General features: G+C 36.8%; 48 protein-coding genes, 4 tRNA genes and 3 pseudogenes. 16 read left to right on the top strand and 39 right to left on the bottom strand.

The window, feature by feature from the left end; all coding sequences use genetic code 11:
• The 3 genes from OFN91_RS07605 to OFN91_RS07615 all read right to left on the bottom strand — a co-directional run.
• Positions 1–483: lysophospholipid acyltransferase family protein (locus tag OFN91_RS07605; protein WP_270873820.1), on the bottom strand; the 483-nt coding region annotated here is incomplete at its 3' end.
• On the bottom strand, positions 464–1,759 hold the full coding sequence (gene miaB / locus OFN91_RS07610) for a tRNA (N6-isopentenyl adenosine(37)-C2)-methylthiotransferase MiaB (protein ID WP_270873821.1): 1,296 nt from the start codon (positions 1,757–1,759) through the stop codon (positions 464–466). The genes OFN91_RS07605 and miaB, both read right to left, overlap by 20 nt.
• Positions 1,756–1,998: an HP0268 family nuclease gene (locus OFN91_RS07615; RefSeq protein WP_270858271.1), complete on the bottom strand. Its 243-nt coding sequence runs from the start codon at positions 1,996–1,998 to the stop codon at positions 1,756–1,758. Before OFN91_RS07615 ends, miaB begins: the two co-directional genes overlap by 4 nt.
• 156 nt (positions 1,999–2,154) lie before the next feature.
• Here OFN91_RS07615 and nusA point away from each other — a divergent pair, with 156 nt between their 5' ends.
• Complete coding sequence (gene nusA, locus OFN91_RS07620) at positions 2,155–3,285, top strand: transcription termination factor NusA (RefSeq protein ID WP_270862047.1); 1,131 nt, start codon at positions 2,155–2,157, stop codon at positions 3,283–3,285.
• 63 nt (positions 3,286–3,348) lie between these two features.
• On the opposite strand, the gene OFN91_RS07625 is transcribed toward nusA, so the two are convergent.
• The 8 genes from OFN91_RS07625 to OFN91_RS07660 all read right to left on the bottom strand — a co-directional run bounded on the left by OFN91_RS07625 (position 3,349) and on the right by OFN91_RS07660 (position 12,028).
• Complete coding sequence (locus tag OFN91_RS07625; protein WP_270873822.1) at positions 3,349–4,803, bottom strand: Mur ligase family protein; 1,455 nt, start codon at positions 4,801–4,803, stop codon at positions 3,349–3,351.
• Between the two features lie 522 nt (positions 4,804–5,325).
• On the bottom strand, positions 5,326–6,978 hold the full coding sequence (locus OFN91_RS07630; RefSeq protein ID WP_270873823.1) for a WG repeat-containing protein: 1,653 nt from the start codon (positions 6,976–6,978) through the stop codon (positions 5,326–5,328).
• Between the two features lies 1 nt (position 6,979).
• Positions 6,980–7,840: a DUF2971 domain-containing protein gene (locus OFN91_RS07635; RefSeq protein ID WP_270873824.1), complete on the bottom strand. Its 861-nt coding sequence runs from the start codon at positions 7,838–7,840 to the stop codon at positions 6,980–6,982.
• A gap of 106 nt (positions 7,841–7,946) precedes the next feature.
• Entirely contained in the window at positions 7,947–8,543 is a 597-nt protein-coding gene (locus tag OFN91_RS07640; protein ID WP_270873825.1) for a thiamine phosphate synthase, read from the bottom strand.
• 24 nt (positions 8,544–8,567) lie between these two features.
• Entirely contained in the window at positions 8,568–9,713 is a 1,146-nt protein-coding gene (gene thiH / locus OFN91_RS07645; protein WP_270873826.1) for a 2-iminoacetate synthase ThiH, read from the bottom strand.
• A 1-nt stretch (position 9,714) separates the two neighbouring features.
• Complete coding sequence (locus OFN91_RS07650) at positions 9,715–10,476, bottom strand: thiazole synthase (RefSeq protein WP_270873827.1); 762 nt, start codon at positions 10,474–10,476, stop codon at positions 9,715–9,717.
• Positions 10,477–10,720: 244 nt separating this feature from the next.
• On the bottom strand, positions 10,721–10,867 hold the full coding sequence (locus tag OFN91_RS07655) for a hypothetical protein (protein ID WP_270873828.1): 147 nt from the start codon (positions 10,865–10,867) through the stop codon (positions 10,721–10,723).
• A 1,084-nt stretch (positions 10,868–11,951) separates the two neighbouring features.
• Positions 11,952–12,028, bottom strand: a tRNA-Arg gene (locus tag OFN91_RS07660).
• A 162-nt stretch (positions 12,029–12,190) separates the two neighbouring features.
• Here OFN91_RS07660 and OFN91_RS07665 point away from each other — a divergent pair.
• Positions 12,191–12,265, top strand: a tRNA-Gln gene (locus OFN91_RS07665).
• Positions 12,266–12,289: 24 nt separating this feature from the next.
• Positions 12,290–12,364, top strand: a tRNA-Met gene (locus tag OFN91_RS07670).
• 287 nt (positions 12,365–12,651) lie between these two features.
• On the opposite strand, the gene OFN91_RS07675 is transcribed toward OFN91_RS07670, so the two are convergent.
• The 8 genes from OFN91_RS07675 to OFN91_RS07710 all read right to left on the bottom strand — a co-directional run bounded on the left by OFN91_RS07675 (position 12,652) and on the right by OFN91_RS07710 (position 21,925).
• Entirely contained in the window at positions 12,652–13,080 is a 429-nt protein-coding gene (locus OFN91_RS07675; RefSeq protein WP_270873829.1) for a type II secretion system protein, read from the bottom strand.
• Between the two features lie 122 nt (positions 13,081–13,202).
• Entirely contained in the window at positions 13,203–13,358 is a 156-nt protein-coding gene (locus OFN91_RS07680; RefSeq protein WP_270873830.1) for a hypothetical protein, read from the bottom strand.
• A gap of 844 nt (positions 13,359–14,202) precedes the next feature.
• Positions 14,203–14,646: a ComEA family DNA-binding protein gene (locus OFN91_RS08310; RefSeq protein WP_442868054.1), complete on the bottom strand. Its 444-nt coding sequence runs from the start codon at positions 14,644–14,646 to the stop codon at positions 14,203–14,205.
• Between the two features lie 263 nt (positions 14,647–14,909).
• Positions 14,910–14,986: transfer RNA gene (locus OFN91_RS07690), tRNA-Arg, on the bottom strand.
• A gap of 13 nt (positions 14,987–14,999) precedes the next feature.
• Positions 15,000–15,380, bottom strand: a complete 381-nt coding sequence (locus OFN91_RS07695; protein WP_270859672.1) for a response regulator — start codon at positions 15,378–15,380, stop codon at positions 15,000–15,002.
• Positions 15,381–15,390: 10 nt separating this feature from the next.
• Positions 15,391–19,518: an ATP-binding protein gene (locus tag OFN91_RS07700; RefSeq protein ID WP_270873831.1), complete on the bottom strand. Its 4,128-nt coding sequence runs from the start codon at positions 19,516–19,518 to the stop codon at positions 15,391–15,393.
• Positions 19,519–19,665: 147 nt separating this feature from the next.
• On the bottom strand, positions 19,666–21,471 hold the full coding sequence (gene uvrC / locus OFN91_RS07705) for an excinuclease ABC subunit UvrC (RefSeq protein WP_270873832.1): 1,806 nt from the start codon (positions 21,469–21,471) through the stop codon (positions 19,666–19,668).
• Entirely contained in the window at positions 21,437–21,925 is a 489-nt protein-coding gene (locus OFN91_RS07710) for a hypothetical protein (RefSeq protein ID WP_270873833.1), read from the bottom strand. The genes uvrC and OFN91_RS07710 overlap by 35 nt, the downstream gene beginning before the upstream one ends.
• A 151-nt stretch (positions 21,926–22,076) precedes the next feature.
• On the opposite strand from OFN91_RS07710, the gene guaA reads away from it, so the two are divergent.
• From guaA to OFN91_RS07725, 3 genes and pseudogenes are all read left to right on the top strand, one after another.
• On the top strand, positions 22,077–23,612 hold the full coding sequence (gene guaA, locus OFN91_RS07715; protein WP_270873834.1) for a glutamine-hydrolyzing GMP synthase: 1,536 nt from the start codon (positions 22,077–22,079) through the stop codon (positions 23,610–23,612).
• A gap of 302 nt (positions 23,613–23,914) precedes the next feature.
• Positions 23,915–24,022, top strand: a pseudogene (locus tag OFN91_RS07720) (IS1/IS1595 family N-terminal zinc-binding domain-containing protein); the annotation flags it as partial.
• A 190-nt stretch (positions 24,023–24,212) separates the two neighbouring features.
• Positions 24,213–24,488 (top strand): hypothetical protein, encoded by a 276-nt coding sequence (locus tag OFN91_RS07725; RefSeq protein WP_270873835.1) that lies wholly within the window; start codon positions 24,213–24,215, stop codon positions 24,486–24,488.
• A 157-nt stretch (positions 24,489–24,645) separates the two neighbouring features.
• Here OFN91_RS07725 and OFN91_RS07730 read toward each other — a convergent pair whose 3' ends face one another.
• The 12 genes and pseudogenes from OFN91_RS07730 to OFN91_RS07785 all read right to left on the bottom strand — a co-directional run bounded on the left by OFN91_RS07730 (position 24,646) and on the right by OFN91_RS07785 (position 38,703).
• A complete protein-coding gene (locus tag OFN91_RS07730) occupies positions 24,646–25,722 on the bottom strand; it encodes a hypothetical protein (RefSeq protein ID WP_270873836.1) in 1,077 nt (358 codons plus the stop codon).
• 98 nt (positions 25,723–25,820) lie between these two features.
• Positions 25,821–26,642 (bottom strand): glycosyltransferase, encoded by an 822-nt coding sequence (locus OFN91_RS07735; RefSeq protein WP_270873837.1) that lies wholly within the window; start codon positions 26,640–26,642, stop codon positions 25,821–25,823.
• Between the two features lie 2 nt (positions 26,643–26,644).
• On the bottom strand, positions 26,645–27,616 hold the full coding sequence (locus tag OFN91_RS07740) for a glycosyltransferase family 2 protein (RefSeq protein WP_270873838.1): 972 nt from the start codon (positions 27,614–27,616) through the stop codon (positions 26,645–26,647).
• Entirely contained in the window at positions 27,597–28,739 is a 1,143-nt protein-coding gene (locus OFN91_RS07745) for a hypothetical protein (protein ID WP_270873839.1), read from the bottom strand. Before OFN91_RS07745 ends, OFN91_RS07740 begins: the two co-directional genes overlap by 20 nt.
• A gap of 80 nt (positions 28,740–28,819) precedes the next feature.
• Entirely contained in the window at positions 28,820–29,863 is a 1,044-nt protein-coding gene (locus tag OFN91_RS07750) for an N-acetylneuraminate synthase family protein (RefSeq protein ID WP_270873840.1), read from the bottom strand.
• Between the two features lie 9 nt (positions 29,864–29,872).
• The gene (locus OFN91_RS07755; RefSeq protein ID WP_270873841.1) at positions 29,873–31,477 is read right to left on the bottom strand and encodes a cytidylyltransferase domain-containing protein; all 1,605 of its coding nucleotides are present in this window, start codon (positions 31,475–31,477) and stop codon (positions 29,873–29,875) included.
• Entirely contained in the window at positions 31,474–32,586 is a 1,113-nt protein-coding gene (locus OFN91_RS07760; RefSeq protein WP_270873842.1) for a polysaccharide pyruvyl transferase family protein, read from the bottom strand. The genes OFN91_RS07755 and OFN91_RS07760 overlap by 4 nt, the downstream gene beginning before the upstream one ends.
• Before the next feature lie 130 nt (positions 32,587–32,716).
• Positions 32,717–32,888 (bottom strand): annotated as a pseudogene (locus OFN91_RS08315) (DapH/DapD/GlmU-related protein); the annotation flags it as partial.
• Positions 32,889–33,270: 382 nt separating this feature from the next.
• Positions 33,271–34,704: a lipopolysaccharide biosynthesis protein gene (locus OFN91_RS07770; RefSeq protein WP_270873844.1), complete on the bottom strand. Its 1,434-nt coding sequence runs from the start codon at positions 34,702–34,704 to the stop codon at positions 33,271–33,273.
• Entirely contained in the window at positions 34,694–35,698 is a 1,005-nt protein-coding gene (locus OFN91_RS07775; protein ID WP_270873845.1) for a glycosyltransferase family 52, read from the bottom strand. The genes OFN91_RS07770 and OFN91_RS07775 overlap by 11 nt, the downstream gene beginning before the upstream one ends.
• Entirely contained in the window at positions 35,695–37,095 is a 1,401-nt protein-coding gene (locus tag OFN91_RS07780; RefSeq protein ID WP_270873846.1) for a Wzz/FepE/Etk N-terminal domain-containing protein, read from the bottom strand. Before OFN91_RS07780 ends, OFN91_RS07775 begins: the two co-directional genes overlap by 4 nt.
• Positions 37,096–37,248: 153 nt before the next feature.
• Positions 37,249–38,703, bottom strand: coding sequence for a sulfatase-like hydrolase/transferase (locus tag OFN91_RS07785; protein WP_270873847.1), 1,455 nt, complete (start codon positions 38,701–38,703; stop codon positions 37,249–37,251).
• Positions 38,704–38,836: 133 nt separating this feature from the next.
• On the opposite strand from OFN91_RS07785, the gene galU reads away from it, so the two are divergent.
• The 4 genes from galU (at position 38,837) to OFN91_RS07805 (ending at position 42,712) form a co-directional block, all read left to right on the top strand.
• Positions 38,837–39,682: a UTP--glucose-1-phosphate uridylyltransferase GalU gene (galU, locus tag OFN91_RS07790; protein WP_270873848.1), complete on the top strand. Its 846-nt coding sequence runs from the start codon at positions 38,837–38,839 to the stop codon at positions 39,680–39,682.
• The gene (locus tag OFN91_RS07795) at positions 39,669–40,916 is read left to right on the top strand and encodes a glucose-6-phosphate isomerase (RefSeq protein ID WP_270873849.1); all 1,248 of its coding nucleotides are present in this window, start codon (positions 39,669–39,671) and stop codon (positions 40,914–40,916) included. Before galU ends, OFN91_RS07795 begins: the two co-directional genes overlap by 14 nt.
• 52 nt (positions 40,917–40,968) lie before the next feature.
• A complete protein-coding gene (locus OFN91_RS07800) occupies positions 40,969–41,280 on the top strand; it encodes a hypothetical protein (RefSeq protein ID WP_270873850.1) in 312 nt (103 codons plus the stop codon).
• Between the two features lie 220 nt (positions 41,281–41,500).
• On the top strand, positions 41,501–42,712 hold the full coding sequence (locus tag OFN91_RS07805; protein ID WP_270873851.1) for an MFS transporter: 1,212 nt from the start codon (positions 41,501–41,503) through the stop codon (positions 42,710–42,712).
• Here the strand turns inward: OFN91_RS07805 and OFN91_RS07810 are convergent.
• A complete protein-coding gene (locus tag OFN91_RS07810; protein WP_270868965.1) occupies positions 42,705–43,076 on the bottom strand; it encodes an HIT family protein in 372 nt (123 codons plus the stop codon). The two genes, OFN91_RS07805 and OFN91_RS07810, sit on opposite strands and share 8 nt — an antisense overlap.
• Positions 43,077–43,149: 73 nt before the next feature.
• On the opposite strand from OFN91_RS07810, the gene OFN91_RS07815 reads away from it, so the two are divergent.
• Positions 43,150–43,530 carry a hypothetical protein gene (locus tag OFN91_RS07815; protein ID WP_270862985.1) on the top strand — a complete coding sequence of 127 codons (381 nt, stop codon included), beginning with the start codon at positions 43,150–43,152 and terminating at the stop codon, positions 43,528–43,530.
• On the opposite strand, the gene OFN91_RS07820 is transcribed toward OFN91_RS07815, so the two are convergent.
• Genes OFN91_RS07820 through OFN91_RS07830 form a run of 3 tightly spaced genes read right to left on the bottom strand, consistent with a single transcriptional unit; the run spans position 43,527 to position 46,080 of the window.
• A complete protein-coding gene (locus OFN91_RS07820; protein ID WP_270873852.1) occupies positions 43,527–44,159 on the bottom strand; it encodes an SDR family NAD(P)-dependent oxidoreductase in 633 nt (210 codons plus the stop codon). The two genes, OFN91_RS07815 and OFN91_RS07820, sit on opposite strands and share 4 nt — an antisense overlap.
• A complete protein-coding gene (locus OFN91_RS07825) occupies positions 44,156–45,514 on the bottom strand; it encodes an SPL family radical SAM protein (RefSeq protein ID WP_270873853.1) in 1,359 nt (452 codons plus the stop codon). Before OFN91_RS07825 ends, OFN91_RS07820 begins: the two co-directional genes overlap by 4 nt.
• Positions 45,511–46,080, bottom strand: a complete 570-nt coding sequence (locus OFN91_RS07830) for a hypothetical protein (protein ID WP_270873854.1) — start codon at positions 46,078–46,080, stop codon at positions 45,511–45,513. The genes OFN91_RS07825 and OFN91_RS07830 overlap by 4 nt, the downstream gene beginning before the upstream one ends.
• Positions 46,081–46,221: 141 nt before the next feature.
• Here OFN91_RS07830 and OFN91_RS07835 point away from each other — a divergent pair, with 141 nt between their 5' ends.
• From OFN91_RS07835 to OFN91_RS07845, 3 genes are all read left to right on the top strand, one after another.
• Positions 46,222–47,508, top strand: a complete 1,287-nt coding sequence (locus tag OFN91_RS07835) for a citrate synthase (protein WP_270873855.1) — start codon at positions 46,222–46,224, stop codon at positions 47,506–47,508.
• A 124-nt stretch (positions 47,509–47,632) separates the two neighbouring features.
• The gene (locus OFN91_RS07840) at positions 47,633–48,184 is read left to right on the top strand and encodes a c-type cytochrome (protein WP_270873856.1); all 552 of its coding nucleotides are present in this window, start codon (positions 47,633–47,635) and stop codon (positions 48,182–48,184) included.
• An 85-nt stretch (positions 48,185–48,269) separates the two neighbouring features.
• Complete coding sequence (locus OFN91_RS07845; RefSeq protein WP_270873857.1) at positions 48,270–48,752, top strand: GNAT family N-acetyltransferase; 483 nt, start codon at positions 48,270–48,272, stop codon at positions 48,750–48,752.
• Positions 48,753–48,821: 69 nt separating this feature from the next.
• Here the strand turns inward: OFN91_RS07845 and OFN91_RS07850 are convergent, their stop codons facing one another.
• Together OFN91_RS07850 and OFN91_RS07855 are read right to left on the bottom strand one after the other, a co-directional pair.
• Complete coding sequence (locus OFN91_RS07850; RefSeq protein ID WP_270873858.1) at positions 48,822–49,253, bottom strand: hypothetical protein; 432 nt, start codon at positions 49,251–49,253, stop codon at positions 48,822–48,824.
• Entirely contained in the window at positions 49,250–49,957 is a 708-nt protein-coding gene (locus OFN91_RS07855; RefSeq protein WP_270873859.1) for a DUF4198 domain-containing protein, read from the bottom strand. The genes OFN91_RS07850 and OFN91_RS07855 overlap by 4 nt, the downstream gene beginning before the upstream one ends.
• Before the next feature lie 171 nt (positions 49,958–50,128).
• Here OFN91_RS07855 and OFN91_RS07860 point away from each other — a divergent pair, with 171 nt between their 5' ends.
• Complete coding sequence (locus OFN91_RS07860) at positions 50,129–50,359, top strand: YdcH family protein (protein WP_270870925.1); 231 nt, start codon at positions 50,129–50,131, stop codon at positions 50,357–50,359.
• A gap of 52 nt (positions 50,360–50,411) precedes the next feature.
• On the opposite strand, the gene OFN91_RS07865 is transcribed toward OFN91_RS07860, so the two are convergent.
• Positions 50,412–50,852, bottom strand: coding sequence for a hypothetical protein (locus tag OFN91_RS07865; protein ID WP_270858311.1), 441 nt, complete (start codon positions 50,850–50,852; stop codon positions 50,412–50,414).
• Positions 50,853–50,966: 114 nt separating this feature from the next.
• On the opposite strand from OFN91_RS07865, the gene OFN91_RS07870 reads away from it, so the two are divergent.
• Positions 50,967–51,551 carry a PAS domain-containing protein gene (locus tag OFN91_RS07870; protein WP_270873860.1) on the top strand — a complete coding sequence of 195 codons (585 nt, stop codon included), beginning with the start codon at positions 50,967–50,969 and terminating at the stop codon, positions 51,549–51,551.
• A gap of 200 nt (positions 51,552–51,751) precedes the next feature.
• Here OFN91_RS07870 and OFN91_RS07875 read toward each other — a convergent pair.
• Positions 51,752–52,082, bottom strand: a pseudogene (locus OFN91_RS07875) (hypothetical protein); the annotation flags it as partial.

Raw genomic sequence — 52,082 nt, forward strand, 5'->3', positions numbered from 1 at the left:
GCTCGCTTCGTAGTTTAGCGCGTAAATTTTGAGATTTTTTTTCTGCGCGATCGTGACAGCTCCGTCTGCGACGCTGTGTCTTGGACCTCTGGGACCATCTGGGGTGATGATGACATCTACGCCGTTTTTGATTTCGCTAAATGCGTTCATCAGCGCCCTAACTGCGCCTTTGGAGCTTGACCCTCTAATCGCGCCGATACCAAAATGCGAAATCACTCTCGTGATAATCTCGCCGTCTTTGTGGTCCGAGATGATGACCTTCACCTTTCTTTTTTCGCCATAATACCGTTTCCAGTAGCGAAGATAAGCAAAAGGCATCATTGCAAGTCTGCCGTGCCAAAACACCACCACACAAGTTTCATCTGATAATTTTGTATCGCTAAATTTAACCCTACAAGTAAGATAAATCAAGCGTATCAAAAAAGTCCCAATATATTCTACACAAAAAAAGAAAATGCGTTTTTTAAAGGGTAACTTTTCCATAAAGTGCCATTCTAGCGGCTTTTTCGATTTTTACATTTAGCGTGCGCCCAAGCAATTCCTCGCTACCATTTACGCAAACCAAAAAATTCGAAAAACTTCTGCCAGCTACTTGATTGTTTTCGCGCAGTTCCTCGAAATACACCTCGTGCCATCTACCTACCTGCGCGCTCATAATCTCATCTAAAATTTCATTATGCAGACCCTGCAAATAGCTAAGGCGCGCACTTGCGACTTTATCGTCGATTAGCGCTAAATTCTGCGCTGGCGTGTGCGGACGCGGGCTAAATTTAAAGCTAAAAACCTGCTCAAATTTCACCTGTTTTAGCACATCAATCGTATCGGCGAAATCCGCCTCGCTCTCCGTCGGGTAAGCCACGATGATATCGGTGCTAATGCTCACATCTGGGCATAAATCTCGCAGTTTTAGCGCGCGGTCTAAAAACCACTCCTTGCTATATCCACGCCTCATATCGCGCAAAACCTTAGTCGAACCACTTTGTAGTGGCATGTGCATGGATTTGCAAATTTTAGAATTTGAGCTAAAAACTTCTAAAAATTTATCGTCCATGTGAAGCGGGTGCGGGCTCGTAAAGCGAATCCTCTCAATCCCCTCAATCTCGCTTAGCCTTACTAAAAGGTCGCTAAAATCGATTTTTTCGTGCGCATTGGAAAATCTTTTGCCATAGTTATTGACATTTTGACCAAGCAAAAATATCTCTTTTGCCCCGCGCTGGGCACTTCTGCGCGCCTCATCAAGTATGATTTTTGCTGGGATTGAGAGCTCGTCGCCTCTGGTTTGTGGCACGATACAATACGAACATTTTTTGTCGCAACCAATCATAATATTTATGTATGATTTGTAAGGACTGCCCCGAAATTCGCCAAAGGCAAACTCGCTCTCATCGTAGTTTATATCGGTGCTAATAAATTTTGGCGTTTGCACAGCTTGTGAGATTTTCGATACATTTCGTGCGCCTAGGACGAAATCCACGAACGGAGCGCGCCTGAAAATTTCAGCGCCCAAGTGGCTAGCAGTGCAGCCGCAAACTCCGATTTTTGAGCCAGCCTTGCGGACTTTGTCAAATGCGCCAATCTCGCTAAAAAGCTTATGCACGGGCTTTTCACGCACAGAGCAGGTGTTTATAAGGATTAAATCAGCAATGTTAATATCGTTTGTGAGTTCGTAATTTTGGTTTTTTAGTTCGGCGATGATGTGCTCGCTATCACGCACATTCATCGCACAACCGAGGGTTTGTATGTAGAGAAATTTTTTCAAACTATATGCACCTCATACATATATTCGTTTTCATTTAGGCCATAATACACGCTTCTTTGATAGACCGAAAATCCCTTTTTTTCAAAAAATTCTATCAGCGCAATGATATCTTTATGCGAATTTTCTCTATCTAAATAGAAAATTTTTTGACCACTTTTTGCGATTTGAGCTTCCAAATCTTCGACTTTTGCACTCTTTGGCTTCGCTTCTAGGCTAGTTCTAGCGAGTTTTACTTGCATTGCTTCATCCTTTCGTATTTCAAATTTTAAACTGATGAGTTTAGCAAAATTAATATAATAATTCGTTTAAATAAAAATAAAGTCTAAATTTAATATAATACCGAACTCGAAAATTTTAAAAATCCCAAAATTTAGCAGTGTAAGAAAAGGAAAATTATGGAAAAAATCACAGACATAATCGAGTCTATCGCAAACGAAAAAGGACTTGATCCCTCAGATGTGGGCGCGCGGGTCAAAACAGCCTTTATCCAAACCGCAAAAAGGCTATTTGGCGAACAGTTTATCTACGACAGCGAGGTAGATCCCGTTACAAAAAAGGTAAAACTCTACCAAAAAGTCCAGGTCGTAGCCGATAATGACGAGCGCGCAGGACAGGATAATTTCATCGCAATTAGCGAAGCCAAAAAGCACGGGGACGCTGAGATTGGCGACGAGCTAAGCTATGATATAAATATCGAAAATCTCGGCCGCACAGCTTCGCAGGTTTTGGCAAAAGAGCTAAATTACCATATCCAACGCCTACTCGAAGAGAAAATTTTCGAAAGCTATAAAAACAAAATCGGCACCCTAGCCCACGGCACCGTCACCAAAATCGACGCTAGCGAAACGACATTTGTCGAAATCGACGATATCAAAGCCTACATGCCACAAAAAAACCGCATAAAAGGCGAGAGTTTCAAAGTGGGCGATGTCGTGCAAGCCGTCATCAAAAACGCCTATATCGACAAAAATCAAGGTATCAAACTAGAACTTTCACGCACAAGCCCTAAATTTTTAGAAGCAATTTTACGCACAGAAGTCCCTGAAATAAAAGACGGAAGCGTCATAATCCAAGCATGCGCTAGGATTCCGGGCAAACGCACGAAAATAGCCCTTAGCTCAGTTTCGCCAAATATCGATCCAGTGGGCGCAACCGTGGGTAAAGGCGGCACTAGAATCGACGCTGTGAGTAAGTTTTTGAGCAAAAATTTAAGCGAAGAGGACAAAAAAGCTGGCGGAGAGAGCATAGATGCGTTTGAATACTCTGCCTCGCCTGAAATTTTAATCTCGCGTGCAATGGCGCCTGCGATTGTAAATTCGGTCAAAATCACAGATGAAAACAAAGCAATCGTCTATATCAACCCTGACCAAAAATCCAAAGCTATCGGCAAAAACGGCCTAAATATCCGCCTAGCCTCAATGCTAAGTGGCTATGAAATCGAGCTAATCGAAACAGGCGCATCAAGCGAAAAAGTATCAAACGAAGAGGGACTAAAAAATCTCGAAGCACTCTTTGGCGGTCTGTGAGAATTCTTTCAAATTTGCGAATTTTTAAAATTCGCAAATTTAAAAATAATCAAAATTTAAAATTTATATGAAATTTGGCGCGTCGTTAGAAAACAGCACCAAATCCCCTGCTTTGGTATATTTAGCCAAAATTTCAACCATTTTCGATTTATCTTTTAGCACATAAACCTTGCCAGGATTTATATTGTCTTTGAGCGTTTTTAAATTTAACTCGCCCGTTATTATCACGAGATCAAAAACCTCATCGATTTTTTTGGCTAAAATTTCATTATCTTCTTTGGTAGATTCGACGATTCCAGGGGTTACGATGACTTTATTTCCTTTGTAAGTTTTGCATAGTTCGTAGCTAGCTAACATACCGGCTAGATTGCCGTTAAATGCGTCATCAATGATGATTTTGCCGCCGTTTTCGATCTTTTGGAGGCGGTGTTCGACGCTTCGGACTTTTTCAACTGCGTTGTGGATATAGACATCATTTACGCCCAAAAACCTCGCCACCATGACGCATGCGCTGAGATTTTGCGCGTTAAACTCGCCCAGCACCGGCGCAGAGAGTCTGAAATTTTCGTCATTGATTTTAAGGCTAAATTTAATCCCGTCTAGTGTCGAGCTAATCACCTTTGTGCCGATATCATAGGTGCTAATCGTGGCGCTGTTGTGACAAAGCGTGCTAGAATGCACAAATGCGTGTTTTAGACGCGGTGAATTTAGCGCTTCAAGCTTGGTAGCGCGGATATTTTCTACGCTTTTGAAATACTCCAAATGTTGCGCGCCAATCTCACCTACAACTACGATTTGCGGGCGCAAAAACTCGGTGATTTCGGCGATATCGCCAGGCAGCCTGGCACCCGCTTCTGCGATATAGACCTGAGTGTTTTTTGGCAAATCATCATTTATGTCCTTTACAATCCCAGCTAGCGTATTTACCGAGCGCGGGGTCTTGTAGCAGACGAAGTGCGGGCTAAGGATATCATAAAGGAAGTTTTTGATACTCGTCTTGCCGTAACTTGCCGTGATTTGAACGATGATTAGGTTATTCATCGTGCCTAGCTTGGCTAGCGCGCTAGCTTTGAAGCGGTTAAAAAGCGTTTTTTCGTATCTGAAATGAAAAAACAATCCCACAAATAGCGCGATAACGGCTGGAATTTTAATATCGGTTGAAAATTTAATATCAATCAAAATTTCCGCAATCCCCACAATCACCGCAAACGAGGCTATGTATGCAAACGCCCTTTTTATGCGATCGGTAAAAACTAGCTTTTTGTCCAGCCCCCTGTGCCAAAGCGCCAAAACAGCGATATAACTAGCTGTCACCACGCCCAAGGCTGCGTAATAAAACGGGCAAAACATAGCCGCGATTTGAGCCAAAACTGGGATTATGAAAAAATACAAATGCCACATAGGCTTGGTGAAATGGTGCATTACGCGCTCCACGCGATACGAAAACCACTGCAAGCAGGTAAGCGCGTAAAATCCCAAAGCAAGGGTGAAAATAAAATTTGAAATAACTGCCGACATTTTTTCCCTCAAATTTATTTAGACTTAGATTACAAAACCTGTAATTTTATTCTAAAAAAACTTGATTGTTGCTTATTTTTGCGATAAATTTTATTATTTAGAGCTTGATTTGCGTCAATGCGAAATTTACTCTAATCTGTCATTGCGAGGAAAAGCAAAGTGTCAAGACGCTTTTTGCACAGCGTGGCAATCTACGAGTAAAAATTCCTATCGCTAAATTTGCTGTCATTGCGAGCTTTCGCAGAAAGCGAAGCAATCCAGTAAAATTTAAAGCAAAATTCTACTTAAATTTAGCATTGAACGATTTTAAATTTAGCCAAATTCCAAAATTTAATTAAATTCTATTTTTAGAATTTGCTTGTAAATTTTGGCTCACAGATTACCATAACGGGTTTGTTCTCTCGCAATAACAAATGCAACATGGTAATAAAAATAAATTTGTATTATTTTCGGTAAGCAAGGACGCCCACCATACAAAACTAAAATAAATGTCAAAATAATGGCAATACAGAGAGTATAAATTTAGCTTTGCAAATCTTCTTTGTTTATATTTACTATTATTTCTCTATTTTCTATTACTTTTAACAAATTTCCTTTTTTATCTACCAACATTTCTTGGTAACCAACCTTAATATGAAATATATTATCAGCGATGGGTCTTATAAGTTCTGGTCGTGAATAAAAAACTGCTTCTAGCATAATCTCTCCACTTGCAACATTTATAAATCCGTATTTTTCTCTGCGAGGTACTGTTATTTTTTCATATTCAAAGGTAGAGCAATAACCACCTTTTCTTCCTATAACATAGCCATCGATAAAATAAATTTTATCGTAATTATGAAACTCTTTGCCTGTTTTATCGACAAGTTCGTATTTATAGACAGATTCGTATTGATCATCTACTTTTACCAAATAAGAATTATCATCAATTTTTTTAATTTCTTCGTATTTACAAGGAATTATCTCTTTACCTATTTTATCAACAAGCCCCCATTTATAGCGAATATCATTAACATAATAAGAATTATCATCAAATTTTTTAATTTCCTTGTATTTACAAGGAATTATCTCTTTATATGTTTTATCCAAAATTCCATATTGAGTTCCATTTTTTACCAAAAAAAGATTATCATCAAATTCTTTAATTTCATTGTATTTGCAAGGCAATATCTCTTTATATGTTTTATCCAAAATTCCATATTGAGTTCCATTTTTTACCAAAAAAAGATTATCATCAAATTTTTTAATCTCTTTGTATTTACAAGGAATTATCTCTTTGCCCGTTTTATCAACAAGCCCCCATTGATAGTAAAAATTCTGAACATAATAAGAATTATCATCAAATTTTTTAATTTCATTGTATTTACGAGGCAATATCTCTTTACCTGTTTTATCAAAAAGTCCATATTGACAGAAACCTTCATCAGTTACTTTTTCTACCAAAAAAAGATTATCATCAAATTTTTTAATTTCTTTGTAAATACAAGGCAATACCTCTTTACCTGTTTTATCAAAAATTCCATATTGAGTTCCATTTTTTACCAAAAAAAGATTATCATCAATTTCTTTAATTTCATCGTATTTACACGGATTTATCTTTTTGCCTGTTTTGTCAAAAAACTCGTAATTTCTTCCACTACATACTAGAAAAAGATTATCATCAATTTCTTTAATTTCATTGTAAATACAAGGCAATACCTCTTTACCTGTTTTATCAAAAATTCCATATTGAGTTCCATTTTTTACCAAAAAAAGATTATCATCAATTTTTTTAATTTCTTTGTAAATACAAAAAAGTATCTCTTTACCTGTTTTATCAAAAAGTCCATATTCATCTACACTTCTTACTACAAAAAAATTATCATCAATTTTTTTAATTTCTCTGTAATTACAAGGAATTATCTCTTTACCTGCTTTGTCGATAAGTCCGCATATTGAAATAAAAGGTATATTATTAAAAAGTCCATCATATCCTTCTTTTGTTACAAAATAAAAATTATCATCAAATTCTTTAATTTCTTTATATTGACAAGGAATTATCTCTCTGCCTGTTTTATCAAAAATTCCATATTGAGTTCCAATTCCATTTTGACTTACTATTCCTACCAAAAAAAGATTATCGTCAATTTCTTTAATTTCTTTATATTGACAAGGCACAACAGCATCAGTTACCATACTAACCTTTCCTTTCTATCTTAAAAATTCCGATTAAAAAAGTAAAATTTACTAATAAATCTTCCGTAATCTTAGAAGTTTTTGGCGAATATTTTGTTTTGTAAGCACGAATTTCAGGCATTTTTAATGAGTATTTTTTATTGTTTTTCAAAATTTGATATATAAATTTTGCTACTTCTATGACATTTTTATCAAATTTTCTACTTTTTTCTAAATCTGGGTCATAAACCCTAGAATTTTCCGACATACAAAATTTTCTACCCAAAGTTATACTTTGAATTTGTATAGGAAAATAATGTTTGCCATTATCGCGAAGTTCGTTAAAATCATTTTCGCTAAAAATAGCTCTACGCTCTCTTTCGTATCTCCAACAGCTATTTTTTGTGCTCACTATTTCGAGCAATTTTTCTGCTTGTATATTTTCTATATCTGAAATTTCAGGAAAATTGTTGCTGTATTTTATCGGCACGACATAATTCTTTTCATCTTGATCCGAGACTTTAAAATCAATTCTTACACCAAGAGAACGATTTGCATAATGAGCCCACATAAGATAGTCTTGTGCTTTTTCGCTAAATTCTGAAAATGATGTGAAATAAAATTTTTCTTTTGCTGAATAAAGATTTTGTATTTTTTCTAACAATTTCTTTTTATTTTGCTTTGTTATATTTTTATCATAGCAAAAACTATATCTAAACTCATCAATATCGTTCATTTCGGTAAAATTTGAAGCATAAAGAGCGGAATTTTCTAAAATTTCTACAAAATAGCGATTTTTTACAACAAAATCACAAAATGTATCATCTTTCTTATAATCCAAACCCTTAAATTTTGAATACATTCCTTCTTCTGATTTTTCCATTACAATCCTAAAATTTCTAAAATAATCTCAGGATTTTACCGATATATATATGTATATATACTTAAATAAAAAATTTTTGTTTTATATGTTCGAATTAATAATGGAATTAAATTTTAAATTTTTTCACAAATTCTTTTTCGTTTTCGCATGTCATGGCAGAGCTCATTATGGCGATATTATCGGCTCCGCTTTCAATCACAAAGTGGAAATTACTAAAATTTATCCCGCCAAGGGCGTAAATTTCGCCACTCCAAAATTCACGCACATTGTGAATCAAATCTAGTCCCTTTGGCTCTAAATTTGCTTTGCAATCTGTCGGAAAAATATGGCTCAAACAAAGTGCGTTTGCGCCCAAATTTAGGGCTATTTTAGCTTCACTCGTGCTGTGAGCTGAAACCACGATTTTTTCAAATTTGGCTAAATTTCGATTAGATTTTTGCTCTAAAATTTGCAAAGGCAACCACACAAATTTATAATTTAACTCGTAAGCTAAATCCAAAAAATTATGCAAAAAAAGGCGAACGCCAAAATGGTTGCAAATTTGCAAAACTTCGCAAAAAAGCGCGCAGTATTCGCTCACGCTCAAATTTTTCTCACGCAAGATTATTTCGCTAATCCCGGCTTCGCAAAGGCGTGAAATTTTCTCTTTCAACGCTTCTTTTCCGCCACAAAGCCCTAAATTTGAAATCGCCGTGATTTTCACTTTTTCGCTCCAAATTTCGCAAATTTACAGATAAATATACTCGCTCATCAGTGGCGCTAACCCCGCACCCCTAATCGCAGCACAAACCTCAGCCACGCTTCGTCCGTCATCTATCTCAAACTGCTCGTCGCCCTTTTTTTGGCTGTGTCCGCCAATACCGACGCTAACTCCTGCTGAAATTTTATTCGTGGCGATTTTAATCGCTTCATCTCTAAAACCAGCCCTTTCGCGCGTCGAAATCGTAATATTCGCACTAGGGATTAGCAATCGATACGCCGTAATCACCTGCAAAAGCTCCTTTTCATGGACATCTCGCGGGTTGATTTTATTATTATTTATTATCGGGCGCAGTCTTGGGACTGAAAAGGCGATCTCGGCGTGCGGGTATTTTTGTTGCAACAAATACGCGTGCGCGCCCGTAGCAAAGGCGTCTTTGCGAAAATCGTCAAGCCCTAAAAGTGCCGCAAAGCCAACTCCACGCATACCGCCCATTATCGCCCTTTCTTGGGCATTGAAGCGATACGGGAAAATTCGCTTATTGCCTTCTAAATGCAGTTTTGCGTATTTTTCCGTGTTGTATGTTTCTTGAAAAACGGTTACAAAATCCACGCCTGAGTTATGCAGGGTAGCGTATTCACCCACATTTAACGGATAAATTTCCACGCCTACGACCTTGAAATATTTTTTGGCGATTTCACACGCATGAGCGATATAGCTCACATCGCTATCAACCCTACTCTCGCCTGTTAGCACCAAAAGCTCTTCAAGTCCGCTCTTTTTTATCGCTTCGTATTCGGCTATTAGCTCATCATCGCTAAGCTTGGCTCTTTTAATCTGATTTTTTTTGCTAAATCCGCAATACACGCAGTTATTATCACAATAATTTGAAATGTAAATCGGCGTAAAAAGTGAGATATTATTGCCAAATTTCGCCCTAGTTTCACTCATACTCGCCCTTGCTAACTCTTCTAAAAATTTAGCCCCGACTACGCTTAGAAGTGCGCCAAAATCGTCTAAATTTCTATTTTTTTTCTCTATCGCCCTTAAAACATCGGCTTCATTATAAGCGTTTGGGTCGTAATTTTGCCTTAAATTTAGCACTTTTTGCATTAAGCTATCATCGATTGCTTGCATGTGTGCTAGGTATTTCATGTGGTCTATTTTTTCCATTTTAGTCCCTTAAAAAGCCTGTTAGTGGCGAACTTGCCGCGGCAGTATTTCGCACGGCTCCAAATTTGGCATTATAGGCGTCTCGCCCTGCATTTATCGCATTTGCAAAGGCTTTTGCCATTTGGACTAAATCGCTAGAAGTGGCGATTGCGGTATTTACCATGACAGCCGCACAGCCCATTTCCATGGCTTCACACGCCTGAGACGGACGACCGATACCTGCATCGACTATGATCGGCAAATCCACTTCGCCGACTAAAATTTCAATCATATCTCTCATCATAAGCCCACGATTTGAGCCAATGGGCGCACCAAGCGGCATTATGGCGGCTGCTCCTGCGTTTTTTAGGCTACGAGCCACATTTAAATCAGCATGCATATACGGAAGCACGATAAATCCGTCATTTGCTAGAATTTCGGTCGCTTTAATGGTTTCGTAATTATCGGGGAATAAAAATTTGCTATCTGTGATAATCTCGATTTTAACGAAATCCCCACAGCCTAGCTCTCTTGCTAGTCTTGCGATACGCACGGCTTCATCAGCGTTTCTGGCGCCACTTGTATTGGGCAAAAGCGTAACGCTTTTTGGTATGTAATTTAAAATATTTCTATCTTTGCTCTCGCTTACTCTACGAAGTGCGAGTGTTACGATCTCGCACCCAGCATTATGGACACAGGCTTCTATCATCTCATGGTCGAATTTACCAGAACCCATTATAAAGCGAGACGAAAATTCCTTGCCACCCAAAACTAATTTATCCATTGAAATTTCCTTTAAATTTTGTGATTTGTGAGATTATACAAAGAAAATCTGAATTAATTGTAATATTTGACAAAATTTGCTGTCATTGCGAGCGTGCCTCTCTCGCAAAGCAAAATTCCCTTTGCCTTACATTTGTCATTGCGAGGAGCGTTAGCGACGAAGCAATCTACGACTTTAAAATTTACAGACGCTGAATTTGCTGTCATTGCAAGCAAGTGTAACGAGCGAAGCAATCCAGGGAAATTCATTGCACGCTACCATTGTCATTGCGCTCCGCAAGCCTTAAATACTGCGCCGATACGCTAACCATTATCATTACGCTTCGCAACCTTGGAATACTTGCCTCGATACGCTCTCCATTGTCATTGCGAGGAGCGAAGCAACGAAGCAATCCAGGGATTTCCCCTTGCCGTTAATTTGTCATTGCGAGGCGACGCAGTCGCCGTGGCAATCCACGAGCCTAAACTACCTTGCGCTCTAAACCCTGTCATTGCGAGCTTTCACAGAAAGCGAAGCAATCTACGAGTAACAATCACCAAAATGTGAATTTCGTGTCATTGCGAGCCCAGCGTTGCAATCCAGTAAAATTTAGAGCAAAATTCTATTTAAATTTTAAAATTCCGCAAAAACACTGCGCCGAAATTTTATATTCGTAGATTGCTTCGTCGCTAACGCTCCTCGCAATGACAATAGCGAACAAATTTTGTATAATCTGTCATTGCGAGCGTAGCGAAGCAATCCGGAGAAATTCCCTTGCCTTTCATTTGTCATTACGCTCCGCAAGCTCCAAATACTGCCCCGATACGCTAACCATTGTCATTGCGAGCTTTCGTAGAAAGTGAAGCAATCTACGAGCAACAATCACCAAAATGTAAATTTCGTGTCATTGCGAGCGTAGCGAAGCAATCCAGTAAAATTTAGAGCAAAATTCTATTTAAATTTTAAAATTCCGCAAAAACACTGCGCCGAAATTTTATATTCGTAGATTGCTTCGTCGCTAACGCTCCTCGCAATGACAATAGCGAACAAATTTGTCTAATCTGTCATTGCGAGCGTAGCGAAGCAATCCGGAGAAATTCCCTTGCCTTTCATTTGTCATTACGCTCCGCAAGCCCAAATACTGCCCCGATACGCTAACCATTGTCATTGCGAGCTTTCGCAGAAAGCGAAGCAATCTACGAGCGACAATTACTAAAATCTGAATTTCATGTCATTGCGAGCGTAGCGAAGCAATCCAGTAAAATTTAGAGAGAATTTAAAAATTAGCAAAATTTATCTGAATTTCCCTGGATTGCTTCGCTCGTTACACTCGCTCGCAATGACAGCAAATTCAGTGTTCGGCAATTTTAATTCGTAAATTGCTTTGGCGTTAGTGCGCCTCGCAATGACAATATTTAACCTGCCGGCGCAGTATTTCGCAATGATAAATAAATATCAAAAATTCAATGAAATATGAAAAAAATGTCAGTTAAAAGTGGTGCGCCCGAAGGAATTCGAATCCCTGACCTTTTGAACCGCAATCAAATGCTCTATCCAGCTGAGCTACGAGCGCACAATCAAAAAGAACTTTGATTATACATTTTTATAGCTTAAATTTAGCAAAAACAGCCCAAATTTATCGTGCAAATTAAAATTCCACTACAAATTTCACTAAATTTCGCGATTTTTCTTGACTTTTGATTTGTTTTTCTGTATAATACTAGTTCTTTTGCATTGGGGTATCGCCAAGCGGTAAGGCAATTGGTTTTGGTCCAATCATGCGGAGGTTCGAATCCTCCTACCCCATCCACACTTCTTTAAATCATTTTTGTATCGCAGGGTAGAGCAGTGGTAGCTCGTCGGGCTCATAACCCGAAGGTCGGGGGTTCAAATCCCTCCTCTGCAACCAATCTTATTTTTCACACGAAGCAAACGAGCCTTTAAAAGCACGAGAAATTTCAAATGGTGCATTTTCACTAGACACTTGACATTTTTATAGATTAGATAAATTCAGCGATATTTTTATTTGCGATTATTCATTTTTTTCTTAAACTTGAAGCGATTGTATTTTTTAGTCTTATGGTTGTGATTTTGCTTATACTTTTTACATTGTAAAGAAAATATAAATAAAAAAGGCTCGGAAGCCGAAGCCTCCGAGCCAAAGTTATCAAAGTATAATCCAATCGGATTATAATCTTACCACTCTACTGCGCTACCGCCAGCTTGGTGATCTTTTGCGCCTTTCGTAGCTGTTAGCATACCTGATTTGCTTAGTGCATCATTTACACCTGCTACGATAGCGGCACTACCACATCCACTCGCAGGGTTTACGGTAACATTGCCATCATTTTTTTTCAATGTGATTTGAACGCAGTTTTGACCTTTTGCTTGGACATAACCACTTTTTGTAGTATTTGTCATTGTATCTACACTGCTAGCAAAGCCATTATTGTGACCTGTGTAATAAGCTGTCAAATCGCTAACAGCAGTAGCGACATTTGTAACTACTTTTGAAACCTCAGCATCATCTCTCGTAGCTGCTAGTCTTGGGATAGCAACAGCTGCTAAGATACCTAAAATAACGATAACGAAGATCAACTCGATCATAGTGAAACCTTTTCTCATGGTTTCCTCCTTGTAAATAGATTTCATTTTACATACATATATGTAAAACTTGCGTGGATTATAGCAAAAAAAATTAAAAAATTCAATTATTTTTGCAAAAAATTTGAAAAAATTTTAAAATTTTATAAAAAAAGCCCATTTTTGCGCGGTTTGCGGGTGTGGAATTTGGCGGTTTGGCGCGGATTGGTTTGTTTGCGACACTCGCGCGGGGCGATAGGGATTAGAGCGATTGGTAGTTTATGCTCGTGGATTGCCACGGCGACTGCGTCGCCTCGCAATGACAAGTCAGAGATAAGGGAATTTCCATGGATTGCTTCGCTCGTTACACTCGCTCGCAATGACAGCAAATTCAGCGTCTGTAAATTTTAAATTCGTAGATTGCTTCGTCGCTTCGCCCCTCGCAATGACAATAGCGAACAAATTTGTCTAATCTGTCATTGCGAGCTTTCGTAGAAAGCGAAGCAATCTACGAGTAACAATCACCAAAATGTTAATTTCGTGTCATTGCGAGCGTGCGAAGTAATCCAGTAAAATTTAAAGCAAAATTTTATTTAAATTTTGAAATTCTGCAAAAATACTGTGCCGAAATTTTATATTCGTAGATTGCTTCGTCGCTTCGCTCCTCGCAATGACAAATCAAAGTAAATTTTCGTTTTTCTCGATTGCGCTGACAATGGCGAACAAATTTTGTATAATCTGTCATTGCGAGCTTTTGCAGAAAGCGAAGCAATCTACAAGTGACAATCACCAAAATGTGAATTCCGTGTCATTGCGAGCACAGCGAAGCAATCCGGTAAAATTTAGAGAGAATTTAAAAATTAGCAAAATTTATCTGAATTTCCCTGGATTGCTTCTCTCGTTACACTCGCTCGCAATGACAGCGAATTTGGCGTTTGGTTATTTTAACTCGTAGATTGCTTCGTCGCTAACGCTCCTCGCAATGACAATAGCGAACGCTTCAAAAATTCTTGCAATGACAATGGTTAGCGTATCAGAGCAGTATTTGTAATGCGATAAATTTGTAAATTTTAAAATTTCAAGCTACGGGCTAAATTTAAAATTTAACCCATAGCCTAAATTTGGAAATTTGAGAATTTTGCAGAATTTATAAATTCTAATTCTCTACTCGCTCACAGCTTTTTTGATTTTTTTGACTTCGTCTGCTGTATCTTTTGCTTTTTTGGCTTTTTTGGCTGTATCTGTATTTTTGGCTTTATCTTTTAAATCCACAACCTCTTTTTTGACCTTTTTATCGGCCTTTTTTGTGGCTTTTTCTTTTTCTTTTTTCACGGTTGATTTTAGATCGCTAGTGTCCGTCTTGCCAGTAAGAGTTAGGTCGTCCTTGATAGCCTCGAAGCGCTTCTCGCCGATGCCTTTGATGTTTTTAATCTCGTCGATTGAGTTAAATTTATTGTTTTTTCTGTATTCGATGATAGCCTCAGCCTTGGCCTCACCGATGCCAGGAAGTGCCATTAGCTCGTCTTTTGTGGCGGTGTTTAGGTTGATCCCAGTGAAAGCTAGGCTTGCAAAGATTGCGGTTGTTGATAGGATTTTAAAGATTTTCATTTTTTCTCCTTTAATTGATTTGAGAAAATAATTCTAAATTTAAGCCACTTAAAGGTTAATGAATTTAAGGAAAATGTAATTGAAATTTTCAAAATTTATCAAAATTTTGCTGTTTTATAGCCAGAGTTTTGGTTGCATATTTACTTAATTCGAGAAAAACTTGCAAGAAAAGATTAAAAATTAAAGAGTATATAATCAAATGCTGATATTTAGGGTCTTATGAAATCAATTGTAATGAAAAAGAAAGCAGAAAATATATTAGGTGGTGTCCCTGGCGAGATTCGAACTCACGGCCTCAAAATTAGGAATTTTGCGCTCTATCCAGCTGAGCTACAAGGACAAAATCGGTGAAATTAATCACCGATTATGTTCATAACATCATCTAGTTTGCGTTGTAAATCTGAATAATCGATTGGCTTAGTCATAAAGTCATACGCGCCTTTATTTAAAGCCTCTCTTTTTGCAGTTTCATCTGTGGTCAAAACTATTACAGGAATATGTGCGATATGCTCCCTAGAATGCAAGTTATCTAAAAATTCTAAGCCGTTCATTACAGGCATAACAATGTCAAGTAGGACTAAATCCACTGGCTCTGCCTCTAATACAGCCAATCCGTCCAAGCCGTTTTTGGCTTGGAGGATTGTGGTAAATTTACCATATTTTTTTATCATAACTTCTAATAGTTTCAAATTTATAAGGTCGTCATCAATCATCAAAACTTTTAATTCTTTCATCAACTATCCCTTATATATATTTTTGCGCAAGTTTTTCTAGGCCAGATTTAGTGATATTGTAAGTAACAACTTCGCTAAATGCAGGGTTCTCATCGTTGTCGTTAGAGAACAATACTAGATTTGTATTTGGCGCTTTTTGGTGTAGATTTTCTAGGGCAGCGAAATCGATACCAGCTAGTTTTTTATCTATCAATACCAATTTGTAGCTATCGTTAGTTGCCATAGAAATTAGTTGCTCAAAATTCGCAGCCATATCAACATCTTTGTATTGGTGTTTCAAAATGCTTGCGAAAATTTTGCTTTCCATGACATTTGCTTTACAAATCAAGACATCTTTTGCTTTGACAGCTTGTGCTACTGGCTCATTAACGATAGTTTTCTTAGGAACTTGTTTCATTATCGTTTTAGGCACTTTCACGGTTTTTAGAATAGTTTTTGGAACTTGGCGTTTTACAAGTTTTTTGACTATTTGTTTGACTGTGCCACCAGCAGGAGCCGCGTCAGAGCGTTTGTCACCGATAAAGTCATTAAGCATATTAGCCAAAATGTCTTTTTTGATTGGTTTTGTACAATACTCATCTAAGCCAGCTGCCATAAATTTCTCTCTATCGCCTTTTAGCGCGTTAGCTGTAACGGCTACGATTGGGATATGGCGTAGGTTGTTATCTGCTTCGTATTGTTTGATTTGTTTTGTTGCTTCGATACCGTCCATTACAGGCATTGAAATATCCATAAAAATCAAATCATACTCTTCGCCTGATTTTCTAGCTTCTAGTGCCAACAAGCCGTTTTCTACGATCGTTAAATCCATTTCGAAGCTGTTTAATGTGTGCTTCATAAGTTTTTGGTTAATTTCATTATCTTCTGCGATTAGAATTTTAGCAGCGTATTTGCGATTAACCATAGGAACATTGTCATCATTTGGATTGTGCTCAGCAGGAACTTCAACTTCCTCTTCGACTTCAACTTCCTCTTCAACCATAATTGTCTCTTCTTGTTGAACTTCCTCGTAGATTGTAACAGGAACTTCGATGATTTCTTCGATTACTCTTTGTTTAGTAGCTACTGCGGCAGGAGCGACTGTTTCTACCACTGGCTCGACTACTTTTTCTACGACTGGCTCAACTACTTGCTCTACTACTGGTTCTACAACCGCAGCAACTGGCTCGACTACTGGCTCAGGCTCTACGACTGGTTCTACCACAGGAGTGTTAACTTCTACGCTTGGAGCTTCTACTTTGATCTCAGGAGTTTGAATTGCTACTTCTGACTCGCTGATTTGAGCTTCGATATCTGAAATTTCAATCTCTTGGCTTTCTGGTTCTACAACTGGTGTCACAACTGGCTCTTCAATTGTAATCTCAGGGATTTCTACCTCGACATTTGGTGTTTCAGGGATATCAAGAGTGATATCAGAAATATCAGTTCTAATCTCTGGGATTTCAGGCTCGATGCTTACGCTAGGTTCTACAACCGGCTCTGAGATTGCAGGCTTTGGTGTAGATACGAAGCTTGCTTCGCTAGCTGTGCCTCTGTGTCTGTTTTGTAAAATAGCACGCAATTCATCTGCTGATGAGCTAGATGGTTTTGGCTCTTCTATTTTTGGCTCTTCTATTTTTGGCTCTTCTATTTTTGGCTCTTCTACGGCTAGTGGAGCTTCTTCCATAATCATCTCTTCTGCAACTATCGGAGTTTCTACGACAGGGCTTTCCTCGACGATTGGCGATTCATCAAGAGTGATATCTGGGATAATTGGTGATTCATCAGCGATAGCAGATAGGCTAGGCTCTTCTACTACTGGCGCTGCCGCTGCTGCCGCTGCTGGTCTAGCTTTTAATGAACCAGATTTTAGAATTTTATCTATTGTTTTGCCTAGTTTTGATAGGTTCACTGGCTCAGATAGAGTGAAAATTCTAGGGTTTGTAATGCTAATACTTTGTAACTCTTTTGGTTTTAGAGTTAGGATTGTAGGTAAAATCGTAGTATTGCTTACATCGCCATAGTTTTTAAATCTAGTAATCAACGCGTCAAAAGAGTTGTTGTTTTGTGCAGAGCGAAGTTGTGCGCTTGAATTAAAGACTGAAATTTTTGCACCTAGATTATTTACATATCTCTTAACGACATCACTATACATTACATCGTTAGGATCTGCTAGAAGTGCGAAATTTAAGCCGCTGATGTGAGCAAACATCTCTTCTGCGTCTGATTTTTGAGTCTCTTTAAGTGGTAGAGTGAAGAAGAATTTCGTTCCTTTACCAACTGTTGATTTAACTTGTAACTTACCACCCATCATCGCAACATATTTAGATGAAATGGTTAGACCAAGACCAGTTCCGCCGTATTTTCTAGTGATTGTAGAATCAGCTTGTGAGAAGGCGTTAAATACATTTGCTAGTTTATCCTCAGAGATACCGATACCTGTATCTTCGACGCTAAATGTTACGATAGCTTCGCCAGGGTTTTTCTCTTCTTCTCTGACGATATTAACAGCAATGCTACCTTGCTCTGGTGTAAATTTAACGGCATTTGACATAAGGTTGATAAGAACTTCTTTAATCTTAGTAATATCGCCGTATAGGTGATGAACCAATGTAGGGTCAATGTAAAGCAAGATATCGATGTTTTTCTCAGCAGCTTTTGCAGCGTAGATCTCAACAGCACTCTCGAAATCTTGAATTGGGTTGAATAAAATATCCTCAATCTCAACTTTATTGCTTTCGATTTTAGAAACATCAAGAATGTTATTAATAATGGTTAGAAGGTTTTCAGATGATTTTTCGATTGTATCGACATAATCGCGTTTTTCTTCGTCCAAATCTGTGTTTTTGAGCAACTCTGTAAATCCGATAATACCATTAAGCGGAGTTCTAATCTCGTGTGACATATTTGCAAGGAAGATAGATTTCGCTTTGTTAGCATCCTCAGCTTCTGCTTTTTGCAAGGCAATGAAGTCGATCGCGTCCTCGATAAGCGAGTAGGCTTTGTCGATACCGTCAGCTGTGTTGATATCGAATTGCTCGTTGTTGTTAGAAAGCTCACCAACTCTACCAAGAACCCTTCCAAGGTCGTTGATGTTTCTGTTAATGCGTCTAACGACGGCGATTGAGAAACCAACTAAGATAAGTGATAGCAAGAACGCAGCAGCAGCGAAAATCAATGTTTGAAGTTGTTGCGCTGAGTGAGTATCAACACGCTCTTGTAGTGCGTTAGAAGCCATTTTAACAGCTTCGTCTAGCATTGCATATTTTTTAGATTGGATACTAAACCACTCATTAAATGGAATATCATACTCGCCAGTTGCTAATTGAGTTTCAATCGTTCTCATTGCATTTTGTGCATTTTCGGCGATTTGCTCATTTTCAGGTTTAGCGAAATACTCTTCTAGCTCGCCTTTGATAGCGATATCTTCGCCAGTAGCAGCATAGTGAGTAGCGATGACTAGGTCAGGCATTTCTGATGTCCATGCGTGCTCTTTCCAGTGATCAATCTCTTCCCTAGGAAGTGGGCTACCTGAGATGATGTATTCGATACTAACATCGCGAACCGCAGCTGTTCCAGAAATCGTGTCATATATGTTTGCAAGGGTAAGCGATAGAGTACCAACATCGGCTGAATACAAGTTTTCGTTGATAGTATCACGGAAGGCAGTCAATTGCTCGTCAAATTTATCATAATACTCATCGAATAGCTCAACGAACACTTTGTCACGATTATCAATGCTCTTTCTAATCTCAGGAAGTCTGCCGATCAAATTTGTAATTTGATCAATCGCAGCAGATTGCGCCTCTGAGTGCTCGATGAAAAGCTGGTGAAGAGGATTGTCTTGTTCGTGTGTTTGAGCGTGATAGTCAAGGAAATCTTGCCATGCTTTATCAGTTTTGGCGCGTTGTGTTTTAAGAACAGAGCCAAGACCGACATTGTTACCGCTACCTAGATACGCCGCTGTGATACCACGCTCTTTGGCAAACTCCTCGTAGAAGTCATACAAAGCAGCTGAGATATCGACTTTATGCTTGAGGTTTTCGTTGATTTTATACAACCTCGCAGCATCATACAAATACCAAGACGCAACGACAAAAATGATTAAAAGTGGAACCCACGCAACCATTTTAAGAGCGCTAGAAGTATTTAGTCTCATAAAACATCCTTCGTATTTTGCAAAATGCAAAAAAGTGAAATTTCAACCTCAAAATAAGCTTTACAAAGAAAAATGAAAACTGTATTTCAAAGATTTAATCTCGGATTTTACTCTAAAAATCTTTAAAGGTAGCTTTGTTTGCCTATTTTATGGGCGGAATTTGAACAATTTTTCAGCAAAATTTTGTCCGATTAAGCTTTTTATTTCATCAAAATTTGCCAAATATATATTTTCGAAACTTCCGTAAAAATCTAAAAGTTTTTTGATTTTGCCTTGCGTAAGCCCTAAATTTAGGAGTTTTGAGCTATTTAAGTCATTTTTGCGTTTTGTTTTTTGATGAAATGAGATCGCAAATCTGTGTGCCTCGTCCCTTAATTTTTGGAAAAATTGTAATTTTTTATCGTTTGGTTGGAGTGCAAAAATTCCATTATTTGTGCAAATTTTATCCTTTGCCGATCCCTTGGCGCGGTGAGCTTTGGCGCCTAATTTTTCCTTTGAAATCGCGATTACATCGACATTTGCTCCCACGCTAGAAATAATCTCGTAAGCTAAATTTAACAAAACTTCGCCGCCGTCAATCACCCACAAATCAGGCGCGCCAAGCTCGTCAAATTTAAGCGCACGCGAGGTGAGATATTCCTTCATTTGGTCGTAGTCGTTGTTTGAGCTTAGGTGTTTGTGGCGGTAATTTTCTTTGAAAAACTCGCCCTCTTTATAGCAGACCATTGCCCCTACTGGCGCACTTCCAAACATGTGCGAGTTATCAAAAATTTCGATATTTACAGGCAAATTTTGCAAGCCAAAATAATCTTTCAATTCCGCTAAAAATTCATAATCATGCGTTTTGAGATATTTTTTTATGTTTATTTGGCAGTTTTGGTAGGCGATTTCGCAAATTTTGCGTTTTTCGCCGATTTTTGGGACGATAATGCTAAAATTTCTGCCATGCCTGCTGGCTAAAATTTCGCTCACAAGCGCCTTGTCGTCAAATTCAGCGTAGCAATAAATTTTTGCACACGCCACGGGCGAACCACCTGGAAATGCGCTTAAAATGAGCTGTTTGTAGCCGTTTTTCGCGTCGTCATCGTTCGCGTTTTTTAGGTGAGAAATGTGATAGTTCGAAGCCGAAATTTTGCCCTCTCTCACGCTAAAATGCACGGCGCAAATCAAATTTGCCTCCCCAGCAATCGCAAATACTTCAAAATCATCTAGCCTTGCTAAATCCACCTCGACTTTGATATTCATCTGCTTTAAAATTTCGATTTTATCGCGCATACTGGCAGCTTCTTCGAAATTTTCATTTTCGGCAAATTTAAGCATTAGCGAGCTTAGATACGGCACCATTTTTTGCGGATTTTTAAGCGAATTTAAGGCCTCTTCGACTATTTTCTTATATTCGCTACTTGAAATTTTGCCCTCGCACGGGGCTTTACAGCGGCCAATCTGAGCAAACAGGCAGGCTTTTTTGTCTTTGATACAGTTTTTTTTCTGCACGAGTGGAAATTTCATATAAAGCGTCTCTAAAATTTCCTTCGCGCCGTGAAAATACGGACCAAAATAGCGAATATTCGCCCCTTTTATCACCTTGCGCGTGATTTCAAAGCGCGGAAATTCGTCGTTTAAATTTATATAGATATAAGGGTATGTTTTATCGTCGCGCAAAAGGATATTGTATTTGGGTTTGAGCTGTTTGATAAAGGAATTTTCCAAAATCAACGCGTCGCTCTCGCTAGGGGTGATGATGTATTCTAAATGCACAGCTTCGCTTATCATTTTTGCGATTCGAGCGCCAAGGCGCGGGCTTGGAGCGAGCGTGGGAGTGAAGCTAAAATAGCTTTTGACACGGTTTTTTAGCACCTTTGCCTTGCCCACATAGAGCAATTTCCCGTCTGCGCCGAAATACTGATAAATGCCGGGATTAGCGGGTAGGGATTTGATTTCGTCGATTAGCAATGATAATCTCTCTTATTTCTTCAAAAATTTTATGAATTTTTTCATCTTTGATATTGTTTGTGAATTTGCCTTGTGATTTTTCTGCTACGCGCACATCGCTACTACTTGCCTTTTTTTGGGCGAGTTCTTGTTTGCGCTTTTTGCTCATTGTTTTGGTAGCAACGAAAATTTTCACATCCATATCAGGATGAAATTCGCCAAATTTATGCACGCTGGCAAAGATTTTTAATATATCTTTTATCAGTTTTATACTACTATCTCGTTTTAGCTCTTGAAGTCCTGCTGGGTGCTTCACAGCTATCATCAAAATGTCATTTTTGGTGTAGATAAAGGCTATGATTTTTTGCCAGTTTTTGGGCAAAATTTTAATAAAACTCTCTCTGGCACGAAATTTGGCGTATAAAGGACTATTTTTCACATGTGCAATGATTTGTTTAATACTTTTAGTTTCCATAAGTTGATTTTAGCATTTTTTATTTTAGGTTTGCTTAGTGGGTGCGGATACAAAGCCGATCCGTTTTATAGCACAGACTCAAATTCGAGCAAGGTAACCAAATAATGGCTAAATTTAGTTATAATCAGTGAAATTTTAATGAAGGGAAAATATGCAAACAGCTGACATTTTAGTTTTGGATTTTGGTTCGCAATACACGCAACTTATCGCGCGTAGGCTTCGCGAACAAGGTGTTTATACGGAACTCATACCATTTGATGCCTCAATCGAGCAGATTATGGCAAAAAACCCAAAAGGCTTGATTTTAAGCGGTGGGCCAGCGAGCGTGTATGCGAAGGACGCTTATTTTTGTGATGAGAAAATTTTTGATTTGGGCTTGCCGATACTTGGGATTTGCTATGGTATGCAGCTAATCGCGCAACATTTCGGCGCCTCTGTCGTGCCAGCAGCGAAAAAAGAATTCGGCAAAGCAAGCCTAAAACTACTTCGTTCAAACAAGCTTTTTAACGGCGTGAGCGATAACTCGACCGTGTGGATGAGCCACTCGGACAAGGTCGCTAGCCTGCCAGAGGATTTCGAGGTTTTGGCGTGTTCGGACGAGAGCGAGTGGTGCGTGTTTGGCAATGATGCGAAGAAAATTTACGCATTGCAATTCCACCCAGAGGTGCAACACAGCGAGTTTGGAGATCAAATTTTAAAGAATTTTGCAAAAGAGATTTGCGGATTAAGTAGCACTTGGAATATGGGAAGTTTCGCAAAAGAGCAAATCGCAAAAATAAAAGCAAAAGTGGGAAATGACAAAGTCCTTTGTGCGGTAAGTGGCGGCGTAGATAGCTCTGTGGTGGCAGCTCTCCTTGCCCACGCAGTGCCAGAGAATTTAATAGTAGTTTTTGTAGATAACGGACTACTTCGCACAAACGAAGCAAGGCAAGTCGAAGAGATGTTTAAGCTCAAACTTGGCGTAAATTTAATCAGCGTCGATGCGAGCGAGCTTTTCCTAAGCCGCTTAAAAGGCGTAACTGAACCTGAGAAAAAACGCAAAATCATCGGCGAGACTTTTATCGAAGTTTTTGATAAGGAAGCTAAAAAATTTGAAAATGTAAAATACCTAGCACAAGGCACACTTTATACCGATGTGATCGAAAGCTCTCCAAGCGGGGCAAGTAAAACGATAAAAAGCCATCACAATGTAGGCGGACTTCCTGAGTGGATGAAATTTGAGCTAATCGAGCCATTGCGTGAAATTTTCAAAGACGAAGTGCGTCAGCTAGGGCTCGAACTTGGGCTTTCGCGAGATGTCGTATTCCGCCATCCTTTCCCGGGACCGGGCCTTGCGATTCGCATTATGGGCGAAGTAAATACGCCAAATTTAGAGCTACTTCGCAAAGCAGATGTGATTTTAAGAGAAGAGCTAAAATCAAGCGGTTGGTATGATAAAACTTGGCAGGCATTTTGCGTGTTATTAAATGTCCGAAGTGTCGGTGTCATGGGTGATAATCGCACTTATGAAAATGCCGTTTGTATTCGCGTAGTAGATGCAAGTGACGGCATGACGGCTAGTTTTTCACGCCTTCCTTATGACCTGCTAGAAAACTGCTCTCGCCGCATTATAAACGAAGTTGAAGGCATAAATAGAGTAGTTTATGATATTTCGTCCAAACCACCTGCAACTATCGAGTGGGAATAATTTTTAATTTGACGGGCGTTTTGCCCGTCTTTTTATTTTTTTCGCAAATTTTGGCTTATTGTTTTAGATGATTGTGGGTTTGTAAGTTAGTTTTTACTTCGCAAAAGTGAATTAGAAATTTAAAAATTCACACATTAATTCCTAAATTTCGCAAAGTTTTTATCACTCTTTCGCAGTTGGCGTTTTTGAAAGTGTTGCAAAAAAATCAAATTAAGGCTTAAACGACAAAATCTAGGATAAAAACTGCTACAATCTCCCTTGTAATCTATATTTGCAAGGGGTCATTTAAATGAGAGCAAAAAATCTTAAAAAAATGCAAATTCTGCGCTAGCAAAAACATAGTAAAAAATGGTAAATCAAAAAATAAAAAACAGCTTTATAAATGCAAAGATTGCCACAGACAATTCATATTAAAAGCAGATATATCAGAAGTCGCCTATAATGATTATATTGCAAATTTAAATCTAAAATATCTATCTAAATTTAATAATTTATCTTCACGCACAATTCAAAGAGTCTTTACTAGACTTAAAGCAAAGTCCCCGCAAAAGCTAAATTTAAATAACAAAGAGATAATTATCCTAGCTGATACTACCTACTATGGCAAAGGTCTTGACTCATATAACCTGCACCGAATTTAAAATACTTTTAAATGACTTTGAACTTGAATTTAAGAAGTTTTTGAACGAAAAAACCATAAGCGAAAATGGCAAATCCTTTTATACTCACAAACGGCTTAGAAACGCCTATTTTAGCCTTAAAAGAAATCTTTCTTTACTTTTTACTTACGAGAATTTGGACCTTGTGCCAAATACAAATAATTCATTAGAGGCAAATTTTAATGATTTAAAGACAAAACTTAGAAATCACAGATAGTTAAATTTAGCTAACAAAAAGAAATTTATATCTTGGTATTTTTTTATAAAAAACAGTATCAAAAAATAGTCTAATTGATAAAAGTCATCCTAAATTTTGTCGTTTAGGCCCAAATTTACTTCGCAAAAGGAAACGATTATTTCATACTACTTTTCCACTATTTTAGAGCAGTCAAAGGTATTTTTGCCAAATAAATAGAAGCTAATTTTGTCTCATGCGAAGAATAATAGCAGCACCAAAGTTCATTTCCTTCAATCAAAAACCCAGGATAACTAGTATCGCCGCCCGAAGGCAAAAATATTTTTTCTTTAAAATTACCATTGATATCCCCACTTAACAACAAAGTTTTGAAAGAATTTGGTAAAAAAGATGATCTTGTCCCAAGTATCAACATATCATCGCAAACAATTAAGTCCGGACCGCCTAGTTTCATACCGATACTTTTAAATTTCCAATTTGTATATGGCGGATTACTTATGCCAAAAAAGCCGTGCTTTCCATCGTTTGGAAGTCCGTATGTTATTACTAAAACCATACGATTATCTTGCAAGAAACGAATAGTAGCTTCTCCGGGACAATCAGGGATATTAAAATTTACGACTTCTTCGTAATTTATCCCGTCTATTGTTTTTACCAAAGAAGCAGTTCTAAATACTGGTCTTTGAGAATCTAACGAATACACAACCCCATATCCGACATTATCTTTCCAAGTTACACGCCAAAGCCAATCATAACTTGTTTTATTTTGAAAATTTAAACTTAAAGGTCGTATATCCGAAAAATCAATACCGTTTTTACTAAAAGAAATTTGAGGAATCATAGAAATCCGTTTTTTATTTATATAAACAGAACCACCGCATAAAAGCATTAAACGACCATCGGGCGTAACAGATAGTTTGGGATCCCTTAAATCATAACCATCTTTTTTTATAAATGTTAAAGGCTCCCATTTTTCCCCATTTTTAGAAGTTATTATTCTGATCCCCCCCCTAGCTTCTCCGTCTTTGTCAAAAATATGGCTTTCTGCCTCGCGAAAGGCAATATGGTATTGGTTGTTAAATTTCACTATTGAAGTAAAAGCACAATGCTTTTCGCTGTCATAAATTTTGCTAACAGAAAAAGAAAATTTTTCCCAACTATCGTTTTTTGCATTATCGTTAATATTTGCACCAAGCGGTATCGCACACGCAGTAGCGAATAACGGAATTTTTGTTAAAAAATCTCTTTTTGTCATTTTTTATCCTTACAAAATCTCATCAGCTACTTTTAGAGCAACCATTATCGTATCGTCCATATCGAAGTGTCTATACATACCAAGTCGTCCGCCAAAAACTAATTTTTACTTCGCAAAAGTGAATAAATTTTTGATAAAATTGCTTTTGGGAGCAAACGAACGATGAATTTGACACTAGCATTTCGTGTAAATTCATAAAAATTTAAAAATCCAAGCTTATAAAATTCTCTTTGCACTTTAAATTCACTAATAGCGTATTTTAGGCCACCACGACGGCTTAGTTGCGATTTGCCTGCTCGCATTTTTACTAGCATTTCAGGGATATTGTAAAATTTCGCTCCGCTCAAAAGCATTCTAACGCATAAATTATAATCTTCTCCAAATCTTTCATCTTTATAATTTCCTGCTTTTAAAACCGTCGATTTTTTAAACATCATACTTGGATGATTTACAGGCATACGAAACTTCGCGAATTTAACAATCTCGTCATGATTTTGCGGGACTTCTCTGTAAGCATAAATTTTATTCTCGTCATTTTCAAATTCGCCTATATGCGAGCCACAGGCATCTAAATTTGGGTTATTTTCAAAAATTTCGAGCTGTTTTTTAAAGCGCGTTTGGAGCGAAATATCGTCGCTATCCATAATCGCAATTAATCCAAATTTACATTTTTCAATACCTTTTGCTCTGGCAATACCAGGACCGCTATTTTTTTCGAGCTTTACTACTTCTAAAATTTCACCAAGCTTGTTTTTCCAAATTTCAATCATCTCGTAAAGCTCATCTGTAAGCTCACCATCTTCGACTAAAACTATCTGGTTGGGTCTCTTTTCTTGCTCATCATAAATGCTTTTTAAAGCCCTATCTAAAAACTGGGCTTTTTCTTTGATATAAACGGACATTAGGACGGAGAAATACACAATTAAAATCCTTTTGTTTTTTTATATAATATTTTAAAGAATACAGGAATAAAATCCATTTTAAAGAAAGCAGTTGAGAGAATTATTTTTGTTTCAAAAGATAATGAATCGTTTTTGAATATGTATTTTATATGATTTGCTTCCGGGCATATAAAATTTACCTTTTTATTTAAATTTCCCTTGATTGCTAAAATTATTGGAACTAATATTCGTTCGTAAAAATATTCTTTGTATTCGTTATCTACATTATGATTAACAAAAAAATCATTCATAGAAATAGACAATTGTTTTAAATCATTAGATAATTTATCGGAATAATTATTAAATGTTAAAGATGAAGTATTAAATTTGCGATAGTGACACAATGGTTTATGTATAAATGATATTTTTTTGGCAAAATAAAACAATTGTGTTGAAATAAAACAATCTTCTAGATATGAAAATTTTGGAAATGTAGTATTTTGATATAATGAACGCCTACACATTTTATTCCATACATAAGAGTGAATAATATCGATTAAAACCGCTTTTAGCCAATTTATTTGCGCTTTTTCATAATTTTCTTTATGATGAATTTCTTTATTTTCATAATTTATAAAATAATCACAACATACAATATCCGCATCATCTTCTTTCACTTTTTTATATAAAGAGCTTACCATATCAAGTTCAACCCAGTCATCGCTATCGATATGCAAAATATATTCGCCAGTCGCACTTTCAAAGCCTGTTTTCCTAGCCTGCCCCAAACCTTCATTTTGTGGTTTGTTTATGATTTTTATATCATCTTTTCTATTTGGATATTTTTCTATAACGCTTTGCAAAATTTGCATACTATTATCAGGCGTACAGTCATTTACAAAAATATACTCAATACTATCGAAATTTTGTTCAAATAGTGTTGTAGCACATTTAGCAATATATTTTTCGACATTATAAATTGGAACTATTATACTAACTGCGTAATTTTTCATAAAAACTCCTATGTTTTTGAGCTAATATTTCACAAGTAATTAAATTAGAAAATATAAACAAAGAAACAGAATATGCGCTGAATAATGAAAAGCCTATGATAATGGTTGGAGTCAGTATATATACTACATATCCATCGCTTTTTTTGTATAAAATAAAAAAATATATTATTAGTAACACGGAATTTACAATCCCAAATTCTAGCAAGAAAGTAACAAAAATATTATGAGCAAATATATCTGCATAAAATTCAAAATTTCCTAAACCAATACCAAAAACTTTTTTATAAATAGGCATATTTGCATAAATATCTAATGCGTTATTTATTATTATAAATTTAGAATTTAAACTTCCGTCAAAATCTACAAAAGAATATCCATTTTGAAATATAATAATAAAAAATGATATAGCAAATATAAATATTGAAATGCATATAAAAAAATTTATTTTGAAAAACTTTTTATTTAAAATAAATAAAGAAAGAAAATATCCAAGTATTGCAGCACGAGAAAAAGTTAAAATGAGTAGAATTAAAAAAGATAATTTTTTAATTCTACTCATTTTATATATGTTTTTATGTTCTAAAAATTTATAATAAAATAAAAAAGAAGTTAAAGATATAGCTGTGAAATTGGAATCAAAGAAAAATATACTCGTTTCTTTTAAGGAGTAAAAATCTACATAGCTTGGCGATGTTAAAAACCTAATAATAAATTCAATAATAAAAAAATATAACGCAATATCTTTAATTATCGCATATATTTTAACTTTATCGTTTTTTTGAAAATAATTAATAAAACATGATGATACTACGCCTAAAAAGATACATAGTATAAATAATAAAGGTGATAAAATATTTATTCCTAAAACATCTTTTATTAAAGTGTCTCTAAATAGATAATACCAAATCAAAAACAAAATAAGCATTGTATTTGCAAATAAAAAATTAAATAATGTAAAGGAATTTATATAATTATTTTTTATAATAAAAATAAACGAGATAAAAAACAAAAATAATGCCAAAATGTAGGCTGGATTAATCGGCAAAGCATTTATGCTAAAAAATGTAATAAACAGTGTCAAAAAAAGCAATGTTGAATAGTTAATTTTTATTTGTTGTTTCATGCTTTTTTATCCCCGACGACATAATGATAAAAAATCCTAAAAAACATCTTTGCAACCATCATTTTATTAGTGGATAGAATTTATATCATATCCCAAGTTAAAATAGTATCTTCTTCGAGATCTTTTAATACTTTTCTTCCAATAACAATTTCTGTAAATTTTGGAGAAATACCGGTGCCTGGTCTTTTTGGCATTAAATCCGTAGCCTTTAAAATTTCACCTTTATTTACATTTCTAGTAAGTACAAGAGATCTTCTGGCTTCTCTTCTAGGGATTATTTCACATTCTAATACAGTTTTATCGGAATTTCCTAAAATAGAATTTATCCATTTGAAATTCGATATAGCTTTTTTGAAATCACTTGGATCGCCGGCATGATAATGATCATTTCCGGGTAAAGTTTTATCTAATGTAAAATGTTTTTCTATTATCTTGGCGCCAAGCATATATGCACATGCCAATGTCATCATTGTATCATCTGGTGCCACATGATCGCTAAAACCTATTTTAACATTTGGAAAAACTTTTTTCAAAGTTTCTATGATTTTTAAATTAGCATTATTTGGTTTTGTAGGATACGATAAAACACAATGTAATATAGTAATATCATTATTGCCGGTGTTTTGTATGGCTCTAATAGCTTCATCTACTTCTGATAAATACGCAGCACCAACAGATACCACCATTGGTTTGCCTTTTTTTGCGATATATTCTATAAAAGGCAAATTTGATAAATCCGACGATGAAATTTTGTAAAAATCAACTAAATCATATAAGTAATCCGCCGAAGCATAATCAAATGGAGTAGAAGTAAAATCCATACCTTTCATATGAGTATAATTGCATAATTCAATGTATTCTGCTTCGCCAAAACTATCGAATTTTTTAAACAATTCATGCTGTGTTTTAGTACTTTCTTTGCTTGTATCCCAATATGCTGGAGAATTTTTAGATACAATGGTATCGGCTTTATATGATTGGAATTTTGCACAATCTATTCCAACTTCTGCCGCCTTATCAATATATAATTTTGCTGCTTCAAGCGGGGTAATATTTAATACTTTTGCCGTATCGTAGAAATTAACACCCATTTCTGCAATTAAATAAGGTAAATTTGTTTTCATGTTTGTCTCCTATAAATTATTTATTAAAGTCATAACTCTTTTTCTACCATTTTTTAAATCGTGTTTTAATAGTTTATCTTGCAACTCTTGTCTGCTATGTTGTGATAAATTTAAATACATATCCAACATTCCTTTTATAATTTCATCGCTAGGATTAAGACCTATATACGAAAAACCGTTTTCATTGGATACAAAACCATGCTTTTCTTCTCGCTGATTTTGAGCCATTGCTATTGATGGGATTCCAAGTATAGCAAGTTCGTATCCTGTTCTACCGCGCGATGTAATAGCAATATCGTTATTGCTCATAATCTCTGGCATATTTTTTATATCATATAGAACATTAATGTTTTCAAAATCATTATATTTAATTAAAGTTTCTATGTTTTGTTTGGCTCTACCTAATACAACTGTAAAGTTATATTGTGAATAATTTGGTGTTGAAATAATACCTAATAGTCTATCGGCATAATTTTGCGGATCGGCACCACCAAAAGATATAAAAATATTTTTTACCTTTTCTTTAATTTTTATTGGTTCATAAAAAAGAAAAAGTTTTGGACAAATATAATAAATTTCCCCAGCTTTTATTTGAGACATGTCAGAATTACAATATAACGCATTAAATACCAAATCTGCCTTTATTGTCCCCTCTCCGTCATCTTCAAAATTCACTATTTTTGTATTTGGTAAAACTGATTTTAAACCTATCATATAATCTATTGATGTAGATAATATATCATTTATAAATACTGAATATTCTTGATCTTTGCATTTATCAAAGAGTTCGGCTATCCCATTTACTGGTATTAAATTATGTGTTGTGCTTCCAAATATTGTTGGATCGGTTTGATTTATATCATAGTATATATCTGGCTTACAATAAAATTCGTCAGCAATTTCAAGGGTTCTATATATATGTCCCATCCCTCTTTTATTATTACCATTAACATAAATAGCAACTTTATTTAATTTTAACGATAATTCTGCACTTTTTAAATCTGAAAAATTGTCTATATCTTGTGATTCGCTTTCTGAAATTTCATAAACATCTACATTTTTGCCTATTCGAGTATATTTTGTAACAACTGAATTTTTAGATATAACAAATGCCCCGGTTTCTAAATAGCATGGCGGAAGATTTTGTCTATTTAATCTTTGCGTATAGTTTGGAATTTTTCTACCATATTGATCCTCGCCCCAACTTAAATGAGGAGCATTTATACAAGATATTAATGTATCTAAGTTATTTTCTATCGCATATTTTATAGCACTATCCAAAGTATCTACTTTTAATGTCGGACTAGTAGGTTGCATAGTGATTATATAATCCCATTCTTGTTCCTTATCTATGGCATCGTATATAACTGAATCTAATGTAATATCGTCACCACATAGATCATTGTTTCTATTTTTTACATTAACATTCATTTGTCTAGCAAGTGTTTTTACTTCATCGGAATCTGTGCTTACTATTATATCTGTTATATATTTTGATTTTTTAGCATTATTTATTGCATAGTAAATCAAAGGATGACCACCTATAATTCTTATATTTTTATTAGGAATACCTTTTGAACCGGCTCTTGCTGGAATGACAGCCAAAATTTTCATTTTTCTTCTCCAATAGTCTGTCTTATATGTTCTTGCATAATTTTGTAATATAAATTCATGTTTTTAAAAGCAATGTCAAATTGAACATAGTTGTTTGCTTTCAACATTTTTAAATAATTGTCTATTTGCATTATGATATATTTATTTCTATGTTTAAAAATTACCCTATAAATTCCTCGTATAATTTTATTTAGTAACGAAGCGCCATAAATTCGTAGCCCATTTTCATTATTAGCTTTAATTGTTTCTAGCCCCAATGCTTCATCGACGCCAGTTCCACGACCGTCTTCTTCTATTAAAATAGAAATATTTCTATTGCTTAAATTGTATATATGGGCATGAACTCTATATCCTATATGCAAATCACAATCATCGTAAATAGAAAATTTTTCAACACTACCAGTTATATCTATAATTGAAATTTTATTTTCATTACAAAAATTGATTAAATCATCATATTTGCCATTATTTTCATTTCTATGTAAAATAAAATTTATTTGCGAATTTGGAAATTTATTTTTAATAAAATTTATAAGTTTCATACACTGTGAAAAATTAATATCATTCGCAGGATCTGAAATACATATTTTTTTAAACTCAAAATTTATATTTTCTCTTAATGTGGTTTGTTCTACTTTATCTAAATTATACCAAGCGGGACATCCTGTCATTTTGGTATTTAAAAATCCATTATTTTGTAATACTTTTACACTATACCAATCTCTACATGCTAAGTTTGTATTTAGTGAAATTTTATTTAATAATTTTTTTGATGAATCTGAAAATTCGTAGGAATAAACACATTCGTTTGTTGTATCTTTGCCATACCAACCAACACCTATTGTTAAAATTTTAGTTTTAATTTCATCTAAATTTGATACCAATTTAATTGTGGAAGGATACATATCTGTTTTGTATGCTGGTCCGCCAGCTATAATTAAAGCATCGCTTTTATTGATTTCATCTAATTTATCGTCTAAACTTATATTGCGTGGATATTCTATTAATTCGCAATTACTATAAATACTTTGCAATATCTTCTTTGTTCTATCTACTATTAAAAAATCTCCAGCATTTATATATGCACCAGATAGAATAATAAATTTCATTTATTTCCTTTCATTGTTGCAATATGTTCTAGTGTTTTATCATTTATTGCGACTTTCATAAAATTTATATTTGATTTTAATACATCATCTGAGAAATTCCACCAAGATAAATTCATTAGCTTATCTATAATATCTTTCTTAAATCTCTTTTTTATTTCTTTCGCTGGATTTCCAACAACTATACTATATGGTTCTACATTTTTTATTACTACACTTCCCGCCCTGATAACCGCACCATCACAAACAGTAATGCCAGACATTATAATTGCATTGCATCCTATCCATACATCATTTCCTATAATTACTCTTGATTTGTCAAAAGTTAAATCATTATCAGCTATGCCAAATTGCTTTCTATAAGTAAATGCATGTGTAGATAATCTATCCAATGGATGCGATATTGCTCCAATAGTAACAAACCATGATATTGAGCAATGTTTTCCTATATCAGCATTATTAATTATAGAGTATCGACCTATTGAACTCCTTAGTCCTATATTTGAGTTGCGAACGGAACAATCATGTGAAAAATGACAATATCTTTCAACATTAGTATTTACTATGTCTGTATTTTTTTGTATATTTATATGATTTTTAATACAATAAGTGCGAAATAAAATTTTATTAACCTTTTTTAAAAAAAAATTTACTATTTTCATAAATCCTTCTACCTCTTACTTACAACTAACAGTAAATTTTTAATAAATCTTTTAAAGATTTATTTTTTATAGCCATTTTGATTTCTGCTTTTTTTATATACATTAAATACAAAAACCATAACAAGATAGCAAATATAATTATATATCTAATGATATTATAATCATATAAAATTGTAATAACAATACAAAATAAAACAGCCATTACAGAACAAATCACAAAAAATCGTCCATCATACCAACTAGAACAGCCATTTTTTTTAACCACCGACCAATGTATTAAATATAAAAACATATAACTTATTAAAGTTGTATATGCGGCTGCAACATAACCATAAGTAGGGATAAATATATAATTTAAGATTACATTTAAAATAGCTGATACAACTGTTCCAAAGGCAATAAATTTTTGTTTTTTATTAAAATATTCAATATTTACATATAATGAATATATAAATTGAAAAATATAACCACACATTATCGGCGGTATAACTTTTGCAGCTATGATATATTCATGGCCACCCATAATATATAGTAATTCAGGTGCGATTAGCATAAAAATAATAGCAATTAAAAAGAAAAATATAAAATATAGTTTTGAGTAAATTCTAAGATCATTAAATTCTTTATTGTTCATTTTATCGTAAGCCCACGGCGACCAAGCTGTATTCATAGAAGCCCATAATACAGATACTATTATTGCGCACATAGAAGCTATACTATATAATCCTGCTTCGGAAGCATTTTGTAATTTTAAAATCATAATTCTATCGGATGATTGAAGTAAATTTCCGGCCAATGCATGCAAAATTAATGGGGATGAAATAATTAAACTATATTTCCAATGTTCTTTGGAAATTGTTTTTCCATTTTTAATAATATAAATATATACATACAAAGCTATGATGATTAAAGGAATGAAATATCCATACACCCTACCGTCTAATTTTTGATTACTTATTAAAGTAAAAATAAGAGAGCATAGGGTGCTTGATATTGCAACAATAAGCGAAATTATAATCGCTTCTTTATATCTATATGTTACTCTACAACTAGTCTGAAAAATTTCTATAGCTGGGTATATTAATAAGCATACAAACATTAAAATTATATAATTTTTTTGTATCGATAATATAGATGAAAAAAAATCTGTAAAAAGTAAAATTACAGTGAACCATATCGATGAAATTATGGTAGTTAAAAACAATATGGAGCATAGATAAGAGTTAAAATTATTTTGATAGTCAAATTTTGCTAATGCAATGGAAGACTGCAATTGAAAAGATGTTAAAATAAGAAAGATATAAAACCATGCGGAAATATTAGCAAATTCCCCAATCTCATCACTAGTCATAATTCTGGTAAATATGGGTATAGTAATAAATATTAATCCTTTTGTAAAAAAATTTGCTATTGTATACCAAATACCACTTTTTAAAGCTTTTAAATTATTATTGACCATTTTTATTCTTTTTATATTTATCTAACCATTCCCAACCCAATTTAATTCTTTTATTGCAATTTGTAAGTGCATTTATAGATGTGGATGAAACGGTTATGATTTTATCAAAAATCAAATTTGGTATAAAATTTAATATTTCGATTGGAAATTTATCTTTCATAACTATTATATTATTACTAAATGTAGAATAATCGACAATATTGTCTCTTGGATGCACTTTTATAATTACATTGTTTTCTTGGCAAAAATTTTTTATAATATCCTTATAAATTTGTATTTGCGATGCTTTTGTTGACACCAAACTATCCTTATACAACGGCTGCGTTATAATAAGATTATATTTTATTTCTGGATTGATTGTAAAATTAATTTTAAATATATTTAGTATTTTACTTTTTTGCTCATCATCAAGCATACTGAAAAGTTTATCTCTTGGAATTTCTATTATATTACTATGCTTTAAAAAAACTTCATTTTTATCATTTACTTCGATTGATTTAATTAATGGCGACTCACCATGATTATAAATTTTAAATATATTTCTCTTAATAAATCTTTTATAGTCTTTTTTATGTATTATGGTTTTATTATTTTTAAAACAGTCCAAACCATCTTCTATAAGATTATATGGTATTTTTTTTATATTCAATACATTGCCTATTGTAGCATTATCGTTAAATATAAAAATATTTTTATAATTATCCAAAAAATTGAGCTTATTAATACTTCTACATATAATTTTAATTTTTTTTATATATGAATTTTTATTTATATTGTTGCCTTCTAATAAATCAAATAAATACATATGTTTAAAAATTTGACTATTTTTTAAATTTTCTTGCAAGATATTATCATCAATAAGCGAAGAATCGCCCCAATTTGAAGCCAAAACAATATCGCTATTCTCATCCTTATTTAGCAATACTTTGATTGTAGCGATTAAAATATGATAATGAGTATAGCACACATATAGCGTTAAATTGTTTTTCATCATTTATTTTTTTTCTTTATATCTTTAATTAGAACATAAAAAATTCCCAATATGCCACCTAAAAATGTCGCAATCGCTACGATTAAAAGCTTTTTAGGTTTCGCAGGGCTTCCGCTAGTTACAATAATGTCATCTTTGATAACGACATTACTCAAATTTTGTTTTTCTAAACTCGCCTTTAAAATCTCTTTTTGATTTTCTAGTTTTGTTATTTCATCTTTTTTCTCATCTATGGAATTTTGAATTTTAACTATATCGTCGTTTTTTTCGCCGATTCTAACTTGCAGTTTAAAAATATCATCTTGTTTTTCGCCGATTGTAGTTTCTATTTTTAAAATATCATCGTTTTTAAGCTCGATTTGATTTTGTAAATCATTTTGCGACATAATCAAGCTCTCTTTATCCTTTAACAAAGCTGGAATTTTTACAAATTCGCTATCGTGCAGATCATGCTCGAATTTTTGTTTTGTCGTCGTGGTCGCACTCATATAGCGATTTCGCAAATCATTTAGTCGCTCTTTTAGAACTATTGCGTTATTTTGATTTAAATTTGGATTTTTTAACTCTTTTTCTAGACTTTTCATTTCGCTTTCTAAATTCGGAATTATTTTATTTATAAGCTCATCATAAGCCTTTTTGTCATTTGGCAAGACTATATTTTGCAAATTTGCAATCTCTTTATCTTTATTTGGCATAAAAACATTGTTGATTTGCGTAATTCTATCTTCAAGTCTTTTTATTTGTATATTTTTGATTTGATTTATTTTAAGATTTAAATTTGCTATATCATTTTCCACGCGTTTGATTTGAATAGCTGTATTATTTATATCATTTTCTACGCGTTTGATTTGAATATTATTGTTTTCGATATTATTTTTCAAAATTTTAACTTTTACATCTGCGTTATAAAGAGCGTTTTTAATGCGACTTTCTTGTAAAGATATATTTGATTTATAAATTTCTTGCTCTTCTTTAACAATTTGATTTATCAAAGCGACGGCTTCATCATTGCTTTTGCCCATTACTTCTATGTCGAAAAAGTCGTTTAGGTTGTTTTTAGTTCCCGTTACTTTCGCAGGAGCGATTTTTTTAACCACTGCACTTTGCGGTTCACTTGATTTTGTGTCGATATATTTACTTTGGATTTTATTTATTATCATATCCGCATTAGCAAAAAGTTCTTTTTTGTTTTCGCTTATATTTTTGTAGTAAGGCACCGAAATCCTAGCATTTGCCTGATACCACGGCGTGGCGATTATGGTGTATAAAACGCCCAAAGCGAAAAACGCCAGTGTAATCATAGCAATACTAAATTTGCCTTTCCAAATTTTGCCTAGTAACTCGAAAATATCGATTTCATCGTTTTGCGAATTGGCTGAATTCATTAAATTTTCGCTCATTTGTTTTCCTTATAAAATTAACAATTTCAATTATTTTGAAATCTTAAAAAATCCTGATTTTATCAAAATTAAACTGAATTTTGAATAATTTCACAAAATTTAGCTTTTACGAAAGCTTATGAGAGTATTCCTGCGCTGCGGATTTAGAAAGTTTTAATCCGCGTTGATTTTTATCTCACCATACGAAATCTCGGTAAAAATTCGTGAGGTTTTTTTGTAAATTTCATCGTCATCTTCGAAAGGCAAACTATCCGCCATTAGTAAATTTCTCCCCAAATTCATCTCGTCTAGTATCCCCATATACCCAAGCACGGTGGTAAAAGTATCAAACGAAGTGCCTTTTTTGTCTATCGTTATGGTGCCGTTTATGTCATCATCTAAAATCACAAAAAGGTTTTTTGAATTCTGCAATTTTTCGCCGTGTTTATCGCGAGAATAAAAAAGCGGGTGATCGTTTTGCAAAACTATAATAGTGTCTTTGCTAAATTCCGAAGCGCGAATTTTATCTATAAATTTGCCGACTAAAAAATCGGTGCAATGCGCTGCTTTTTGCATTTGGCTATCGCTGGCAAAGGACAAATTTTCGCAACTTTTGGATAAAAATCCATTTGGCGCGTGAGTTCCTATCGTCAAAAGCGTTTGCAAGAAATTCTTTTTTTCTTTCGAAAGGCGCGCGAAGTCCTCCCATGCGATTTCTAGCATATCATCATCATTTACGCCCCACTCGTTTAGGCTTTTTTCGCCAGATTTTAAAATTTCGCTTTTGCCTTTCATTTCGTCATAATTTCGCTGTTTTAAAAAAATTCTTGTATCTTGATAGTCAAGCTCCGCGCCTTTCATAAAATACAGATAATATCCTTGTTCTTTTAAAATCTCACTAGCACATTTAATATTTTTTGAAAAATTTTTATCTTTGTCTTTTCCAAATACAAACATATAATTTAGCGCGCAATGCGAACCAAAAAGCCCTTTTAGCGTGAATTCAGTATCGACAACCTGCGTGGTGTTTGTAAAATCTATTTTGTTAGTTAGGGCGGATAAATTCGGCGTCAAATTTGGATAAATTTTAGAATTTAAATAATCCCTATCAAAACTCTCCAAATAAATATAGACTATATTTTTATTTTTGGCAGATTGTTTGGGCTTAGGAACAGCGACAAAAGGATAAACTGCTTTTTTAAATTTAGCCACAGGGGGATTGTAAATCTCATAAAGCTCTTTTGCGTTTATATAAAGCGGATTTGTCAAAAAAGCTGTTATGAAAAATATCGCAAAAATCGGTATAAATTTGATATTTTTGCTAAGTTTTGGCGAAATTTTTTGGTAAAAAATCACGCAAAAAAGCAAAATCGCCAAAACCACGCAACCAAGAAGCGCGAGCTCTTTTGCAAAGGTCGAAAACGGCGCGCCTTGCAAAGATGTTTTTATAAATGTAACGACATAAAATCCAAAATGTTTGCCAAGATAAATCAGCAAAATCGTATCAAAAACAAAGGCTAAAATATACACAAAAGCTCCTACGCAAGCAATGCTCAAAAGCCATTTTTTGTGTAAAAATTTAGCCAAAAAAAGCGAAACGATAAAGCAAAGCAGTGAAATATATGTCATTTTAACCTTTTTATGCAAATTCGCGCAAAATATTTAAAACACTGAATTTTAGCAAATCCTTGTTTAAAATTCTCAAAATTTTATCTTTTTGCGCTACAATCTAAATTTTACAAAATTTCAAAAGGATACAATCATGATCAAGACTTGCTTATTTCCTGCTGCGGGGTATGGCACGCGCTTTTTGCCAGCCACAAAATCGCTACCTAAGGAAATGCTCCCAATCCTTACAAAACCGCTAATTCACTATGGTGTAGATGAGGCATTGGAAGCTGGTATGAATAATATGGCATTTGTCACAGGGCGTGGAAAGCGCGCTTTGGAGGATTATTTCGATAGAAGCTACGAGCTAGAAGACCAAATCAAGGGCACTAGCAAAGAGTATTTGCTAGATGATATTAGAAATTTAATGTCATCTTGTCAGTTTTCATTTACCCGCCAAGAGGATATGAGAGGGCTAGGACACGCGATTTTTACAGGCAAAACTCTCGTTAGAGATGAGCCATTTGGCGTAGTTTTGGCTGATGATTTGTGTATAAATACAGGTGGCGAAGGCGTGCTAGCACAAATGGTTAAAATTTACGAAAAATATCGTTGCTCAATCGTAGCCGTAATGGAAGTAGAAAAAGAAGATGTCAGCAAATACGGCGTAATCGCAGGCAAAAGCATCAGCGATGATTTGATTATGGTTAGCGATATGGTCGAAAAACCAGCCCCAAAAGACGCCCCATCAAACCTAGCGATTATTGGCAGATACATACTCACGCCTGATATTTTCGATATCATCGAGCGCACGCCAGCTGGCAAAAACGGCGAAATCCAAATCACCGACGCGCTCTTAGAGCAGGCCAAAAACGGCGTTGTGATGGCATATAAATTCAAGGGCAAACGCTTTGATTGCGGCTCTGTGGAGGGATATGTCGAGGCGACGAAGTATTTTTATGAAAAAGAATTTGCAAAGAAAAAAAATGATAAAAAATAAACTTTTTTTTACCAAAGCCAAAAACGACGAGCTAAAAAATGTCGCTTTGGCGCTAAAAGATGAATTTGAAGGTGGCGAGATCGGGTATTATCACCTACCAGATAGCGGCGAGAGCGCAATCGCGCAGGCTAGCGAATTTTTAGCTGGCAAAAATTTTAGCGCTGTCGTAGTCGTGGGAATCGGCGGTTCGAGCGTGGGTGTAAGGGCGTTTTACGAAATGCTACGCGAAAAAATAGAGCCAAATTTGCGATTTGAAATTTTGGATAATCTAGATGATTTTAGCGTCAAAAATGCCTTAAATGGGCTCAAATTTAACGATACGCTCTTTATCATCTCGTCCAAATCCGGCACCACAATCGAAACCATTTCGCTATTTAAGGTCATTTTAGATGAGTTTGGCGCACAGGATTTGAGCCGTAATTTCATCTTTATCACAGATCCAAATTCAGCGTTAGAAACCTACGCAAAAGCTCAAAACGCCACCGTGATAAATATGCCAGCCAATGTGGGCGGGCGATTTAGCGTGCTTAGCGCAGTCGGCCTCGTGCCAGCTCTCGCTCTTGGGCTTGATGCGCGCGCCTTGCTAGCTGGCGCAAAAATGGCGCAAGAAAGGTTCTTAGGCGAAATCCTAAACGGAAATTTCGAAAATTTAGAAAATAACGAAGTCGTGCAAAAAGCCCGCCACTACGCCACTCACAAAAATGCCACAATCAATGTGATTTTCAGCTATTGCGACAGGCTCAAAGCCTTCAACGACTGGTATGTCCAGCTCTGGGCGGAGAGTATCGGCAAAAAAATCGGCTACACTCGCTACGGGCTTACCCCAGTAGGGCTCGTGGGCTCGCGCGATCAGCACAGCTTCTTGCAGCTTATCATGGACGGCGTGAAGGATAAGACAGTAACATTTATGAAGCTAAAAAACTCTGGCGCATCGCGAAAAATCCCAAATTTGAGCTTGGGAAATTTGGCTAGTTGCGACTTTGTAAATGATCTAAGCTTGGAGAGTGTGCTAAATTTCCAGTGCGACGCGACCGCGCAAGCTGTGATAAATGAGGGCGTGAGCGTCGATGTCATCGAAGTGGGCGCGCTAGATGAAGCAAACGCTGGATTTTTGTTTTATTATTTTGAGCTACTAACTAGCGGGGTTGGGGCGATTTTGGGCGTGAATACCTACGACCAGCCGGGCGTTGAGGCAGGCAAACGCATACTAAAATCAATGATTTTAAATAGATAATTTTGTGAAATTTAGCGCTTAAACAGCTCCTTTCAATGACGATAATCTATCATTGCGCTTCGCAAGCCTGGGATACTGCCTCGATACGCGAACTATTGTCATTGCGAGAATTTTTGAAGCGTTCGCTATTGTCATTGCGAGGAGCGTTAGCGACAAAGCAATCTATGACTTTAAAATTCCTTGCGCTAAATTTGCTGTCATTGCGAGCGAGAGTAGCGAGCGAAGCAATCCAGGGAAATTTCCTTGCCTTTCATTTGTCATTGCGAGAAACGGCGCAAGCCGTTTCGTGGCAATCTACGAGTTTAAAAATTTCGGCGCAGTATTTTTGCAGAATTTCAAAAATTTAAGTGGAATTTTGCTTTAAATTTTACTGGATTGCTTCGCTGCGCTCGCAATAACACAAAATTCTCATTTTGGTGATTGTTGCTCGTAGATTGCTTCGCTTTGAGCGAAAGCTCGCAATGACAATCAAGCGGCGCGCAGTCGCTATCGTGGCGAAATTTTGCCCTATCCAAACCCCATATTTCAGCGAAATTTTCGAAATTTATGAGTAAAATTTAGCCCAAATTTGGCAAGGAAAATTTATGAGAAATCCATTTCACTCCCTCAAATACCGCAATTTCAGGCTTTATTGGATTGGCATGAATCTCTCATTAATCGGCTCGTGGATGCAAACAATCGCGCTTCCCTGGATTGCGCTCACGCTCACGCACGACCCCTTTAAGGTCGGCCTTGTTAGCCTCGCGCAGTTTTTGCCATCGCTAATATTCACGCTATTCTCGGGCGTTTTGCTCGATCGCTTTGACAAGCTTCGCATACTTTTGTGCGCGCAAATCGGCATGATGATCATAGCGTGCATTTTCGCCTTTTTGGCGTGGTTTGAGGCGTTTAGCTTCGCAAATATTTTCACGCTATGCCTCATAAACGGCGTATTTACGGCGTTTGACTCGCCCTCGCGCCAAGCCCTCGTGCGCTCGCTCATCGCTTCTAGCTCTGAGCTTCCAAACGCAGTCGCGCTAAATTCGATCTCTTTCAACCTAGCCCGTATCACAGGACCTGCGCTTGCCGGGCTGATAATGGCGAACTTTGGCGCGAAATGGTGCTTTGTGATAAATGCTATTAGCTTTTTAGCCGTCATTATCTCGCTATTTTTTGTCAAAATTTCCGAGCCCGCAAGCAAAGTGTCGCGCTCAAATTTAAGCCCCCTAGCACTCATTAAACAGGGCTTTTCGTATATGCTTTCTAAAAAAATTTTAAGCGAAATTCTGTTTATTGTGCTGATTTTATCGACCTTCATACCTAATTACAATATCACAATTTCAGCCTTTGTGAAATTCGATCTGGCTCAGGGCGAGCGGTATTTTGGGTATTCGATGTCAATTTTGGGGCTTGGGGCGCTGTGTGGGGCGCTGTGCGTGGCGAGCTTTGGGAATTTGTCGCTGAAATCTATCCGCATTTGCGCCGTGCTTGTGTGCGTAATCTGCGCGCTGGCTGGGGCTGTGGCGAGCTTTGCTTACAATGCCACGCTAATCGCGCTGCTTGGATTTTTTTTCGTTTTGACAAACTCGTCGATGAACTCGACCGTGCAAATGCACACCAGCAACGAATTTCGCGGCAGGATAATGAGTATCTACACTCTATTTTTCTTAGGAAGCACGCCATTTGGCGCGCTTTTTGCAGGGTTTTTCACAGATAAATTTGGCGCGAAATTCGGCTTTTTTATCAGCGGATTTTGCGCGCTAATTTTGCTTTTGGCTCTATTTTATCTGCGTAGAAATAAATTAAAACCTACTTAAACGCTATCTTTAAATTTGCGCTTAAAATTTGGGCAAATTCGTCGAAATTTGGCAGGTCGAGCTTGGCTTTTCGCATTTTTTTACCCCACATACTCTCAGGGAAAAAGCTGTCGTTTTTAAACCTAGCTTGCAGGTGGATATGGACCTTGGGCACATAGTTTGCGAAGCTTGCGATATTGATTTTATCGGGGTTGTAGAAGTCTCGCATGCTCCTTTCGCACTCCAAAACAGCCGCCCAAAGGTGCGCGATTTGCTCGCTTGGCAAATCCGTAATCTCCTTTGCCTTAGTTTTGGCGAAAATTTTAATCCACGGGATTTCGCTCTCTTCGCGCTCGATAAAAATTATATCATCTTCGTATATCATATTTTCTCCTTATAAAAATATGGAATTTTAAACAAAATTTAATTAAAATCGCGTAAAAATTTAAAGGAAATCCGTGAAAATCGCCGTTGTAATCTATGATAATTTCTCACTTTTAAACCTAGCCCAAATTTTAAATGCCCTGAGTGCTTGCCAGCACAAAGTGCGAATCTATGCGCTCAAAGAAGCCGTGCAAAGCGCGCAAAAAGCCTGCGTGAGGGCCGATGTCAGCGACGATAGCCTCTATGGAAACGACGCTGTAATCATCTGCGACGGAGAGTGCGAGGATTTGGTGTATAACTCAATCTTTACCGCGTGGCTTCGCTCCGGCGCAATGGCGAAAAAACTCGCATTTTTTGGGAGTGCGCACTCACTGGCCAAGATAGCAAAATTTGAAAATTTCAGCCATTTTGAAAGCTTCGATGAGGCAAAATTTCTCGAATTTTTAGCGGATTAATTTTTCTTTTTTATCCCCACGATACGCGGGCGAATTACAATTTCGCTCAAATTTGACTTGGTTTTATACGCCTCATAGACGAAATTCGCAATCTCATCTGGGTCGATATAGGCGCGCTCATCACTGCTCGGCTCAAAGCGCAAATCCGCAAAAAAGGGCGTTTGCGTCATATCTGGGCTTATGCAGGTTACGCGCAAATCCTTGCGATACTCTTCAAACAAACATAGCAAAAACGCTCGCAGTCCCGCCTTGGACGCCGAATACAGCGCGCTAAATCGCGAGTGTCTGTGCGCCTCAATCGAAGCAATGCCGATAATATGGGCGTGCGAGCGTTTAAGCGAATTGATTAGCGCATTTAGGATTATCAAATTTGCGCTTAAATTCACGCTTATCACGCGCGAAATCTCGTCCCCACTCACCGCCTCGAAAGGGTCGAAATTCCCCACGCCAGCGCATAAAATCACAGCGTCAAAGCTCTCTTTACTCAAATTTGCTAGCTCTTTTTTAAGCGAGGCAGTATCCTCAAATCTCGAATTCAAGGTTAAAATTTCAAAGCCGTTTCGACTAAATTTCCGCGCTATCGCACTGCCGATCCCGCCACCTGCGCCCGTAATCAACGCTTTTTTCATCTATTTTCCTTTATTTTGCGCATATACGCCTCTTTCATCGCGCGCTCGAATTCGTCGTTGCTGGCAAACTCGCGCCCAAAAACCTCGCCCCAAAGCGTCTCGTCCTCCATACAAAGATAAAAAAATACTTCTTCATGCCACGCGCGCAAGCTAGAATAGGCGAATTTAAACATTTCGAGTTTGATATTTTTGGGGTATGAAATTTTGCCGTTTGCCTGCGAAAATGGCATTTGCAAAATTTTACTCTCTAAGCCTCTGGCGCGCAGTTTTTTGATAACTGGTTTTATAAATGTCAGCGTGCCAAAAGATACAAGTGCTACGCTACTAGGGTCAAATTCGCGCACCAATCGCGCAAAAATCGCGCCGTATTTATCACGCCAACCTTGAAAATAAATCATCGGGTGAAAGTGAAATCCCACCAAAATGCCCTTTTGCGCCAGTTTTTTGGCAGCATTTAAGCGCTCGTCTAGGCTAGCGCTGAGATGTTCTTCGTTTTCGATAATGATTTGCGGATTTAGCGAAAATGTCACGATGATGTTGCGCGAAATGTCGTTTTGCAAAAAAAAGGAAATATTATTTGACTTGCTTTTAAGCTCCAAAATCACATTTTCATGCGCTCTGGCGAAGGAATTTAGCGCGCTTAAAATACCGAAATTATCGCCCCACATGAGCGAATCCGAGCTCTGACCTGTGCCGATATGATAAATTTTATCACTATCAAGGTGCAGTTTCGCTAGATTTGCGCCGAAATTTTCGTCAAATCCCACGACGCCATTTTTGTAAAACGAGCCAATCGCGCAATACGAGCAGTCAAACCCACACGAATTGACCGCATCGAGCGTGAGTAGATTGCAACAGCGCGTCCCCTCGCTAGCGACAGGACAGCGACCAAGAGCTAGCTTTTCGCCCGCAAAACGCGATATTTCGTAGCGTTTGGGCGTGTAGTGCGGAGTGAAATTTTCATACGCAGGCGGGCGCGATTTGATTAGCTCATATGCGGATTTTATGCGCGCGAAAACCTGCTTGCAAGCGTGGTTTGAGGCGGGTTTGGATTGTAAATTTGGCTCTGAATTTACGCTGGGATTTTCGGCTAAATTTGCGCTAGAATTTCCGCCAAAATTTGCGCTAGAATTTCCACTGAAATTCGAAGCAAAATTTACGCCACGATTTTCGCCAAATTTCGCTATTTTTAAAATTTCCCCCATATTTTCGCCCCAAGCCTGCAAATCAGCGCAAATTTCAGCGATTTGCTTGCGCTCTTGGAAGCTAAAATGCCCTGATAGAAAAAATTCGCGCAAAAGCTCGCTATTTTCGGCGTTTAGTGCGAGTTTGAACTCGCCATTTATTTCACTCATAACTCTCCTATTTTTTCCGCATGCACCCTAAGTAGCGCACAAGTGTTAGCTTTGTCGATTTTAGCGTCGATTAAATGGTCGCTTACGACCTTGTAGATTTTAAATTTCACGCCAAATTTAGCGCAAATTTCTTTGAATTTCGCGCTTTCCATATCGTATAAACTTATCGTGGGCGCCGAAATTTCCGTAGTTTGCGGGGTGCTAACGCAGATTAGGCTCGCCCCTTTTGGTGCAGTATTTTCGTCCCACAAAAAGCCCTCGCCGACACCGATTTCATCGCTATTACAGCCACAAATTCCAAAATTTATGGCTGTTTTGGGGCTAAATTTCGCCAAAATTTCGCCAAAAATTTGCGCGTTTTCGCCGTTTTTGCCAAAGCCCACACCGCAGACGAAAAGCAAAATTCCCTCGCCTAGCCACACATTGACACTTTTTTCGCCAAAACTTGCACCACTCTCGCCGAATTTAACCCCTTTTTCGCCAAATTTAACGCTACTTTTTTTTAGTCTAAATTTCTCCACTAGACCCTGCGCCTCGGACTTTGTGGCGCACACGAATACTCTCATAAACCCTCCTAAATCTCGCATTTTAGCAAGCCAAGGCTAGAAAAAAGCTAAATTTGATGAAATTTTGCGTGCATTTTGTTTATTAAAACTACATAAATTTTAGCTATAATCCACGGATTAGATTTTTTAAAAGGGGCGATGATGAGCGAAACTCAATTTTCCAACTCCGTTACCTTGCGCGACAACCGCAATGGCGCGACATACGACTTCCCAATCCTTGATGGCACAATGGGTCCTAGCGTAATTGACATTTCGAATTTTTACAAAGATACTGGAATGTTTACCCTAGATAGGGGATATACCTCCACAGCCATGTGCAAAAGCTCGATTACATATATCGATGGCGAAAAGGGCGAGCTCATGCACCGTGGATACGATATCGCGTGGCTAGCCAAAAACAAACGCTATCTTGATGTCGTGTATCTACTGCTAAATAAAAAACTGCCTAGCAAGGAGGAATACAACGCATTTTTATACGAGCTAAAAACCAGATCTTTTATCAACGAAAAAATCCTAAAACTTTTCGACGCATTTCCAGATCGCGCCCACCCTATGGCGGTTTTGCAGGCATGTATCGCTACGCTTAGCGCGTATTACTCTAAGGATATGAGCTTTGACGATCCTGGCGAATACATGGAAATGGCAAAACGATTAGTAGCCAAAATGCCTACCCTTGCGGCGTTTTATTATCGCCACTCCAAGGGCTATCCTATCATTTACCCTGATTTGGCGCGCGGATTTACGGAAAATTTCTTGTATATGATGCGAAGCTTCCCACACTCGCATGTCGATCTCAAACCAATCGAGGTCAAAGCCCTAGATAGCGTGCTTATGCTCCATGCTGACCACGAGCAAAACGCCTCAACGACGACGGTGCGCACGGTAGGTTCTACTCACGCTCACCCTTATGCGTGCATAAGCGCAGGTATCGGCGCGCTGTGGGGACATGCACACGGTGGAGCGAACGAAAGCGTAATTCGCCAGCTAGAAATGATAGGCACACCAGAAAATGTCGATAAATACATCGCCAAAGCCAAGGACAAATCCGATCCGTTCCGCCTAATGGGCTTTGGACACCGCGTCTATAAAAATTACGATCCGCGCGCCAAGGTGCTAAAAGGTCTGCGAAATCAGCTAATCGAAGAGATCGGAATCGATACGAATTTAATCCGTGTGGCAAATAGATTAGAAGAAATCGTGCTAAATGACGAATATTTCGTATCTCGCAACCTCTATCCAAATGTCGATTTCAACTCAGGTCTAATTCTAAAAGCGCTCGGAATCCCGACAGAAATGTTTGCCGTAATCTTCGTAATGGGACGAAGTCCTGGCTGGATGGCGCAATGGATAGAGCTCAAAGAGCAAGAGAGTATCAAAATCGTCCGCCCTCGCCAACTCTACATTGGCCCAGAGCGCATAAACGAATAATGCCCTATTTAGGGCAAAATTTGGGTTAAATTTAAATGCAAAATTTAACCCAAAATTTTTGAAATAATTTAAAATTTATTAAAATTTTACGCTATAATCCTATGTTTTTATGAAAGGGGTAAAAATGAAAAGAAAATTGTTTTTAATATCTTGCGCGGTATTTTGTTTGGGCTCTTTGTCTTACGGGGCACCAGAGCTCACGGTAGAAACCATGCCAGACGCAGCGAATTTGGATTTAGGCGCATATATGACTCCTGCTAATGCAAGCGAAACAAACGCTAATAGCGAGGTTGCGGCCGAGGCAAACGCGACTGCTGCCCAGCCAAGTGCCGAGGCAAATGCTACCGATGCGGCTGAAACCGCAGCTGATACGAACGCAACCGCAGCCGCTCCTGCACCTAGCATAAGCCCAGAAGTGGCAGAACAAGGCGCATTGCTGTATAAAACCTGCGTAGCTTGCCACGGCGCAAAAGGCGAAAAAACCTACACAAAAGTCCCACCTATCGTAAATTTATCTAGCGAAGAGAGATTAGAGAAGCTCCACGCCCTAAAAGACGGCACTGCAAACGACGGCAAGGGATACTATGGTATGGGCGCAGTGATGAGAGGCCAACTTCGCATAAGCGACGATCAAATCGGCGTTTTAAACGCGTATATCGAATCGTTTAAAAACTAATTTAACTCAAAAATTTTGCTAAATTTGGCCTTTGGCTAAATTTAGCAATCCTAAATTCCTTCAAATTTTAAAATTCGGAGTATTTATGCAAATACGAAACGCGAAAACCGCAGATTTGGACGCTATCAAAGCCATAGAGGACATTTCATTTCCGCCAAATCAAAGGGTCAGCAAAGAGGCTTTTGGCGAGTTTTTGGCGAAATTCGCTGATGATATTTTCGTAGCCTGCGAAAATAATCAAATCATAGGCGAGATTGTGTCGCTATGCACAAACGAGCGAAATTTCGATGACGATATGTTTTTTGGCACTAAATTTCACGACAAAGACGGCGCATGGCTAATGGGGTTAAGCCTTGGCGTAATGCCAGAATTTAGGGGTCGTGAGATCGGCTCTGCGCTGATAGGCACCTTGCAAACACACGCCATAGCGCGCGCAAAAAGCGGAATCGTGCTAACCTGCGAAGAGCGTTTGGTGAAATTTTACGAAAAATTTGGCTTTGTAAATGAGGGGATTTGCAAATCAAAATTCGGCGATAAAAGCTGGTATCAAATGCGCTGGGAAATTTGAAAGGGCTAAATTTAAGTGCAAATTTGAAAGAGAACATAAAATTTATCTAAATTTAACCCTGAATTCGCGCTAAATCGCGCGTTTTTTGCTTTTTACTAACGCTATAATGCCAAAAAGTCCAAAAATAATGCCAATCACGCTAAGCAAGCCTTGGTATTTCGCAAAGGCTAGCTCATCGTATTTGCTAACGCCGAAATTCTCATCAATATCCACGCTAAATTCGCTTCTGTGCTCGCCGTGATCGCTCTGCGCGTTTATTTCGACGCGGTATTTCCCGGGCGCAGGTGGCAAAAAGGCTAATTTGCCGTTTTCGTCCGTCTGCGCGATTTGCATAGCGAGCGCACTATCTCCTTGATAAATGCGCACTTTGGCGTGTTTGGCTGGGATAGAAGTGGCAAAATTCGCATTGATTATCACGGCTTTATCATGCGTGATATTGTAGCTAATCCCATGCGCAAACGCCAAAATAGCGCAAAACAAAACGCTAATTAAAACTCTCATTTAAGCTCAAATGTGATTGAAGTTTGGATCAAGAGTTTGTTGGCATTTGGGTCTGAATATTCGCTTCTAGCGCTCTTGGCAGCGATTACATTTAGCCCTTTTTCAACTGGGATTAGCGCGATACCAAACTCGTTTGTGCTAAATTCCCAGTCCTCATGCACGCCGACTTCAAATTTGGTTTTTGGCGATGGTTTGCCGTTTTTGAGCACCAAAACAGGGAGTTTGTCGCCATCTTTTAGCGAAAATGGATTTGCAAGGGCGATGATTTCGAAATCAAGGCCTATCGGGCTTAACATTGCTTCGTTCCACGAAAAATAAGTTTTGCCGATTTTTAGGCTTCTTGAATTTGCAAAAACTGCGCCTTTAACACTCTTCAATCCGCCTTTGACGAAGCTTCCGCCCTCATCTGTTTCTATCCAATACCCAGCGTCGTAAATTCCGCTCATTACAGCTGGTTTGCTTGCTGTTAGCACGACAGGTGCGGCGTTTGTATCGTCAAATTTATAATCAATTCCTGTTTTGATAGGTTTTAGATTTTCATCGTAGCCGTTAGCTGCGATCAACTGCTCACTGGCGTATTTTTCAAACTCGCCATGAGCCCAAAATTTGACTTCATATTTGTTCGTGTCGATGTTTTGGATCACGATTTGGTGGGCATTTGCGCACATACAAAATGCAACGAAAAGAAGTGCTTTTTTAAACATAAAATTCTCCTTGAATATTATTAAAAATAGATTAGTATTATAGCGACTAAATTTTAATATTAATTGAATTTTGGTGTTACGAATATAAATTTTTTCTTTTATTGTAATATATACGAATTTTAAGCCCCTTTGTGCTAAACTAATAGGCTATTTCACACAAAAGGATATATTATGTTTCACGAATACAGAGATTTAATCACTGAACTTAAAGGCAAAAATGCACGCTTTGATGCGTTGTTTGAAAAACACGATGAACTAGATCATCAAATCGCAGCCGCAGTCGAGGGCAGAGTGCATATGAGCGATTTAGAAGTGGATTCTCTAAAAAGAGAGAAACTTCGTGTAAAAGATGAAATCGGTATGTTTTTGGCTAAGATTAAAGCTGAAAAAGAGGGCAAATAAAAAAAGGTTGCGCATTCCGCGCAACCATAAATTTAATATCAAATTTATAAAATTACAAAAATAATTTATCTTCCAGACTGTGCAAGCGTTGTAATCCGATATCGATGTATTCCATTAATTTTTCGTTGTTTTTGACCAAATCGTCGTAGTAAGCTTTGGCTTTTTCCTTCGCTACGAAGTCAGGTTCGACATATTTTATGCCTGATTTAAACAAACCCTTTGTCTCGACAAAATATGTGCCCCAAATCTTATCACAATGCTCAATGCTAGATTCTGTAAAGCTCACGATCGAATCATACGCGACATTTCCAAGTAACTCTTGCAATTTATTAGCAGGATTTTTCAAAAACGAGTAAAAATCCTTAAACGGAGCAAATACCTGCTCTAAATTTTGCGCTGAGTCCTGATAAATCCCCTTTTTGACGCGAAACATCATCATTTCTTGCGAATTTACAAATCTCTCAACGGCTTTTATAGTATCCGCTTTATTCACTGGAAATTTCCTTTGGTTGAATTAATATAAATCGCTATTATAACACAAATTTATAAAATTTATGTTAAAATACCAGAACAAAAAGGAAAATATATACAAAAATAGGAGGTAAGTATGGAAAGACCTGTTCCCATAGATGAACAAATCGAGCTGGATTTCAGCAAAATCATCATCTCAAAGACGGATCCTCGCGGTATCATTACCTATGTCAATGATTATTTTTTGGAGGTTAGCGGATATAGCGAGGGCGAACTCATCGGCAAACCACACTCTATCGTCAGACACCCAGATATGCCAAAAATCGCATTTAAGCTAATGTGGGATAGCATTTCTAAGGGCAGACCATTTACGGCTGCGGTGAAAAATCTAGCCAAAGACGGCAGGTATTACTGGGTCATCGCCAAGCTCGATCAAGTCATCGACCCGCATACCAAAAAGGTCGTCGGACATACGGCCATATCGGAGCATACGGCATTTCGCACGCCAGCACCAGCCGAGATAATCCAGCAAATCGAGCCGATTTACAAAAAACTAGTCGAGATCGAAAATAGCTCCGGCATAAAGGCTAGCTATGAGTATTTGGAGGGGTTTTTGCACGCCAACAATACGACTTATGACGAATTTATCGACGGAATCGTCACCAAAAAAGGATTTTTAAACAAACTTCAAGCCAAATTTGGCAAAATTTTTGGAAGATAAATTTGGGTAGAATTTAGCGTTTGGCGAAATTTTGTAAATTTAAATTGCCAAATGCTAAATTTGTAAAATTCGACTTGTAGCTCAAATTTTAACTTCAAAAGTGCCACAATGCCTCTTATGTCTATGTTTCTAAAATTTGTAAAATTTTTTCAAAACGCCGACTTTTGAATTTTTGCCATTACACCACTGATTTTCATTTTTTATCCTTTATAATCAATTTTTTGTTTTTCTCGCAAAAGCGCAGGTATCGCGCCGTCTCGCCCTATGCCTAAAATTCTGCTTCTTAGCAAATTTATCTCACGCAGGCTCGCCTTTTTTTCATGCACACTTACATTTCGCACGCTTTGGAGGGCAGTTATCTCGCCAAGCAAGGTATAAAGTAGAAAATTTTCTAAATTTCTATCGCCCAGCCTCTGAATTGCTTTTTTAATTTTAATTTGATTAAATAAAAATTTGTAAGTGCCTAAATTTGGGCGAGTATCAAAGATATCTCGCACGGTGTAGTCCTTGCCCTGCACCGAATAAGGCACG

Source organism: Campylobacter sp. JMF_08 NE1 (genome assembly GCF_027737875.1).
Classification (GTDB): Bacteria; Campylobacterota; Campylobacteria; order Campylobacterales; family Campylobacteraceae; genus Campylobacter_B.

What these genes read in the sequence shown, in the direction of transcription:
- OFN91_RS07615 (WP_270858271.1), bottom strand. Translation starts at nt 1,998, where the DNA reads ATGCAAGTAAAACTCGCTAGAACTAGCCTAGAAGCGAAGCCAAAGAGT.
- nusA (WP_270862047.1), top strand. Translation starts at nt 2,155, where the DNA reads ATGGAAAAAATCACAGACATAATCGAGTCTATCGCAAACGAAAAAGGA.
- OFN91_RS07625 (WP_270873822.1), bottom strand. Translation starts at nt 4,803, where the DNA reads ATGTCGGCAGTTATTTCAAATTTTATTTTCACCCTTGCTTTGGGATTT.
- OFN91_RS07630 (WP_270873823.1), bottom strand. Translation starts at nt 6,978, where the DNA reads ATGGTAACTGATGCTGTTGTGCCTTGTCAATATAAAGAAATTAAAGAA.
- OFN91_RS07635 (WP_270873824.1), bottom strand. Translation starts at nt 7,840, where the DNA reads ATGGAAAAATCAGAAGAAGGAATGTATTCAAAATTTAAGGGTTTGGAT.
- thiH (WP_270873826.1), bottom strand. Translation starts at nt 9,713, where the DNA reads ATGGAAAAAATAGACCACATGAAATACCTAGCACACATGCAAGCAATC.
- OFN91_RS07650 (WP_270873827.1), bottom strand. Translation starts at nt 10,476, where the DNA reads ATGGATAAATTAGTTTTGGGTGGCAAGGAATTTTCGTCTCGCTTTATA.
- OFN91_RS07675 (WP_270873829.1), bottom strand. Translation starts at nt 13,080, where the DNA reads ATGAGAAAAGGTTTCACTATGATCGAGTTGATCTTCGTTATCGTTATT.
- OFN91_RS08310 (WP_442868054.1), bottom strand. Translation starts at nt 14,646, where the DNA reads ATGAAAATCTTTAAAATCCTATCAACAACCGCAATCTTTGCAAGCCTA.
- OFN91_RS07695 (WP_270859672.1), bottom strand. Translation starts at nt 15,380, where the DNA reads ATGAAAGAATTAAAAGTTTTGATGATTGATGACGACCTTATAAATTTG.
- OFN91_RS07700 (WP_270873831.1), bottom strand. Translation starts at nt 19,518, where the DNA reads ATGAGACTAAATACTTCTAGCGCTCTTAAAATGGTTGCGTGGGTTCCA.
- OFN91_RS07710 (WP_270873833.1), bottom strand. Translation starts at nt 21,925, where the DNA reads ATGGAAACTAAAAGTATTAAACAAATCATTGCACATGTGAAAAATAGT.
- guaA (WP_270873834.1), top strand. Translation starts at nt 22,077, where the DNA reads ATGCAAACAGCTGACATTTTAGTTTTGGATTTTGGTTCGCAATACACG.
- OFN91_RS07725 (WP_270873835.1), top strand. Translation starts at nt 24,213, where the DNA reads ATGGCAAAGGTCTTGACTCATATAACCTGCACCGAATTTAAAATACTT.
- OFN91_RS07730 (WP_270873836.1), bottom strand. Translation starts at nt 25,722, where the DNA reads ATGACAAAAAGAGATTTTTTAACAAAAATTCCGTTATTCGCTACTGCG.
- OFN91_RS07740 (WP_270873838.1), bottom strand. Translation starts at nt 27,616, where the DNA reads ATGAAAAATTACGCAGTTAGTATAATAGTTCCAATTTATAATGTCGAA.
- OFN91_RS07745 (WP_270873839.1), bottom strand. Translation starts at nt 28,739, where the DNA reads ATGAAACAACAAATAAAAATTAACTATTCAACATTGCTTTTTTTGACA.
- OFN91_RS07750 (WP_270873840.1), bottom strand. Translation starts at nt 29,863, where the DNA reads ATGAAAACAAATTTACCTTATTTAATTGCAGAAATGGGTGTTAATTTC.
- OFN91_RS07755 (WP_270873841.1), bottom strand. Translation starts at nt 31,477, where the DNA reads ATGAAAATTTTGGCTGTCATTCCAGCAAGAGCCGGTTCAAAAGGTATT.
- OFN91_RS07760 (WP_270873842.1), bottom strand. Translation starts at nt 32,586, where the DNA reads ATGAAATTTATTATTCTATCTGGTGCATATATAAATGCTGGAGATTTT.
- OFN91_RS07770 (WP_270873844.1), bottom strand. Translation starts at nt 34,704, where the DNA reads ATGGTCAATAATAATTTAAAAGCTTTAAAAAGTGGTATTTGGTATACA.
- OFN91_RS07775 (WP_270873845.1), bottom strand. Translation starts at nt 35,698, where the DNA reads ATGATGAAAAACAATTTAACGCTATATGTGTGCTATACTCATTATCAT.
- OFN91_RS07780 (WP_270873846.1), bottom strand. Translation starts at nt 37,095, where the DNA reads ATGAGCGAAAATTTAATGAATTCAGCCAATTCGCAAAACGATGAAATC.
- OFN91_RS07785 (WP_270873847.1), bottom strand. Translation starts at nt 38,703, where the DNA reads ATGACATATATTTCACTGCTTTGCTTTATCGTTTCGCTTTTTTTGGCT.
- galU (WP_270873848.1), top strand. Translation starts at nt 38,837, where the DNA reads ATGATCAAGACTTGCTTATTTCCTGCTGCGGGGTATGGCACGCGCTTT.
- OFN91_RS07795 (WP_270873849.1), top strand. Translation starts at nt 39,669, where the DNA reads ATGATAAAAAATAAACTTTTTTTTACCAAAGCCAAAAACGACGAGCTA.
- OFN91_RS07805 (WP_270873851.1), top strand. Translation starts at nt 41,501, where the DNA reads ATGAGAAATCCATTTCACTCCCTCAAATACCGCAATTTCAGGCTTTAT.
- OFN91_RS07810 (WP_270868965.1), bottom strand. Translation starts at nt 43,076, where the DNA reads ATGATATACGAAGATGATATAATTTTTATCGAGCGCGAAGAGAGCGAA.
- OFN91_RS07820 (WP_270873852.1), bottom strand. Translation starts at nt 44,159, where the DNA reads ATGAAAAAAGCGTTGATTACGGGCGCAGGTGGCGGGATCGGCAGTGCG.
- OFN91_RS07825 (WP_270873853.1), bottom strand. Translation starts at nt 45,514, where the DNA reads ATGAGTGAAATAAATGGCGAGTTCAAACTCGCACTAAACGCCGAAAAT.
- OFN91_RS07830 (WP_270873854.1), bottom strand. Translation starts at nt 46,080, where the DNA reads ATGAGAGTATTCGTGTGCGCCACAAAGTCCGAGGCGCAGGGTCTAGTG.
- OFN91_RS07835 (WP_270873855.1), top strand. Translation starts at nt 46,222, where the DNA reads ATGAGCGAAACTCAATTTTCCAACTCCGTTACCTTGCGCGACAACCGC.
- OFN91_RS07840 (WP_270873856.1), top strand. Translation starts at nt 47,633, where the DNA reads ATGAAAAGAAAATTGTTTTTAATATCTTGCGCGGTATTTTGTTTGGGC.
- OFN91_RS07845 (WP_270873857.1), top strand. Translation starts at nt 48,270, where the DNA reads ATGCAAATACGAAACGCGAAAACCGCAGATTTGGACGCTATCAAAGCC.
- OFN91_RS07850 (WP_270873858.1), bottom strand. Translation starts at nt 49,253, where the DNA reads ATGAGAGTTTTAATTAGCGTTTTGTTTTGCGCTATTTTGGCGTTTGCG.
- OFN91_RS07855 (WP_270873859.1), bottom strand. Translation starts at nt 49,957, where the DNA reads ATGTTTAAAAAAGCACTTCTTTTCGTTGCATTTTGTATGTGCGCAAAT.
- OFN91_RS07860 (WP_270870925.1), top strand. Translation starts at nt 50,129, where the DNA reads ATGTTTCACGAATACAGAGATTTAATCACTGAACTTAAAGGCAAAAAT.
- OFN91_RS07870 (WP_270873860.1), top strand. Translation starts at nt 50,967, where the DNA reads ATGGAAAGACCTGTTCCCATAGATGAACAAATCGAGCTGGATTTCAGC.